Below are 57,671 nucleotides of genomic sequence, written 5' to 3'. Positions count from 1 at the left end.
CTGTAGGAAGTCATGACTTTATGAATACGGTGGGCGGAGTGCATTCCTTGCGAAATTTAGAGTTTTTTCGATTGCAGATTTTATATTTAGCCCGAATGATCCATGTTAAGGCTATAGATATTGCTTCCATGGAATTACAAGATACTCAAAGTTTGGAGGCAGAAATAAAGGATGGCGTGTATAAAGGATTTGATGCGAAATTATATATACATCCTAAACAGCTTGAAGTACTCAAAAGCATAAAACTTTACAGCACCGATGAACTGGCTTGGGCACACGGAGTAGAGGATGCATTCAAACAAACACAAGGAAAAGCGGATGAGTTTAATCCGGTAGTTATTGATGGAGTAATAATAGAAAAGCCACACTTAAGGCGTGCAGCAAAAATTTTAAATTACTATAATGAAAACATCTAATTTAGGAAATTATTTCGAAGATTTTGAAGTGGGTTCGGTGATAGAGCACGCTTTATCGAAAACCATTTTTGAAAGCGACAATAATTTTTTTAGTTTACTCACAATGAACCATCATCCTGTTCATACCAATATCGATTATGCAGCAAATCAGCAACACGGACAGATACTGGTTGTTGGAACATTGGTGTTTAGTCTTGTAGTGGGGATGACTGTGCCGGATATTAGCGGCAAAGCCATTGCTAATTTGGAGTATGAATCTGTAAAGCACTTGGCTCCCGTGTTCATAAACGATACCATATATGCCCGTACGAAGGTTCTTGATAAAAGAGAATCGCGCTCGAAAAGCGATAGAGGTATTGTGTATGTAGAAACCATCGGATATAATCAGCGTGGAGAAGATGTGCTGAGTTTTAGAAGAAAAGTATTAATCCAAAAAAGCAATCAAAATGACTGATTTTCTAATGCGAAGTCTGATGTTTGTCCCTGCTCATAACGAGAAATTTATGCGCAGCGCAGCAAAATCGGATGCCGATATTCTTTTGTTTGATATAGAAGACAGCGTGCAACCTGCCGAGAACAAACAAGCAGCCCGAAATAAAGTGGTAGAGTTACTCAACGAAGGAATTTTTGAAGGAAGAGTAATATTTCCAAGAATAAATGACCGGGAAAGCGGGCATTTGCTAAAGGATGTTACACAATTAGCCGTGAGAGGAGTAACAGGCTTTATGTATCCCAAAGCAAAGCGCGGAGAAGATATTTACTTCTTTGATAAATTGTTGGAGACTATTGAATATGAAAAAGAAATACCAAAAGGTACTTTCAAAATTATACCTTTAATAGAAACGGCTTCTGCCGTGATGAATGTGCAGGAAATATGCACATCGTCTCCGAGAGTTATAGCCATAGCTTATGGTTCCGAAGATTTTATTAATGATTTACAAGGCGTTCATGACGAGGAGCATCAAAGTTTATTCACTCCACGTGCAATGATTGCCATGGCAGCTCGTGCAAACAATATTGAGCCGATTGATACAGTTCACGTAAGAGTAAAAGACTTGGAGGATTTAGAAGTTAATTTAAATATTTCCCGCAAATTGGGTTTTGGAGGCATGATGGCGCTTAATCCCATTGAATTGCCTCTTATTCATCAATATTTTTCTCCTTCGGAAGAAGAGGTTGAAAACGCGAGAGAGATGTTGCGACTTGATGAGGAAGCTCGAAAAGAAGGAAGAGGAGTGGCGATAATGAACGGTAAATTCATAGGGCCTCCGTTTGTGGCAAAAGCAAAGAAAATTTTAAGAAAACACGAACAAATAATTACTAAGCAGGCATGAAAAAACTTATCATTATGGGTGGCTATGGCAATGGCACTGTTGTACAATCAACCGTAGAAGACATCAATGCCGTAAAGCCGGAATGGGAAATTCTTGGTTTTTTAAATGACAGAGAGACCGAACCCATTAATGGATATCCGGTTTTGGGTAAAATAGACAAAGAAACGGTTGACCGTTACTTGCCTGATAAGGATGTCTATTTTTTCTATACGCTGATTTCCGTAAAAATGAACCATAAGTTTTTGCATAAACTCCTCGATTTGCAAATTCCGGAAGAGCGTTTTGCCACTGTTATACATCCAACGGCCGTAATTTCTAAATTTGCTAAAATAGGACATGGCGTATGTATTCAACCTTTTGTATCGGTAGGTCCCAATACTGTAATTGGAAATCATGTTCAAATTTATGCCCAAGCCTTAGTCGGACATGGAGCTAAACTCGATAATTACAGTTATGTTGCTAACAATGCCTGTATTGGAGCGGATGTTCATCTTAAGGAAGGGGCTTATTTAGGGACCAACACCTCCACATTGGAGTTTATCACATTGGGGAAATGGTCTATATGCGGTATTGGAGCAGTTGTGTTGAAAGATGTGCCAGACTTTGCGAAAATGGTTGGTAATCCTGCACGACAGATTGGAAGTGTGGAGTAAAAAATGATGCAGAAAAAAATACTTTTTCGTGTTGATGCCGGTGGTCAAGTCGGATTGGGACATTATTATCGTAGCTTGAATTTAGCTTTGACGCTTAAGGATAGAGGATACGAAATATTATTTGTACATCAGGCTTCTGAATTCTGGGATAATTTAAAAGATTTTCCTTTTAAGCATTACGAGTTGTTTCCTGAAACTGCCGAAAACGATATGATATCAATTTGCAGGGATCAACAAGCAGCTGTTTTTTATGCAGATGGTATCATTCAATTTAGTCCGCAATTTATTCAAGAAATAAAAAAAACAGCCAAAGTTATTTTTTATCAAAACCTGACGGATGCCAAGGTATTGGCAGATGTTTTTATTTTACCTTCCATCCATCAAGATGACGCTTTTTTTGCTCCTTTTGAAAACTCCGGTACGGTTGTATATAAAGGTCTTGAATATTTTACATTCAATAAAGAAATAGAAAAATATGATTCCTTGACATTCGAGAAAGACAAATCTGTTAATAAAATAGCGGTTACAGCCGGAGGTAGCGATCCTCGGAATATATTGCTTACTTTGTACGAAATATTGGATGAGGGAAACATATCGCAGCAGGTTGAGGTCGCGTTTTTTTATGGAAACGATTATTTATATAAAAATAATATTCCGGAGAAACTGAAAGATTATGTTTCTTTTTTACCATATTCTACCGGTAAAATAGTAACATACGATCTGCTTATAGCCTCTTTTGGCGTGAGCGCCTATGAGTTTATGTGTTTGGGAATGCCCGTTATCGGCATCGGACATCAGAAATCCAATGCGGAAGCGTTAAGGATATTGTCCGCGAAAACCGGTGCCATATACGATCTGGGGCTTATTGACGATTTAGGCAAAGAGACGTTTAACGCTACACTAAATTCTTTGATTAACAATACGGAAAAGTTGGCAGCCATGTCTCAAAAAGCGAAGCGCATATTGGATACACAAGGAATTTGCAGGGTTGTAGATATTTTAGAGAAATTATAGCTATGAATAAGATAAAAGAGGAATTGTTTATTGTAGCCGAACTTTCAGCCAATCATAACAATGATTTGGCGTTAGCCATAAAAACAATAGAGGCGATTGCCCGTTCCGGAGCCGACGCGGTGAAAGTGCAAACCTTTACGGCGGATTCTTTGACGCTTGATGTGGACAATGAATTTTTCGGGCCTCGAAAGGATGGCCTGTGGAAAGGGCGAAGACTTTTTGAGTTATATCAGCAAGGAGCCTTGCCATTTGAATGGCACGAAACATTGCAAAAAACAGCTGTTGATAATGGGCTTGTTTTTTTTTCCGCTCCTTTTGCTACAAAAGATGTGGATTTTTTGGAAACAATCAATAATCCCATTTATAAAATCGCATCCCCAGAGATTACGGATATTCCGTTAATAAGTTATGTGGCTTCTAAACAAAAACCGATGATTATATCTACCGGCATGGCCGATGAACAAGACATTCAATTGGCACTTGAAACTTGTGAGAAAAATGGGAATAAAGACGTTACGTTATTGAAATGTACGTCGGAATATCCGGCAACGCCCGAAATGGCTAATTTGCTTACAATTCCCGATATGAAGAAGCGTTTTGGGGTGCGGGTCGGTTTATCCGATCACACCATGGGCTGCACCGTCCCTATTGCAGCAGTGGCATTGGGAGCAACGGTTGTGGAAAAGCATTTTATATTGGATAGAAGTTTAGGTGGTATTGACTCCGCGTTTTCAATGGAGCCAAACGAGTTTGCAGAAATGGTAAAAGCGGTAAGAGAAGCCCATTTGGCATTGGGTAGTGTTACTTACGAACTTACCGAAAAAAACCGACTAAGAAGGCGTTCGCTATTTGCAGCAGAGAATATTAAAGCAGGCGAGATTTTTACGGAAAAAAATATTCGTTCAGTAAGGCCGGGACATGGGTTGCATCCTAAATATTTTTCAAAACTCTTAAATGAAGTTGCCAAAAAAGACATAAGCAAGGGAACACCTCTATAATTTATGATTAAGTAATGAAATACCTGATTTTAATAAATAATGCTCCTAAAATGATTACTTATCATAAGGGACTAGGCGATAGCTTAAAAAGAAAAGGGAATTCTGTTATATATGCTTTTGCAGACGAGCTACCCTTATTAACTTATAGCATGGATTTTAGTAAAGAAAGAATATATATCTTTTCAGAGTATTTTAAAGTTAATGACAAGAACCCTCTTATTGATAATAAATATTCCAAAATAAATTGGTTGAAAACTTATTTTAGTGATTACGATAGGAATAGATATTACTCAGGTCCAACTTATGATAACAAATATTACGACTCCTTATTGAAAAATCTAATCAATTTTTTTGATACAATTTTTCAGAATGAGAATATTGATTTTTTTATATATGAAGCGATTTCAAATAGTTTTGCATACGTTTGTTATGAAGTAGCAAAAGTTAATGATATAGGTTATAGGGGATATATAGGTTCACGTATTGCAAATCGGTTTGAATTACACACCGAAGAATTTGGCATGACAAATCGGTTTGAGAAAATCTTTAAAAACAGTTCCTTTCATGCACAAACTCCAGAAATAAAAGATTTTGTTGAATCCTATTTAGCAAAATATTTAGGAAATCACATACCATCTTACTTAGCACGAAAGAATAAATTGACAGCGGATTATTCTCTCGTAAAAAAGTACATTAACAATGAAAAAAGCTTATTATTAAAAGGCGCTTTTAAATTTTATAAAAAAACAAAATCGGCTGATTTTAAGTATGCTTACCAATCTAACAATCCAATAAAGTATTATTATAATTTATTTAAAAGGAATATTTTAAAAAAAATAAGAACAACAATAGGAAACAATATATTTGAGAAGCCGGCAAAAGATGAAATTTACTATTTATTTCCATTACATATGAAGCCTGAAGCATCTACATCTGTTCTTGCAAGACATTATTGTGATGATTTAGCTGTACTTCGAAATATTGCATTCAACCTACCAATCGGTGAAAAATTATATATAAAAGAACATTTTGTAAATTATGGAAATCTTCCTCTTTCATTCTATCATGAACTAAAAAGGATACCTAATGTTCGGCTTATACACAGTAATGAGGATACAATGCAACTAATAAAAAATTGTAAAGCCCTTATTACACTTACCAGTACAATGGGTTTTGAGGCGTTGTTAATGTACAAAAAAGTTATTGTCTTTGGTAATGTTTTTTATAAATGTCATCCAAATTGTATCAAGTTGGATAGCTATGAAAATTTATTTAATATTTTAACAGAGTTGAAGCAACCTCCTTGTGATAGAGAGGTGGCAAGAAATTTTGTTACAGCTTATTATCTTTGTACAAGTGAGGGACGTACAGGTTTTTCTAATTATGAGAAAGAGGATATAGGCAGGTTCGCGGAACCACTTATTAAAGCTATTGAAATTTACAATCATGAATTGGCTACCCAAAATTAATAAAAGTATTATTAAATACATAAGCCTAAGTTATGTAAATGTAGGTCTCAATGTATTAATAAATTTAATTCTTATAAATAAAACTTCCGCATATGATTTTGGTAAAATATCAATCGGAAAAACAATTTTTCAATCTTATGATTTCACTCATTTAGGAATTCGCAATGGGTTCGACAGATTGTTTCCTCAGTTAGAAGGGAAAAATGTTGTTGGAGATATTTTTTCAGTAGGTTTCATAAGTACGTTTGTTGTTTCACTTTTATTTCTTATTTTTTGGAGCATCTATAAGTCTGACTTTTTTCTATTTTATTCAGCCTTTTCTGTTTCTGGAATCATTTATTCATTAACAACGTTGTATCGTATTTATTATAGAGCTCAATCCGACAAAAAAAAATTTGTATCTTTATCTTTTTATACTATTTTAGTTCCACCTTTATGTGAATTAATAGGTTTTCTATTATTTAATGTTTTAGGTTATGTGATTGCATTTTTTGCATCATATATTTTCTTACTAATCTTTGTTCAAAAAAAATATGCAATTAAACTAAATATTAAGAAAAAGAGATTTATACTTATTTGGAAAAAAATTCAGAAAAAAGGATGGCTCTTGTTTTTAAGTTCCTTAATCGCTTTCTTTTCGACATCCGCAGATCGTTTTTTTATTGAAAGTTATTGGGGGTTGGAAGCCGTTGGACGTTTTTCGGTTATTATGTTTTTCTTTTCAGTTTTTCGGTTGTTTCCTGTAAACTATACCGAAATGATTATGAATAGACTAATAACAACTCGTTCATTCAAATATGCTTCAAGGCATATTTTATTCTTATTTTTGTTCATGCTAATAATAGTCGTTTTAGCATTTCTTTTTCTTCCTTTTTTAATAAAGACATTTATGCCAAATTATAAAGAGGATATTGAATTAATGAGAATTGTTATTTGGGCAGTTATTCCTTTTTCTTTGCGTTCTGTTCTTTTTTATTATATGCATGGTATAGATAAGAGGAAAACGCTATTGTTTATTGATTCTATAAGTACTATATTGTATTTTGTCGGATTAATTTTTACTCTTAAACATACAAATTCTTTCGAAATGATTATGTTTTTAAAATTAGCATTTTATATTTTATCGATCCTCTTAACATTTACTTTTGCATTAATGTACAGTAGGCAAATGCAAGGTGAAAAAATACTAAAATAATAACATATGAAAAAAAATAAGGCTCTTGCACTTTCTACTCTAATCCTTTTGTTAACATCTTGTCTTACAGATATTATAGATAATGTATCCGTTAAAACTGAGAAGGAAATTCCTTTTAAAATTGAAGTATTACAAGAATCACGAGAAATTGTGTTAGAACAGACGCGGGCATGGGAGAATAAAACGTTGGGCTACTTTAATATTATTCCTGAAGACAAAGTGTGGAGTATGTGGTACAACTCCCGCGGTACTATAAATAAAAAAGGAGACCTATCGCAAACATTAAACTATGCATATTCTATCGATAAGGGTAAAACATGGATTAAGAGTTTCTCAATAAATGATGTCAATATAGAATCAGATACCATTCCAAACACTATTTTCGGAACTGGAAACTATGACGGGGTAGTTGAACAATTTGTTTTTAAAGACACCTTGAACAATCAATATAAATTAATAGGTGCGGCTTGGGACAAAATTGAAAAGAAACTAAAAACCTTTATTTGGGCTTCTATCGATAAAATCAGGTGGACAGACAAAACACTATTATTCGATGCTTATTATGATACCCAGTTTTCTGTAATACTTAAGGAAAATGAGTATAATATTTATCATCGGTTAATAATAAATGAAGGTACCCGAGGAGTTGCAAAAACTGTACTTGACAGTAATATGAATATTGTTAAAGGACCTGATGTAATATTCAGTAATAGTGGAAACTATAATTTTATACATGTTTATAATAGTGCAGCTAGCTACGTAAATGATAGTTTAACTTTATTTTTTCCAACTCTGTATGATCACAATACAGACAAAATGTTTATAGGAGTTGCATATGAAACCAAGAATGACTATTCAATGACAAACATAGATATTACACAGGAACTTTTTTATAATCAAAATATATTATGGGGAATTGTCAGCCCCAGTCTCATTCCTACTGAGGAACCGAATGTCTACTGGATTTACTATTATGGCGATAGCCGATTTCATAACGACAGAGCAACCACACAAGGATATACCCGTTATTATAGAGTTAAAATTAAAATTTCAAAAAGTACATCATTGTGAGTTTTATAAAAAAAAATTGTTATATCAGTAGTGATGCAAGTTTTGTGGTAAATGAATAAATTATTAATCATAGTTTTTTCGTTATTATGCGCTGTTCTGATGTTTAGTGCAGGACAATCGGTACTTCATTTTTCTTCTCGGGTATACTTGAGCAGTTTGGCTATTCAGGTTTTCTCCATAATTCAGATTTTTAATCAACGTAGCATTCCTTTCTCCTTGAAGAAAATATTTTATCTGTTTTCTCTTTTCTTTTTTGGTATTTCTCCTGTTTTGCAGTTCTATCATCGTACCGCTCTTTTTGGGGCGAGAGAAATAACTGAAAACGAATATTTTTATTTCAATTTGCTAATTTTTTTCATTCTGATACTATTTCAGTTACTTTACACTCAATTTCAAAAATTAAGACTTACCAAAAATGATATGAGAATTTCTCGTATTTTTTCCATTCATGGTAAACCCGATATAAAACAGGTATTAACACTCATTGCATTTTCTTTATTATCGTTTTTTCTTGTTTTTAAAGCAAATAGCTTTAGTTTTTTTAGCTTATTGATTAGAGGTGGTGAAATGAAAGAACTTTCTTCAAATTCATCCACGACGACACTAATAATCTTTCGTTTTTTTCAGCCCATATCCATGATGTGTTTACTCTACTATATATCGTCAAAATCTAAAAACTTTTTAGTCTATTTTATTTTAACGCTGCTTACCCTGCTCACATGTTTTCCGTTGAGTATGGCGCGCTTTGCAGCAGCAGCCATGTATATACCCTTAATGCTTCTTATTTTTCCCTTCTTTAAGAAAAAGAATGTATTTTCTCTTGTATTTATATTAGGTTTATTGGTAGTTTTTCCTTTTTTAAATAACTTCAGGTATTTTGGCAGCTCAGAATTTAAGTATGGATTCAACTTCGAAATGTTTACGGAAGGACATTTTGACAGTTACCAGAATTTTGCCTTAATAGTATTTGATAATATTATAACCGGGGGCCGCCAACTATTGGGGGTTTTCTTTTTTTGGGTTCCACGAAGTATCTGGCCTGCAAAACCTATTGGTTCCGGAGCTTTTATAGCTGATAAGATGGGGTTTTTCTTTGATAATGTTTCCTGCAACTATTTTGCCGAAGGATATATTAATTTTGGTTTTTTTGGAATATTACTTTTTATTTTTTTACTGGCTTTTTTTACCGCAAAAATGGATAAATTGTATTGGAAAGTGATTAGTAACGATAAAAACAACTTTTTCAAAGTAATTTACTTTGTATTATTGGGTATGTTATTTTTTATGCTTCGTGGAGATTTAATGAGTTCTTTTGCTTATACTGTAGGTTTTATACTTGCCATATTAATTGTTAATAAAATTGGGTCTTTAAAAGTAAAATGAAAACTTTATTACAAATAAATACAGTTATAAATTCCGGTTCCACAGGGCGGATTGCGGAAGAAATAGGTATAAAAGCCATGGAACAAGGCTGGGATAGCTATATCGCCTACGGAAGAAATGACAAGCCCAGCGCTTCACATAAAATGAAAATAGGTAACGAGTGGGATATGAAATGGCACGGGATTGCAACGCGCTTGTTTGACCGGCACGGATTTGTCTCGGCAAAAGCCACAAAAAAACTAATAGAAGATATAAAACTCATACAACCCGATATTATTCACTTGCATAACCTGCATGGCTATTATTTGAATATTGAGTTACTTTTTAATTACCTTTCAAGGGTGAATACGCCCGTGGTGTGGACTTTGCACGATTGTTGGGCATTTACCGGGCATTGTACGCATTTCTCTTATGTTGATTGCAATAAATGGAAAGTCCAGTGTGAAAAATGTCCTCAAAAAAAAGAGTATCCGGCAAGTTATTGGATAGATAATTCGTATAAGAATTTCCTAAAAAAGCAAAAACTTTTCACCTCAATAAAAGATATGACCATTGTTCCGGTTTCTAATTGGCTGGCAGGAGTGGTAAATGAATCATTCTTTAGTAAATACCCCATTAGAGTAATATATAATGGAGTTGACATAGAGGTTTTTAAGCCTCGGAATACTGTTAATCTGCGTAAACAGTATCATCTTGAAAATAAGTTTGTTTTGTTAGGAGTTGCCAGTGTATGGTCGGAAAGAAAAGGATTGTATGATTTCATCAAATTAAGTAGAGTATTAGATAAAAATGAAAGAATTATTTTGATTGGTTTAAATAAACAACAAATTAAATTACTCCCTAATAATATTATAGGTATTGAAAGAACCGACGATGTTTTACAATTAATAGAATTTTATTCTTTGGCAGATGTTGTTTTAAATCTTTCTTTTGAAGAAACTTTTGGATTAACAACTGTAGAAGGGTTTGCTTGTGAAACACCCAGTATAGTGTATAATTGTACTGCAAGTCCGGAACTAACGTCTGCAAGTACGGGATTTATCGTAACTCAAGGTGATTTCAGCGAAATCAGGAGAGCAATTGACACCGTTAAGTCAAATGGCAAGGTCGTATATCAGGATGCTTGCAGAGAAAGAGCAGTAAGTTTTTTTAATAAAGAAGACAGATATGAGCAGTATATTCAACTCTATCACCAACTATTAAGTAAAAGTTAAAAACAATAATCATGAGAAAAATATTCATTTTTATACTTATCATGATAAGTAATAGTTCATTAATTTACAGTCAAATCTACGTTTCAAATGCCGGTAATGATAGTTATAATGGTAGCAAAGATCGCCCGTTTAAAAGCATAAAAAAGGCAATGACAACTGCCTCAAATTACCGAAGCGGCAATCAGAAAGAGATTAAAATAATATTAGCAAGTGGGGAATACATTCTTGATGCACCCATAGAAATAAATCCCGCTCTTTGGCGGGGAACTAATAACTTGGTTGTTGAAGGCGAAAAAGAGAATATGCCTGTTATTAAAGGGAGTGTTTCCGCGGGGAAATTCACAAAACGCGCCGGTAATTTTTGGACCTTAGACCTCTCAACTTTTTTAAGGAATAACAAAGTTGCCGTGCAGCAAATTTTTGTAAATGGAAAAAGAGCTACGCTTGCCCGAACACCCAATATTGATAATCTTTATACTACATTAAAGACAGAAGAAGTAAAAGATAAACCCAATAAAAAATCGAACCACACCGTTTATTTGACTCCCGAACAATGGAACACGTTCAGTGCTGCAAAGAATAAGAAATATATTTTGGCAGCATTTAATCATCAGTGGAACAGAACACGTGCACATATAAAAAACTCATCCAACACAACAAAATCAATTCAATTGGAAACATCTCTCTTTGCCGATTGGACTAAATTGGGCATGGCATCGCAGTTTTATTTTGAAAATGATAAGAGCTTTTTGGATGCTCCCGGAGAGTGGTTTATCGATGATAAAAACATATTATATTATGTACCTCGTGCCGGTGAAGTGTTTTCCAGTACAACCGTGGAAATTCCTTTGTTAGGCGAGTTGCTGAAAATAGAAGGAACGACCGGGAACAAGGTGAGGAACATCGCATTTAAAAATATTTCGTTTCAGCATACAAATCGCATAATGCCTGCTCATGGGGATATGCCCGCTCAAGCTGCCTCTCCTACTTCTGCTGCTATTACTCTTAATTTTTCTGAGAACGTAAGTTTTGATAACTGTGAAATTGGTAACGTGAGTAATAATGCTATTTGGATAAGAAAAGGATGCAATAATGTGAAAGTGATTAATTCTTATATACATGATTTAGGAGTTGGAGGTATTAAGATAGGGGATATTGTTCCACCCGCCAATAGTAAATTTGAAACGAGTAATACCATAGTGGAAAATAATATCATCACACGAGGAGGTTTTGAGCTCCCTACAGGGATAGGGGTGACCGTATTCCACTCTGGAAGCAACTCTATTTCGCATAATGAAATATCTTATTTTTACTATTCGGGAGTTTCTGTTGGTTGGGTATGGGGATATAGAAACAGTGTAGCAAAAAATAATAAAATTATCTATAATCATATTCATCATCTGGGATTTTCACAATTAAGCGATTTGGGAGGAATTTATACTCTAGGTCCTTCGCCTGGAACTGAAATAAGTAATAATGTCATTCATGATGTTTTTTCGAATGATTTTCGGGGCTGGGGAATTTATTTGGATGAAGGCTCATCTGATATCTTAATTGAAAATAATTTGGTGTATAATTGTAAAAGTGCCGGTTTTCACCAGCATTACGGGAAAAACAACATCGTCAGGAATAATATTTTTGCCAATCAAGTAAACAGTCAGTTAGAGGTTTCCCGAAAAGAGGAACATAATTCTTTCACGTTTACGAATAATATTGTTTATTTTACTACCGGAAAGTTATCCGATAGAACAGGATGGGATATTGCTAATTTTATCGCGGATAAGAATATCTATTGGAATCCACGTCAACAAGATGTTAAGTTTTATAATAGCTCCATCACTCAATGGAAGAATAAGAATAAAAAAGATATTCATTCTTATGTTATGGATCCTCTCTTTCGGAATCCTGAAGCCAAAGATTTTACGTTTAAGAGTACAACAAATATTAGTAAAATAAATTTTAAGCCTTTTGATTATCGAAAAGCGGGTGTGACTGATTCTAATAATTGGAAGAAAGCTGATCTCTAAGCTATTTAAAATGATGAAAATATCCATAATTACTTCTACATATAATAGTGCAGTAACTATTTTAGACACGCTCGAGAGTGTAAATGCTCAAACTTATCCAAATGTAGAACACATTATTGTGGACGGAGCAAGTAAGGACAACACTTTGGAACTGGTAACGAAATACGGAAAAAGAGTCACCACTATTATCTCCGAACCGGATAAAGGTATCTACGATGCCATGAATAAAGGCATACAAGCAGCAACGGGTGATGTTATCGGCATTCTTAATTCGGATGATTTTTTTGCAGATAAGGATGTAATTGCCAAAATTGCAAATGAATTTCTAGAGAATTCTGAATTGGAAGCTGTTTACACAAATCTTTACTATGTTCAGCAGAATGACCCTTCAAAAATTGTCAGGCATTGGATTTCAGGACCCTTTAAAAAGAAAAGTTTTTTTAAAGGATGGCATCCTCCGCATCCCACCTTGTATTTACGCAAAGATGTATATGATAAATACGGATTATTTAATTTAAATTTTCCTTTAGCTGCCGATTTTGAGCTAATGCTTCGTTTTTTTGAAAAACACAACATAAAAACAAAACACCTCCCTATCACAACGATAAGAATGAGGTTAGGAGGTGCAACCAGCAAAAACTGGGAAAATGTAAGAAAACAAAATTTTGAGTGTATGGAAGCTTTCAGGGCCAATGGATTTAAATCTCCTGTATTGTATCCTATTTATCGGCTATTACCAAAGTTACTTCAATTTCTAAAAAAATGAACAAATTATTATTTACAGGAGCTTCCGGATTTTTGGGTGTAAATTTGAAACCTTTGTTGAAAGAGAGTTTCGATATAAAAACATTGGGGCTTACCGATGAGGATACTTACAACGTAAATATTGCCAACAATATTCCTGAATTTAACGAGCCGTTTGAAGTTATTTTACATGCTGCGGGTAAAGCGCATATAGTACCGAAAACGGAGAAGGAGAAAAAGTTGTTTTTTGATGTGAATTACGAGGGTACTAAAAATCTGTGTAAGGCTTTGGAGAAGGCACATTTACCAAAAGCATTTATTTTTGTCAGTACAGTAGCGGTCTATGGATTGGAAACCGGTGAAAACATAACGGAAGAGTATCCATTGAATGGCGATACCCCTTATGCGTTGAGTAAAATAGAGGCAGAACAGTTCCTTACTGAATGGTGCAGCAAAAATAACGTAGTACTGAGTATTATTAGGCCTTCCTTAATTGCAGGACCAAATCCTCCGGGAAATCTGGGAGCAATGATAAAAGGGATTAAAACCGGCAGATACCTATCCATTGCCGGAGGTAAAGCAAGAAAGAGCGTACTGATGGTTCACGATATTGCCCGTCTGCTTCCAGCTTTAATAGAGAAAGGTGGCGTTTACAACGTATGCGATGACTCACAACCTACTTTCAGAGAACTGGAAGTATTGATTGCCCAACAATCGGGGAAAAAGCTTTCTCAATCTATTCCATATTGGCTGGCAAAACCCATGGCTTTGGTGGGAGATCTGTTGGGACAGAAAGCTCCCATAAATTCTTTGAAATTATCTAAAATTACGGAATCACTAACATTCTCCAATGAAAAAGCAAAAAGGGAACTAAATTGGCAACCATTAAATGTATTGAATAATTTCAAAATCGAATAGAGAGTAATGCCAAAATAAAGCAGGCACTGGGTATCGATCGCATGCCCGTGTCGACCAAAGAGGGTATGCGAAAAACGTTGGAGAGTTTTAGGTGAAAAAGCGAGTCTCATTGTGGCTTTTTATGAGGTTTGCAGAATAAGTTAGTGAATTAGGCGAGTTAAATATTTCGAATATTACACATAATTCGAATATTTCGTTTATATTTGCAGCTACAACATTAAAAAATACAGTTATGGTAACGACAAATGAGATAAGAAGACCTAATAAACGTGAGCGAAAATTAGCACAGGAGTCTTACACTTCTCTCATTTCCTCGATTGAACAGTTAAAATCGGACCAGGCCGAAATTGAAATTGAAGAGACCGGTGAGAGAATTATTCTTCCTGTAAAAGCATTGAATTTATTAGGCGAAATATTAAAGGCAATGAGTCAGGGTAAACCTATTTCAATAGTACCTATTGCAACGGAAGTAACAACTCAAAAAGCTTCAGAGATTTTGGGATGCTCAAGACCCTATCTCGTGAAATTACTAGAGGAGGGAAAAATTGAATATACAAAAGTAGGAAAACATCGTCGCATTAAATATGAGGATGTGATTGACTACAAAAAGAAAATGAAAGAGGAGCAAAAGAAACGGCTCATCGAGATGATGCATGCAGATGAAGATCTAGGGCTTTATGATTCATAGCGTTCGATTTACGGCAGTCCTGGATACCAATGTGATTTATCCGGTAATTATCAGAGACCTTCTTCTCTGGTTTGCCTATTATGATATGTATACTCCAAAATGGAGTAATCATATTTTTGATGAATGGAAGGACGTGATGCATAGAAAAGGAGTTTCACCAGATGAATCAGAAAAACGTACACTCAACCTGAACAATGCCTTTCCCGATGCTTTGGTGACACATTACGAAACCCTTATTGATCATCTTGAATTGCCGGATGAAAAAGATAGGCATGTATTGGCCGCAGCTATCAAAACGAATGCACATGTAATTGTTTCAAACAATATAAAGGATTTTCCGGAAGATGTTCTGGATAGATATGGCCTGAAAATTAAAACACCCGATGATTTTCTGACGGATATCATTGACTTGAATACTGAAATTGCGGTTGAGGCTTTCAAAGAGATGGTGCTTAACAAAAAAAATCCTGAATTAGATGAATATGAAGTGTTGGACTGTTTAAGAAAAAACGGGCTGAAAGATACTGCCGACTACCTACATGCCCTTCTTTAAGTCGGGTCTACTGAATAATTGGTGTTTTCGCTGAAAATAGATATATATGACAGAGAACCACGTGGTGAACAACGGGAAAATAAAGCAAGCACTGGGCATCGACAAAATGTCGATATCGGCAAAGGAGGATATTCGAAAAACGCTGGATAGTTTCAGATAACAAGGGAGAATGAGTGTAATAATAATATATTTGATTGTTTTTGTTTTGCTGCTTGTAGCAGAACTTTTTTACTTTCGTATCGCAAACAAATACAACATCATCGACAAACCGAACGAACGGAGTTCGCACAATTACATTACCATACGGGGAGGAGGCATTATCTACTGGGTGGCTGCCCTACTTTATGCGCTGTTCAATCCTTCGGAGGTAGGTTGGTGGTTCCTCGCGGGAATCACCCTGATGGCCGGAGTAAGTTTCCGGGACGATATAAAAGGTCTGGGGCAAAAGATCCGGTTATTTTTCCATCTGCTGGCCATGACCTGTGCGTTTTATCTTGCAAACGTATTCGGGGTGTATCCCTGGTGGGGCATTATAATCGGGTATATTCTGTTTACCGGCATAGTGAACGCATATAACTTTATGGATGGCATCAACGGTATTACGGGATTATACACGCTGGCAGTACTGCTCCCTTTGACCTATGTGAACAATTACGTCCAAACTTTCACCAAAAACGATTTCCTTCTTTTCCCCCTGCTGGCATCCATTGTGTTCCTGTTCTTTAACTTCAGGAAACAGGCAAAGTGCTTCGCAGGTGATGTGGGAAGCGTGAGTATTGCTTTCTGGATCGTAACGCTGTTACTACTCCTGATTATCAAAACAGAAAACCTGGTATGGATCGGTTTCCTGCTGGTTTATGGAGTGGATACGATTTGCACAATAGGACACAGGATTTACCTGAAACAGAACATCATGGAGGCGCATCGCCTGCATTTCTATCAGATACTGGCCAACGAATGTAAAACGGATCATAGAGAAGTTTCTCTAAGCTATTTTATGGCACAACTGCTCTGCTCCACACTGATCATCGCCCTTTACCCCATCGTGGGATGGTGGATCTTCCTGCTATTGGTAGCCACATTAGTCGTCATCTACGGAATGAAATTCCGGCTAATGAAAACAGCCATTATTGAAAAATGATTTTAAGACATATATATAGTCATATGAGATATTTAAAGAGGACTTTTTTTATATTCATTTTGTGTATTTCGTTATCCGCCCATACCCAGGCACAGAAAACAATAGCCGTAAAAACAAATATACCGTATTGGGCAACGGCTTCTCCGAATTTGGGTGTGGAAGTGGCATTCCGCCACAAAATGACCTTCGAGCTATCCGGCGGATATAATCCCTTTGAGTTTGGAAACGACAAGCAGTGGAAGCATTGGATTATCTGGCCGGAAGCACGTTATTGGCTGAATGAGACATTTAATGGTCATTCTATTGGCCTGCATGGCGTGTTTGCCGGATTCGATGTGGGTGGATTGGAATTACCGTTTAATCTGGTACCCGAACTCAAGAATAGACGTGTCGAGGGAAATATAAACGGAATAGGTTTAAGCTACGGATATGCCTGGATAATCGGCAATAGTTTACTTCTTGAAGTAAGCGCAGGGGCTGGATATGGGCGTTTGAAGTACGATGTTTTTACAAATGGTGACAATGGATATAAGACAGACTACGGTCAAAAACATTATATCGGCCCTACAAAAGGGGCTATCTCATTGGTATACCTCTTTTGAAATGAAATATCTCCTAAACTATTTTGAATATAATTACCTCACTCATTACCGGCATCAATGGTTTTGCGGGTTCCAATTGCTTTAGAATGAAGGGGCAGGATAAAACTATAATTACCCCTGAATCTTAGACAACAAGTATCATTAATAAATTTTTGATGTAAAACTTGTCAGTTGAAAAACAAGCCGTATCTTCGTATAACTCATTTGAAATAAAGCATGAACTATCATGAAAATTAAAGAGCTAAAAATACGAAACTTCAGAAGGATCGACAATCTGCATATATTACCCGATCGTCAAATTAATGTAATTATCGGGGAAAACGGAGCAGGGAAATCGTCGCTGTTGGATGCAATAGCATACTTGCTTTCCTGGTTTACAGCACGGATCGTAAACTTGAAAGGTAATGGAAACACCATTAAATCCGACGATATATCCGTAACGGAAAGAGACGCAGAAATAAGTGTATGTTTAGATCCCGGCAACAATACTCCCGAAATAGCGTGGAACCTATACGGTTCCCGGAACAAACTGGAGAAAGCAGGCAAAACAGACCTGTCTGAATTGATGAATTATGTAAAATCATTGTTATCATTAAAAGATAGTAATTCTATATCATCCGTTCCCATTGTGGCATATTACCGGGTCAACCGCTCGGTAACGGAGATCCCTCTGCGAGTAAAAAAAATGGAATATGGGAATATTTTTGAGGTATATAAAACTGCGTTTGAGAATAAGACCGGTTTCAGGGCATTCTTTTCGTGGTACCGCAACCGGGAAGATCTGGAGAATCAAAGAATGCGTTTTGAAAATGCGGGGGAAGATCCGCAACTCTCAGCCGTACGCCGCGCACTGTCCTCTTTTTTCCCGGATTACAACGATCTGCATGTCAGACGCAATCCCATGTCTATGGTGCTTAAAAAAGGAGACACCCTATTTAATTTGAATCAACTTTCCGACGGAGAACAATGCTATCTGGCATTGATATCGGATCTATCGCGTAAGCTGGTTATTGCGAATCCCGAATCGCAAGATCCCCTGAAGGGACACGGTATCGTTCTGCTGGACGAAATAGAATTACATTTACATCCATCATGGCAAAAAGGAGTGATAGATAAATTAAAAGAGGTTTTCCCGAATATACAATTTTTCATCACCACCCACTCTCCTCTAGTTGTATCAAATATCAATGCGGAGCAATTGATTTTAATGAGAGAAGGCGAAAGAGTGTACACATCTTCCCTGTCCTTCGGAAAAGAAGTGAATGATATTTTGATTGATTTCTTCAACCTAAGCAGTCCGAGAGGCATCGAAATGGAACGATCCATAGAAGAGGCAAAAAAAGCGCTCAGATCCAACAATAGAGAGGAATACAACAGGTTGATGGATAAAATAAAGAATCAATTACCCCCATCCGATAAAGATGTTATAGCCATGACATTAGAGGCCTACCATTTATGGAAGTAGTGTTGTATGAGACATATTGAAAAAAAAAATTCGCCCGAGGTTTTTCAGGATTTCATCCTGAAAAATAGCCCTGCCGTGTGGGATGATATACATAAGTCTCAACTTCGGATATATGAAGATATCTGTGAGGTGCTTTTAAAAGAACAGAATAATCTCTGTGGTTATACAGAGTTACCGTTGAATAATAAACACATAGATCATTATCATAAACGAGTACTATATCCCGAAAAATGCTTTTGCTGGGATAATCTTATCATGGCTACCCTAGACGATGATTTTGGTGCCAGATATAAGGACAAACAAATTAATAGGAAGGAAATTTACAACGAAATATTTAATCCGGTTGTAGATAATCGTAAGCATTCGGTAAACCCCGTCCTATTTTAACTTCTGATCCTTGCTATATTTGCCCATAAAAAATAACATGTGGACATTACAGCAGTTTGAGGAGATATTTGATCGTTACCAGTCCAGCGGGCTTCGCATAAAAGAGTTTTGCCGGAACGAGTCAATCGTTGAATCCAGGTTTTATTACTGGCAGAAGAGATTGCAGGAGCACAACTACAGAACAGCTCGAGAGTCCGGTTTTGTTCCGATCGTCTTTACCGGTTCCAATTCATTGCCTGCAAACAAAGCAGTCCATCAAAAACCGATTCCGGTGCATGTTGATCCCATACCAGGGAATTTTCTAGAAATAGTCTATCCCAATGGCGTTAAAGTGCGTGTTCCCATTGGGACTGATCCGACTCAGCTGCGTTCATTAATCCTTTTAACCCAGTAAGCCATGTTCAATCTGAACGCCTCGATGCGTTACTGGCTTTACCCTTTTCCAACGGACATGCGTAAAGGGTTCTACACTTTAAGCGGGCTGGTCACTGAGGGGATGGGACAGGATGTACGCAGCGGTGACGTGTTCATCTTTCTGAACCGTCATTGCACGAGCATGAAAGCATTGCACATGGAGCACGGCGGACTGGTGATCTACTACTTATGGAAAACTTTGGATAAAACGGTTTGATTTGTGCCAGTGATTTCGGTCTATGTGTGCCTGTAATTAGCAAATTTACAATGTACAAAAAATGGCAATGTTGAGTGTACAACTTTTGGCAATATCCAATGTACAGGTTTAACATTACATTAACTATCTCTTTTTTATTGTATTCAACTGTTTTTTTATTCTTTCTCAAGGAAAGTTTTCCGGTTGTCCATACGGTAACCGTTTCCCTCGAACCTGATCACCTCGCAACGATATAGCAGTCGATCCAGGATGGCTGTGGCTAACACTTCATCATCCAGTGTCTCCGCCCACTGGCTGGGTGACTTGTTAGTGGTGATGATGATCGAGCACTGCTCATGCAGGTGATTGATCAGATTGAACAGAGCCACCGCTTCACTCTTTTGCACCGGGAACATCATGATGTCATCTATGGCAATCAGGTGTGCCTTGGTGTATCGCTTGTAGGTGCTCATTGCCGATGAGATGATTTCTTTCCTGTTGAGCACGCCTATCAGGTCAGCCATGGTGGTAAAATAGGCCCTATAACCTTTCTTGATGGCATCATTGACCAGTCCCCCGGCCAGGTATGTTTTGCCCGTACCGCTTGGCCCCATCAGCACCAGGTTGTATAGCTGATCGACCCAGAGCAGCTCCCTGAGCTGTGTCATCTGCCTTATGCCGATGCTGCTCGAGGCCTTGTAATCGTACTCGTCAAGCTCGTGTGCACGTGGCAGACGGGCCAGTTTAGTCCTGCGCCGGTAATCATTCAGCTGTCGCTGCTCTAGCTCTTTTATAAGCATGTTCTCCAGGAAGTCCGCGTATCCCGGTGTATCTATGCTCGCCTGGTGAAGCATCGGCTGCAAGTTTTTGCTCAGGTATCCCAAACGAAGTATGCCGGCATATTGCTTCATGTTTTCTATCTGCTTCATAGCTCCATGATTTGATCGTACCGGTTTATCTTGCTTCTCTCGGGGATGTATGCATCCGTGTCATACTGACTTGTTTGAACACCGTCATGCAACACGCTTACAACAGGCAAGGGCTTCTTCTCCCGGCGTTTTAACTCCCGGTAATGTGATGCGGCTTCTTTCAGGTAAAGGGCGTTGTAGAGCCCATTGTCGAGGCAGTAATCAAGTGCACTGCCAACGATCTCCTCACCATATTCGCCCATCACCTCCCTTATCATTTTCAGATTGTCTCTCAGATAACGGGGCTTATACTTGTGTATCTCCTCTTACCTTGCCTTTTTCAAGACTGACGGGGTGCTCGGCCAGAAGGATGCCTTGCCGGTTGGAAAGCGAAAGGGTGCCATCCTTGACCTTGAGTAATACCTCCGGTCCCTTCCCGTTATAGGTGCCATATGGGACCCTGTAGAAGTTCCCCTTGTAACTGATTGTGTTATCTTTTCTCACCGTGTAGGTGGGAATCTCATCCCGGGGGATTGCCGGTGAGGGGCGAAAAAAGGAGAGATGCTCCTTTTCAATCAACCACACGTCATGGGGCAGGCGCTTCGTCGTGGCATGTTTGGTGCCGTTCGCCTTGCGCTCCAACCAGCTCAGGACTTCCTCGTTGAGGCGATCTATATCGTGAAAGGTACGCGCGCGAAGAAAGTTGTTTTTCACGTATCCTACCACGTTCTCGACCCGGCCTTTGCTCTGGGGATCGGCCTTGCGGCAGAACTCAACGCTGATACCGCGTTCATCCCTGTAGCGACGAAAATCATCAGCCAGGAGATAATCGCCAAGGTTCTCACTTTTCAGAAACACCGAGTCCTGATCATAGAGAAGCTTCCCGGGGATACCCTCTATATACTTGAAGGCCTGCTCGTGAGCCTGGACGGCTGTTTTCCCGGTGAAGGGAGTTGTTTGGAAAAACACATATTTGTAGCGACTGCGTGACAGGACAAGGGCAAAAAAATAAACCCTGCGCCTACTGCCGTCCAAACGTCGCATCTGTGCTGTACCGAAGTCAACCTGCGCCTGGCTGCCATATGCAAACTCTTCCAGGGCTTCCGTCTGGCGGATCTTCTCCGGTACAGGGATCTTCTCCTGACGCCGCACGTGCTGGACAAAGTTGTATACAGTCTTGCTGTTCACCTTCGGCAAGTCGGCGTATTTCTCCTTCAGCCGGTCTTCTATCACTGCCGCCGGCAAACCATTGTCTATACTCAATAAGGAAAGAACGTCCGGGTAATATGGCGACAGAACAAGTTCGTATACACGTTGTTTCATTGAAAACTCATGAAACTCTTCTTCACTCATCTTCTTGTACCTGGAAACAGTTCTGCGATCAACACCCAACTTTTTTGCAATTTTACTGTCCGAATTGCCCGGATTACTGGAAAGTTCTTTAACTTCGTACCACATACGTACCTTTCTAAGGTCATGTATCTGAGTCTTCATAGTGTTTGTATTTTCGTGAATTACAAATATATGAAGACTCTTCTTTAACCCTTTTTATGTACATTGCATATTGCCAATTTCTGTACATTCAATCTTGCCGAAAATTGTACATGCGAAGTTACTGATTACAGTGCCACCTTTTTCGGTTCAAACCGTGCCACTTTTTACGGTTCGATTTGTGCCACTTTGAAAAGATCAAGTTATCTTGCAGACGGATATTTCACATTGGCTCGAAAACATGGTCTATTTTGAGTTACTACGCAGATATAAAAATGTTTATGTAGGAAAAATCAATAATATGGAAGTCGATTTTGTTGTTACCGATGATGACGGTTATACCTCATATTACCAAGTGGCATGGACTACAATGCAGCCCGAAACGCTTGAACGTGAACTCGCTTCACTGCGGGCAATAAAAGATTCCAATCCGAAATATCTGCTCACAACCGATATTGACTTAAATCCGGTTTATGACGGAATACGCAAGTTGAATGTAGCAGATTGGCTATTGCAAGGCAATGATAGATGAAATAGCGGTCAGCTTGCTGATGTAAGGGCAGTTTACAAAAAGTGCTTAGGCCTAACAAGCAGTTAACATTCGTTAACAGCATCCGGCGGGGCACGAGACCGGCAAGCCGAAGCATTTTTTGATGTGACTTTTTGAACTAAACGAGAGATATACGGACAACTATTGCACAACGTTTGCAATCGTCCCTAAAAAATGATGCAAGGATAACCACACATTAGCAATATATACCACGGCAAAAAATATCGGTACATATCCATCTATTAAAAAGCACGCTGTATTATCTGTTTATGTTTATAAGGCAAAGTCTTTTTTGTCACTATTTTGTTACTAATAAAGCCTAAATGTTATATTTAAGAACCTTATATTCAATTCGTTAGTTTTGAAATATAAGATATTTGCCTAATAACCTGACGGTTGAAAACATAAAATCGGGAAATACGGCGGTAAAATAATCTTATTGTCTCTTCCGCCTCAAAACTGATGAAGTACAGAGGACTCGGCTCCGGTATAAGACGCGCCTTGAAAGAGCATCCCAATACGGAATTAATCAATGATACAGAAGGGGAACAGTTTATATCCATACTCCATAGAAGCCGCATTAGGAGATAAGAGTTCCAATACCGTGCTATCGGTTCATGGTGGGAACCTAAAGGCAATCAGAATGATATTGATATTGTGGTGTCCACGGTATTGATGGTAAATCCTTACGTCTTTTAGATAAAATTAAAGAGAAAAGTTTGGAGGATTTGGACATTTGTCTTATTTTTGAAGACGATTATCCACACATGAGATGATGAACAGCGAAAAAAATAAGAAAACGTGTACTGACGAAGTATCTGATATTTTAGAGCAATATGATAAAAAAATCAAGTTGCCAAACACGCCCGATCAGTACTTTTTTATAGATAAGATAAAGGTTATTGAAACGATTAACAAAGGGATACCTTATTCTTTTTTTAACCGGATCCAGGATTACTCGCCTTTCACGGAAAGTGAATGGGCCACGCTTTTGAGTATTTCAACCAAGTCGTTGCAACGCTATAAATCGACTGAAAATTATCGTTTCAAACCCCTTCAATCCGAAAAAATAATCGCTATGACGGAAGTTACCAAAGCCGGCATGGATTTGTTCGGTAATATCGATAAATTTAAAGAGTGGCTGAATACGCCCAGTTATGCCCTGGGAAATTTAAAGCCGATGGAATTACTTAGCAGCTCGTATGGAAAAGAGCTGGTAATGGATGAATTGATAAGGTTGAACCAGGGGATACTTGTATAAATTAATCCAAGAATGGAGGTATTCAGGCTTGCAAGGGAAGCATATGCCCATAAACTCTCGGGAAAAGGGGCTGCAATCAGGGGCGCCCGTTGGAACTCCAAAGGGATTGAACTGATTTATACGGCAAGCAACCGGTCGCTGGCAATGGCCGAAGTAGCCGTGCATCTCACGTTGGCCACGCTCCCGGATGATTACCGGATGATCACGATTTATATTCCGGACAATATTGCCATAAAGGAGGTTTTGGTAACGGATCTACCAGACGACTGGAATTTCTTTCCTCATCCGCTTTCCACCCAGAAGTTCGGAGATGATTTTGTGTCGGAGAATAAATTTTGCCTGTTGAAAACTCCTTCAGTAGTAACGAAAGGCGATTATAATATCCTCATTAATCCCCATCATAAAGACTTCAACAGGATAAAAATCGTCAATATAGTGGAGTTTCCTTTTGACAGGCGAATTTTCAAGTAAGATATAATTACCCCCAAACTTTAGACAACATCAGTCATTGTGCTTTCCATCCAATAATGGATGCAAAAATGAAAAAGTCAACAAAATAATCATGTTCAGTGTACTCATATACAACGATATAAAACCCGGTAAAATCAGGAAGCTATTTGACAAAACAGTGGAACAACTTTCACGGGGCGATTTTGCATCGGCCGAAGTGAAAAAGATGACGGGAACCGGCTACTACCGGGCCAGGCTGGACTACGAAAACCGATTGCTGTTCAAATTTGGCCGCCACAAGGGCCAGACCTGCCTGATGATCATGGAAATCATTTTTAACCATGCGTATGACAAATCCCGTTTTTTGCGGGGAAGTAAAGCAGATGAAGCCAAGATGGTCCCGGTCAAGGACACGCGGGAAATACCTGATGGTGATTTTATGCCGCTCACTTATGTGAACCCCAAGTATCGTCATTTCCACCTGCTCGACAAGGTGTTGTCGTTCGATGACCACCAAGACGAGATACTATCTCTGCCCTTGCCGCAAATCATCATCGGATCGGCCGGAAGCGGGAAGACGGCACTTACACTTGAAAAGATCAAATCGCTCTCGGGCCGGGTGCTCTATATCACCCTCTCCCCCTTTCTCGCGGAAAACTCGGCGCGCCTGTTTTATTCCTACAATTACGAAAACGACAAACTGGAAATTGATTTTCTTTCTTACCGGGAATTCATCGAAACACTGAAGATACCGAAAGGGAAAGAGATGGATTTCAGAACATTCGAAGCATGGTTCTCCAAGCACCGGCAAGCCTCCAAACTGAAAGACGCCCATAAGACATTCGAAGAATTCCGGGGTGTGATCACCGGGTACGATGTCACAAAAGAGTACCTCCCGCTCGAAGAATACCTCTCGCTCGGGGTAAAACAATCCATCTTCCTGGCCAACGAACGGAACGCGGTGTATAACCTGTTTGAAAAATACCTGGATTACCTGAAAGGAAACGGCCATTACGACATCAATATCCTTTCGCATCAATGGCAGCCCTACTGCACTCCGATATATGACTTTATCGTGGTGGACGAAGTGCAGGATTTCACCAACATACAGTTACACATCATCCTCAAGTCGCTGAAATCACCGGCCAACTTCATATTATGCGGCGATTCCAATCAGATAGTACACCCCAATTTCTTTTCATGGTCGCACCTGAAAAGCATGTTTTACCATAGCGACATGAAAGAAAACGAAATGAAAATACTCCATGCGAACTATCGCAACAGCCAGACCATCTCGGATTTGGCCAACAGGTTATTGAAAATTAAAAATGCCCGTTTCGGCTCCATCGACAAAGAAAGCAATTACTTGGTCAACACGGTCGCCGAAGCGAAAGGGGAAGCCGTTTTCATTGACAACAAGGGAAATACCATCGCCGAAGTGGAACGAAAAACACGCCGGTCGGTCAAATATGCCGTGTTGGTATTGCGAAACGAGGACAAGCCCAAGGCAAGGGAACTGTTCCAGACACCCTTGTTGTTTTCGGTACAGGAATTAAAAGGACTTGAATATGAAAATGTCATCCTCTACAATTTCATTTCCGGCAACACCTCTGAATACAATGCCATTTGCGACGGGGTAACCCCCGGAGACCTGTCGGTTGAAGAACTGGCTTATGCACGGGCGAAGGACAAAACCGACAAGTCTCTCGACGCTTACAAGTTTTATATCAACTCGTTGTATGTGGCTGTCACGCGGGCCGTAAAAAACATCTATATCGTTGAGCAGGCAAAAGGGCACAAGTTGCTCCGCTTATTGGAAGTAGCGGAAGAGACACCGCCGAAAGATCTGAGAGAAGAGATATCTTCGGCCGACGACTGGAAGCAAGAAGCAAGGCGTCTCGAAATGCAGGGAAAAACAGAACAGGTGGAGGCCATCAGAAAAGGCATCCTGGCTACCGAAAAACCGAATTGGGAGCCGATGACCATCGAACTGTACCGGAAAGCCCGAAAAGAGGCGCTTGACCCGGATAATTTTAACAAAAAGGCGAAAGACAGGCTTTTTGACTTTGCCCTGCTACATAACCAAACCGTGATTATGAACCAATTGGCCGGCTTAAATTACAAACGGGCTGAGCGTTACGAGTCCGAACGGCCTTCGTTGTTCAGAAAATATTACCAATCCTATAGGGTGGACAATGTGAAAATGATCATCCCCCTACTCAACAAGTACGGGATAAACTACCGGGACGCGCATAATTTCACCCCCTTGCACGCGGCCGCTTTCGCGGGAGCCACCCTCATCGTCAAGGCGTTGCTTGGTAACGGCGCCAACCCCGACCTACAAGATACTTTCCGGAGAACACCTCTTCAGATAGCGCTCGAGCAGGCTTTTGTATCCACCGACTATGCCAAAAACAAACTGGGTAAAATTTATTCCTTGTTGCTTTCCGAGTCAATGAAAATAGAGGCGGACGGGCATTTGATCAAGATTGACGCCCACAAGGTGGAATACCTGCTGATCAACCTGTTCATCGCCGTGCAACAAGTGATCCTTCAAAAGAAATCGTATTACGAGGAGATGGGGGTCAAAGTAGATGACCTGCTCGGGAGTATCCAGCATTTTTCGGGCGCGGTAGTACCTTCCCATCGCAAGAAACGGGAATACCTGCTGTCGCTTCTCGCCAAACATGAAGTTGACAGCAACAATCCTTACAATAAAAAATTATTCAAACGGGTCAGTAGGGGTTATTACCTGCTTAATCCGGCACTATCGATACTGATTGACGGGCAATGGGTGTCGGTAGCAGAAATTTTCGGGAGCACAGACCTGGCGGACGATGAGATCAGGCAGAATGCCTTGCAGATAGCCGAAAAAGAGGCCAGGGAATACCACAAGAAATTGGAAAAGGAGATGAAGAGACGGGAAAAATGGAAGTGGTAGATGTGTCAAAATGATTAAAATATAAGTTGAAATGATTTATCTATTTGTCATTGTCTTACTTTTCGCCGCGGAAATCGTTTACTTCCGTATCGCGGACAAATATAACATCATAGACAAGCCCAACGAGCGGAGTTCTCACACCCGGATCACGCTGCGGGGAGGCGGCATTATCTACTGGGTCGCCGCCCTGCTTTACGTGTTGCTCAATCCATCGGAAGCGGCAGTGTGGTTTTTTACAGGTATCACCATCATTGCGGGAATCAGCCTTTGGAACGATATAAAAGGCTTGGGCCAAAATATCCGGTTAATAATCCCCCTGCTGGCCATGACGTGTGTGTTTTACATGACAGACATATTCGGGGGCTATCCCTGGTGGGCTATTGTGATTGGATATATCCTGTTTACGGGCATTATGAACGCATACAACTTCATGGACGGCATCAACGGCATGACGGGATTGTACACGCTGGCGGTACTGCTCCCAATGATCTATGTGAACATATATATACAACCTTTCACCGATAACGATTTCCTGCTTTTTCCCCTACTCGCTTCACTGGTATTCCTGTTCTTTAACTTCAGGAAAAGGGCGAAATGCTTCGCGGGCGATGTGGGAAGCGTGGGCATCGCCTTCTGGATCGTAACCCTGTAACTGCTGCTGATCATTAAAACGCAGAACCTGGTATGGATCGGGTTCCTGATGGTGTACGGGGTGGATACGGTATGCACAATAGCACACAGGATTTACCTGAAACAGAATATCATGGAGGCGCACCGACTGCACTTCTACCAGATCATGGCCAACGAACTAAAAACCGGGCACAGGACAGTCTCCATGTCCTATTTCCTGGCGCAACTGCTCTGTTCCACACTGATCATTGCCCTTTACCCCATTGTGGGATGGTGGATCTTCCTGATACTGGTAGTCACATTAGTCGGCATCTACGGAATGAAATTCCGATTAATGAAAACAGTATAATCTGCACGGCATCCATATCCCCGCAGGACAGTGGCACACACTGTTCGTCTGGAAATCAGCACCGTGATTTCCGAAGTAAAAGAAAAAATATTAGGGTTACACCCATAACAAATGAATTTAAATTATTATTTTTGTGGTTATAACCATAAAAATGATATTAAGGCTACTTGCGTATTCCGGTGATGCTGACCCCTTGTCCGGGATGTTGACCCCCTCCGTTCTCCCGGAGGGCACTCCGAAGGTCATCCTTTTTTGATTTATCAAAAAAGGCAAGTACAAAATTATCGATTTTTTCTTCTCAGGGAGTCTCCGTTCTTATGGAAAGCTATTCATAAAAAAGGTGAGAGTTTAAGAAAAAAAAGATAACTTTGTCAAAATAATAGTTTAACAAGTGGGTGCATATCGCCGGAAGCGCTGGGTGCATATCACCGGAATATCAAAATCATTTTAACTTGTAGAACAAAATAATTTTTCTAAATATTTGAATTAGCTTGATCTGCTATGGAAACATTTGATTCAAAAAAACCAGTCTGTATGAGATATTAAAGAGTATCCATGAAGGGAAAATTCAATTGCCCGACTTTCAACGAGGATGGGTATGGGATGACAATCGCATAAAAGGAATATTAGCTAGTGTCGCGAAGTCATTTCCCATAGGAGCAGTGATGCTGCTTGAAAACGGAAATGAATCCATCCGGTTCAAAACAAAAGCCATTGAGGGCGCCCCTGAGGTAAACGGCAAAAAACCAGAAATGTTGATTCTTGATGGACAGCAACGGCTCACGTCACTTTACCAGGCCATCATATCCAATAAGGTTGTAAAAACAAGAAACGCTAAGGGGTATGAGATAAACAGGTGGTATTATATTGATATGCAGAAAGCGCTGGATCCGGATACTGATCTTGAAGAAGCAATATTTTCAATCAACGAAAATAAAATTATAACTGAGAATATTGGTCGCGATGTAGTTTTAGATCTAACAACCCGAGAGAAGGAATTTGAGAACATGATGTACCCCGTTAGCCTTATAGACGAGTATGATACATGGTTCCCATCTTTTTTCGAATTTTGGGAATATGACAAGGAAAAAATTAAGTTTTGGAATGAATTCCACAGAAGAATTATTCTGGGTTTTAATAATTACTCGCTTCCTGTGATTGAAATGACTAAAGAGAATCCTAACCCAACTTTCACCCTCAAAATTATTTTTGATAAAAAATGAGCCTGTTTTATGCTCCTTTGATGTGATAGCCATTTGATATTCAGCGATCGTATTTTTCGGAAGTATGTCAAATCCGGATTGTAGGACACTTTTGAATGCAAGTCTTGTTGTATTTTTGTCTCATGCACGTGAATGTACAACTACGTTTCAATTCCGCCACGGGACAGGAAGCTCCTTACTATCGACTGCAGGAGTCTTATCGAGATGTGCGCGGACATGTGCATTCCCTGATTGTACTGAATATCGGTTTTGAACCATGTCTGAAGCCTCTCCAGGTCAAACGTATTGCACGTGCCTTGACTATGCGTTTTCAACACCGGCATCATGGATCTCTTTTCCCGGAAAATAAGGATGGACTTTCTCACGAAGAGCGCCTCTTTGCCGAACGATACTGGCAACGCATGCTTGCCGAAGGAGGGATCGACCGGTTCAACCAAAAAGAGAACCAATCCAAAGAAGAGTCCGAAAGGTATATAGATTTGGATACAGTAGAACATACCGATGCCCGTAACATCGGCGCGGAATGGCTTTGCAAACAAACCATTGACCGCCTGGGGCTGGAAGATTTTCTAAGAGGCCAGGGCTGGAATGAAAACGCCATTCATGCCGCTCTCTCCCATCTGATTGTCCGAACCGTTTATAGTCCATCGGAATGGGCTACACACCGTGTCATGAAGGAGAATTCCGCTGCTTGCGAACTTTATTCAGGTACTCCGGATTGGACTCCGGGCATCAATGCACTCTACCAAATGCCGGATCGTCTTTATGGGATCAAAGATAAATTGGAACGACATCTTTGCCAAAGGACGGATAACCTGTTCAATATAGATAATCGTATCGTGCTTTTTGACCTGACCAACTTCTATTTTGAAGGCCGTAAAGCAGGAAGTCGCAAAGCGCGTTTCGGACGCAGCAAGGAGAAGCGCAACGACTGTCGATTACTGGTATTGGCCTTGTGCATAAACAGGGAGGGATTTATCCGTTATTCCTCTATTCTTGCAGGCAATACCTCAGACCCCAAATCACTTCCCGGTATGATTGACAAGTTGGCTGTCAAAACCTCCGTCACCAGTAAAAAGACCTTGGTTGTAATCGATGCAGGCATCTCCACCGAAGAGAACCTGCAAGGCATAAAAGAAAAAGGATACAATTATCTTTGCGTATCCCGCACACGGTTAAAAGACTACAGCCTCTCGAAGGATCACCGGACGGTAACCGTACATGACACCAGAAAACAGGAGATTACCTTGCGGGAAGTGCAGACCCGGCCTGAAGAGGATTATTATCTGGAGATCACCTCTCCCTCAAAAGCAATGACGGAAGCCTCCATGAACCGTCAATGGAAAGAACGCTTTGAAGGTGAGATGGAGAAAATCAACGAGGCCATTACAAGGAAAGGAGGTACCAAACGTTACGAAAAAGTAGTTGAACGAGTCGGCAGAGCCATTGAGCGTTATCCCTCCATCGCGCGACATTATCAAATAACGTACCTGTGCAATGAGAGGAAACCAGCTGAAATGCAAAAAGTAAACTGGACGATCAAGGATATTACCGCAATAGACAAAAACACGGGAGTCTATTTCCTGAGAACCAACGTACGGACTTTTGGCGAACAGACGACCTGGGAGTATTATAATTTGATTCGTGAGATAGAATGCACCAACCGGCAGCTAAAAACGGATCTCAATCTACGACCCATCTATCATCAAAAGGATGAACGCAGTGATGCGCATTTATTCTTCGGACTACTTTCTTATTGGATTGTCAATACGATACGCTTTCAACTCAAGCAATCGGGAGAAAACGCTTATTGGACAGAGATTGTTCGCCGCATGTCTACGCAGAAATTGGTGACTACAGAAGCCGTCAATGCCCTGGGTGAGAAGGTGGAACTGAGACAATGCAGTCGGCCGACAAAGCAAGCGGAGAGGATATACTCCATCCTAAAGATGAAACAGGCGCCGTTCAAGAAAATAAAAATATGTAGGTCACAGTCACCGCCAAGGGGATCGTCCTGACTCATTCTGGACAGGATTGCGTGGAAATGTAAGTGAAAGTTGGGTTAACTGTTTGTAAGTTTTCATAGACAACATAATAGTTAATTTTAGGGAGACTCCGGTCTCCTTTTTTGTTAAATCATGTTGCTACTTGACACTCTCCGGGGGCCGCGCGCCCCCGGCCGTGGGGCAAACCCCAGCGGTGTTTTTCATGGTTTATGTTTGAATAAAATCCATGAAAGAAACTACCCCGAGTGTTGCACTTCTAAGTTGAACTTAGGTGCGAATAACAATTGGCCCGAACACGAGAAACGAGGTCGCCAAGAACGGCAATTATATTGATCTCAGCTGCAAAGACGAAATTTATCTTTATCTCCCTACTCGATTCCATTTAAATTATTCAAGTCCATACTTCTTCGGAATAGTTTTTTAGAACATCTACATGGTTCTGTCCAAACATTAGCTTTTCCCCAATATATGACCCGATTTTGTATGTAAATGCCTTTTTTTGTGAATCCAAAAGTTTTTTTTGTCTTTATGGGAAAAAAATCCAAACAGTCCGTACTACTTTTACTTTTAATTTGTACCAAAAAAGGGAATCTCAATAGACAGTCGATAGACTACAACCCTATAAGAATAGTAAGAAAATTATCTTATTACAAAAGGCAAGTCTCCCGCTGTTGAATGAATAAAACATAAACACCCTGAAAATATTATGCATACACCAACTTTTACACTCTTCATCACGACCCTGATTTTACTTTTATTGCTGGGCTGTGGCAAGGATGAGATCCCCGTCAACGGTGAAAACGGTAACGGAGGTGGGAGCAAGACAACCACCCTGGAGGTATCCGCTTCACCCATCCACTTCGCAGCCGAAGGAGGAAGCAAAGAGATCACAGTCGCCACAAATGCTAAAAGCTGGAGCGTCACATCCAGTAAAAACTGGTGCACGGTCAGCAAGGAGACCTCCCACTTCACGGTAACTGCAGCCGAGAACAAAGCCTTCACACCTCCGGTGAAAGCAATAGTGACCGTCACAGCGGAGGGAACCGCCAAAAAGGTGACCATCGAGGTGACGCAGGCTGCGGCCGTTGAACCGGCGAAAGCTTTCATCAAACCGGTTACCGATAAGGTGATCATGAATTATCAGGGGGGTAATAACGGAATTGGGATTGAAACCAACGTAACCGGCTGGAGCTATCGTTCTGATCAGTCCTGGTGCCAGCTTGAAAAAATTTCGGACGAAGGCATTAACATCACCGTTGATGAAAGTTGGACGGGCAACATTCCCCGACAAGCCTTGGTCACCCTCTATGGGAATGAGGGCGACTCGCTAGCCTCCATCACGGTTTACCAGGATCCTTTGCCGGAGCTCGACCTCTTCTCCTCTCATGGGAACACCAACATACCCCTCCCTTCATACGGCGGCACCATCGTGGTCACGGTGATGACCAACGTGACCGAGTTCACCCTGGGATATGTTGGAGAGTGGTTGCAGGTGAATAAGATCAACGATACGCAGTTCACCATCACCTCAACGCCCAACAACAGCACCCAGATGAGACCGGAGCAGGAGATCATTGTCTATGCCAGCACGCTGACTCGAAAACTATGGGTATACGAAGAAGAGGCGGAAGAGGCTTCCGACAATGATGATTACGATTACAATGACCCCACGGGATGGGATTAACCACAAACAGCACCGCATCATGAAGAGAACAGATAAAACAAACAACCTGATAAAATCATCCCTGCTGGTGATTGGCCTCGCACTACTGGGATGTACCAACGAGCCTTTTGAACAGGGAGCAGCTCCCGGCGACAACGTATTGACAGCTACCATCATTGACGGTGAAGAAACGACCCGAACCGCAGTGATTGATCAACCCGGCATCAAGGCAGAAGTCCGTTGGGAGGTGAACGACCGGATCGGCGTCTTCGGCAAGAGAGGGGGAAGCAACCTGCTCTTCACTGCCGGTGTGGATGACATCCTGGAAAACGGTAAAAAAGCCCGGTTCAGGACGGAAGACAGCATGCCCACGGGCGAGGTGACGGCCTATTACCCCTATCGGGAGGGAACTTCTATTGGCAACAACAGCGAGTTGACGCTCACCTTCCCGGCCATACAGCCTTATACCCTCAAGGAGCGGGTGTCGCAACCCTACGGGCCGGCCAACTTCATGGCCGGCAAGGGCAGTGCGTCGGGCATCGGCTTCCGCAACCTCTTTGCGCTGCTCAAGGTGGGTTACAGCGGTACTGAGGGTGACCGTCTGCGCAAGGTACATTTCCGGGATCTCTCGGGGAGACCGGTTAGTGGTTCTTTCACGGTGGCCTGGAACGAGGATCTCCCGGAAGCACGCTTCCCGGAGAGCGGCAGCGGCCCGGCACTCATCCTTACCGTAGACTGTGGTGAAGGGCTAGAGCTCGATGGCACCCTACACCATTTCTATCTCTTTATCCCTCCCCGCGATTATACCAAAGGGTTTGAGGTGAAATTCGTGATGGATGACGGCAGGGAAGTGATAAAGACGATCGGTACGACATCTGGAAAAAAGATTGAACGCAGCAGGGTCTACCCGGTGGGCGAGACAGTCACCGCATCGGACGAGGCGGAATATAAACTGCAGGAGGATGCTACCCTGGTCGATGCTGACAGGATGGATTACATCGTGGATGCCCGACTGGCGAGCTACGACAAGTGGGTTGGTGAGGTGAAGTTCGAGACCCATACCCTCTTTATGACGGTGAAAAAAGAATTTGAGCCCAGGATGGGTGAGGTATTGCTTTTCAATACTCCCTCCAAATTGTTCCCGGAAGGATATATCGGCAGAATCGTCTCGGTGGGCAACCCGGAAAGCGAATACATCGCCGTGGTGGCTGAACCGGTGGCAGATATCACCGAGGTATTTGAGGAGCTATCGCTGGGAGAACCGATCTGGAACGAGGATGGCTCCCTCAACGAAGAGGGTGGTGTTGAGTTGGAACTAGGGGCCTATCTCAGCCGGGTGGAAACGCCCGACGGGGAAGCGGTGAGCTTCACCCGGAACGGTTCACAAATTGAACTTTCTATGCCTGCAACAAGGGCCAGTGGAAGAAAAAACTACAACTATTCCTCCGGCAACATGAGCTTTACGCTGGAGCCTGGCGACAACTCCGAAATTGAGGTATCGGCCAGCATGGATCTCAGCATGCGGCTGCTGGTGGGCATCTTCGACAAGAAACTGCACTATTTCCATGCCAGCATATCCCCCGACATCCAGCTTTCAGCCGATATGAGCATCCAGGTGGAGGCCGATGCGGTGGACAAATCGTTTCACCTGCTAACCGCCTATTTCGCCCCCATCCCCGTGCCGCCGCTCACCATTGTACCGGTGATCCATTTTTACGGTGTTGCCGGTGTGGGGGGAGAAGTAGAGATCAGGGCAGGTATGAGCTACAGTGCCGCGATGGATCTCGGATTCTCCTACAACAGCAACGAGGGATTCAGAACCCGCAGCAGCACCCGGGCATCCAAATTCAGCGAGAATGGCCTCTCCTTCACAGGGGGTGAGCTGTCGGCTAATGTGCACACCACGGCAGGCGTAAGGGTAGATGCGGGCATCAAGGTATGGGGCGTGATGGAAGCACTTTGCAGTGCCGATGCGCGGATAAAGATGGGATACTACTGGGACGTCTTTGAACAGACCCAGAAGATGTCACTCAACACTGAGAGCAAGATCAAGGGATCGCTCACCACGCTGGGAGGAGTCTTCAACTACGAGACCGATGAACTGACACTGGAAGGAGATCCCATCTGGGAGCGGTACTTCTCTCCCCTGTGCGATCTCTATGCCAGTGATGTCAACTTGTCGGCCGACAGCACACAGGTTCATTGCAAGTTCAAGGTGATGCGCCACCTGTTGCAGCCGGTGCAGATCGGTGCCATCCTATACAGCGGTGTACCATACGGCTATTTGGAAAGCGGGATGCCGTATGGCTTCAAACCCACAGAAAGGATCATGGAGGTTGATTTCGGACGAAGTTACATTGGATCGGGCATGTCGCGACGGGAGGACAACAGGGTTGTGTACGATGATTTCGAGCTATTTGAACATACCTTTCCCTTCACGCCCGAGCCCGGAGGATATTATGGCATCCTTCCGGCTAATGGAACTATTGGCAGCGGAAATTTCGGGGATATGCCGGTAAACAGCACGGACTACTATGGACTCAGGTATTTCACCTTTCGGGGAAATAAGCTCCCGGCCGATTAATGTTGCTTTCGCACCCCTAAACCTGTTTCCTGAATTTGCCGGGTGGGATTCCGTTCTTCTTGACAAAAGCGCGGTAGAAGGAGCTGCTCCCGGAAAAACCGGAGTTGAAAGCAACCTCATCGATAGTCAGGCGGAAGTGCTCCGGTGAAGAGAGCACCGCCTCGGCGTAGCGAACCCGGTAATCGTTCACAAAATCGCAAAAGGTAGTGTCCCGCCTGTGGCGGATCAGCCTAGACAGGTAAGTGCGGTTGGTTCCCAACTCCTGGGCCACATCGTTCAACCGCAGTTCGGGGTTTTTAAAGATCTGATTCTCCTCGAAAAGGGTTTCCAGCTTCGAGAAGAGCAGGTCATATTCCATCCCTGTCATTGCCTCACTCTCCGACTCAACGCTACAACAGCACTCCCCGTCCTGCTGATCCTTACACAGGTCACGGATAGAAAAATGTTGCCGGTAACCCACATAGCTGATACCGAAAAGAGCCATCGAGTGAGCAAGGGAGGGAAGAGCCAGAAGCGAGGGATGATCTGAAAAAAAATGTTTCCCCACCAAATTGGATACCAAAGAAATCAGGGCTGTCAAAACCAGAAAAAACAACAACGTCCTGATTTTGGAGATCTCCCTGTTTTCCACGTTTGAATAGAAAGCGTGTACTTTCTCGTTGAAAAGTCTGATCAGACGAAGCCCGAAATAGAGGGTCAGCAAAACTTCCATGGCAAAAATCACCTTGAACAGGACGAGCCTCATTGCTTGGAGACGGACAAGCAATGGGTAACCGGCCCGGTACTCCCGGTTATGATACAGCACCTCATGTGTGAACACATCTAGCTCAGCCGGGCTCATTAGCAGGTAGAGCACAGCGGAAAAGAAGGAGAGCAGAATTGCAGGGACCAATATCCATCCCCATTTCCAGTCGAGCTTCAAATCCACGGTCAACAGACGAATATAGTAGTAATACAACGGATAAACCGCCAGGGAGGTAAACACCCATACGCTGTCGAGCAACCGATAAACCGAATAGTTGTTGTTGAAATAAAACCAGTGGGCAAGATAATTTACCAAAGCGACTCCTAAAAAAAGTGTGAGAAACCGTTTTGCAACACCGTTTTTTTTAATGTCCAGCAAAAAGAGGATCAACCAAAAGAAAACTACGAACAGGGGCATCACGGTAAAAAAATAGTGTGTCATTTTCTATGATAGTGTATTTTTAAAAAATTGAATATTCTAATTCACTCTTGTCCGATAAAGCTTTCAACAGAAGCATGCAGGCAAATTGTGGTTTGCCCGACGTACTAATAATCGTAGCTTTGTATTCAAAACCCAAGAAGACTGCAATGAACAAAAATACTCATTTTTTGGGACAATCGGACATTCTTCCTATCTTTACCTGTTGAATACGCGAAAAGACACCCCCAATGCAAAAAAAAATATGCTTATTCACGTTTGTCGCGCTGATAGCCTCTACCTTACAGGCTCAAGAATACTACTGGAAAGTGGGGCTGGACTATTTTTTTGACAACACGGAATACGAAAACTCTTCCTTTTTGGATTCCGAAACCATGAACGGTATCTGGCTCAACCCCATGGGCACCATCGAATGGAATGACAAGCACTCGATCAATGCCGGAGTAAACCTGCTCAATATCCCCGGGATGGGAAAGGCCATCAACACGGTGGATGTCACATTGTATTACCAGCATACATCGCCTAACCCAACTTTCACCCTCAAAATTATTTTTGATAAAAAATGAGCCTGTTTTATGCTCCTTTGATGTGATAGCCATTTGATATTCAGCGATCGTATTTTTCGGAAGTATGTCAAATCCGGATTGTAGGACACTTTTGAATGCAAGTCTTGTTGTATTTTTGTCTCATGCACGTGAATGTACAACTACGTTTCAATTCCGCCACGGGACAGGAAGCTCCTTACTATCGACTGAAGGAGTCTTATCGAGATGTGCGCGGACATGTGCATTCCCTGATTGTACTGAATATCGGTTTTGAACCATGCCTGAAGCCTCTCCAGGTCAAACGTATTGCACGTGCCTTGACTATGCGTTTTCAACACCGGCATCATGGATCTCTTTTCCCGGAAAATAAGGATGGACTTTCTCACGAAGAGCGCCTCTTTGCCGAACGATACTGGCAACGCATGCTTGCCGAAGGAGGGATCGACCGGTTCAACCAAAAAGAGAACCAATCCAAAGAAGAGTCCGAAAGGTATATAGATTTGGATACAGTAGAACATACCGATGCCCGTAACATCGGCGCGGAATGGCTTTGCAAACAAACCATTGACCGCCTGGGGCTGGAAGATTTTCTAAGAGGCCAGGGCTGGAATGAAAACGCCATTCATGCCGCTCTCTCCCATCTGATTGTCCGAACCGTTTATAGTCCATCGGAATGGGCTACACACCGTGTCATGAAGGAGAATTCCGCTGCTTGCGAACTTTATTCAGGTACTCCGGATTGGACTCCGGGCATCAATGCACTCTACCAAATGCCGGATCGTCTTTATGGGATCAAAGATAAATTGGAACGACATCTTTGCCAAAGGACGGATAACCTGTTCAATATAGATAATCGTATCGTGCTTTTTGACCTGACCAACTTCTATTTTGAAGGCCGTAAAGCAGGAAGTCGCAAAGCGCGTTTCGGACGCAGCAAGGAGAAGCGCAACGACTGTCGATTACTGGTATTGGCCTTGTGCATAAACAGGGAGGGATTTATCCGTTATTCCTCTATTCTTGCAGGCAATACCTCAGACCCCAAATCACTTCCCGGTATGATTGACAAGTTGGCTGTCAAAACCTCCGTCACCAGTAAAAAGACCTTGGTTGTAATCGATGCAGGCATCTCCACCGAAGAGAACCTGCAAGGCATAAAAGAAAAAGGATACAATTATCTTTGCGTATCCCGCACACGGTTAAAAGACTACAGCCTCTCGAAGGATCACCGGACGGTAACCGTACATGACACCAGAAAACAGGAGATTACCTTGCGGGAAGTGCAGACCCGGCCTGAAGAGGATTATTATCTGGAGATCACCTCTCCCTCAAAAGCAATGACGGAAGCCTCCATGAACCGTCAATGGAAAGAACGCTTTGAAGGTGAGATGGAGAAAATCAACGAGGCCATTACAAGGAAAGGAGGTACCAAACGTTACGAAAAAGTAGTTGAACGAGTCGGCAGAGCCATTGAGCGTTATCCCTCCATCGCGCGACATTATCAAATAACGTACCTGTGCAATGAGAGGAAACCAGCTGAAATGCAAAAAGTAAACTGGACGATCAAGGATATTACCGCAATAGACAAAAACACGGGAGTCTATTTCCTGAGAACCAACGTACGGACTTTTGGCGAACAGACGACCTGGGAGTATTATAATTTGATTCGTGAGATAGAATGCACCAACCGGCAGCTAAAAACGGATCTCAATCTACGACCCATCTATCATCAAAAGGATGAACGCAGTGATGCGCATTTATTCTTCGGACTACTTTCTTATTGGATTGTCAATACGATACGCTTTCAACTCAAGCAATCGGGAGAAAACGCTTATTGGACAGAGATTGTTCGCCGCATGTCTACGCAGAAATTGGTGACTACAGAAGCCGTCAATGCCCTGGGTGAGAAGGTGGAACTGAGACAATGCAGTCGGCCGACAAAGCAAGCGGAGAGGATATACTCCATCCTAAAGATGAAACAGGCGCCGTTCAAGAAAATAAAAATATGTAGGTCACAGTCACCGCCAAGGGGATCGTCCTGACTCATTCTGGACAGGATTGCGTGGAAATGTAAGTGAAAGTTGGGCTAAAAATTTCGTGAATTTATTCTGATTTGTCATCAGCGAACTAATTGTCACCATTTTTTCCATGAAGCGGTTAATCCGATATTTAACACCCGCCAAGAAATGGGAATTATCTTTATTATTTCACATAGAAACAAATTAATTATCACCATGTGGCAAACTTCACAAGGAAATACTAAATAATGACCAAAAAATTCTACGGGACCTATTGAAGGAGTTAAAAAAGAAGTGAGCGAAAGACGGGACTCGAACCCGCGACCCTAACCTTGGCAAGGTTATGCTCTACCAACTGAGCTACTTTCGCAATAATGTTTAAAATTTTCTCCAGAATCTCTTTTCCGGTTCCCTTGCCAAGGTTAGTCTCCATTTCCTTTTGGGGCAAGGTTATGCTCTACCAACTGAGCTACTTTCGCAATAATGTTTAAAATTTTCTCCAGAATCTCTTTTCCGGTTCCCTTGCCAAGGTTAGTTTCCATTTCCTTATTTGGGGCAAGGTTATGCTCTACCAACTGAGCTACTTTCGCAATTGCTGTGCAAAGATACCTTTTTGTTTCGTCTCTACAAAATATCAGAGGGGAAAATTAACCAAATAGACTACATATTTTTTCCAGATAGAAGGCATCGATTTCGTCGAAATGATCGGGCCGGTCACTGTCCACATCCAATACTGCTGTAACAGAATCACCTTTCTTTACAGGAATGACGATCTCTGAACGGGACAAACTGCTACAAGCAATATGGCCGGGGAACTTATCGACATCGGGGACAATAAGGGTACGCCCCTCTTTCCAGGCAGTGCCACAAACTCCTTTACCATACATGATACGGGTACACGCCGGAGGTCCCTGGAAAGGGCCGAGAACCAATTTATCATCCACTACACGGTAAAAACCAACCCAGAAGAAGCCAAAGGCTTCCTTGAGTGCGGAGGTGATATTAGCCATATTGGCAATAAGGTCGGATTCTCCATCTGTCAATGCCTGCAACTGGGGGTATAACGCTTTATATACTTCCTCTTTGGATACCCCGTGCGGGATGTGTAAATCTTCTGCCATAACCTCTATTCTATCCCTGTGAAAAAATCGCGCTGCCAGGTAGGCAACGCGATTCAAAAACGTATACTTAGAAAAAAATTTAAGAAACTGTTTTGAATTTTTTCATCAATTGTTTTTTAGTAATTTTTTGATGGATTTGGATTTTCATTTATTGAAATGTAGCGGGCTACTTGAAAGAAATGAAAATTCGAAGGCGCAAAAAAGGGCAAAAAACAAGATGAAAGAGTGAAAAAATAAGTGTAAAATAATTACTCGTAAAATTCAAAACAGTTTCTAAACTACACAATAAAACTTATCGTGCCTGTTCCTGTGCTTCGCGGATCATCTTGGCATTAGGAAGAATATACACTTCCACACGGCGATTTTGCGCGCGACCGTCCACCGTATTGTTGTCGGCCACAGGCTGTGTGGAACCGAATCCTTCAGATGCCATACGTGCACCGGAAACCCCTTTAGATACGAGATAATTATATACCGATTCGGCACGACGTTGTGACAACGGATTGTTGATAGCGTCACTACCTGTACTGTCGGTATGGCCATATATTTTCACATCGGTATCAGGGTTGTTTTGGAGTGAAGTGGCAAACTTATCGAGTGAGGCACGTGAAGCAGTATTCAGGGTGCTTGAATTGGTGGCAAAAAGGATACCTGATTCAAAAGTAACTTTGATAGCTTCCCCCTCATTGACTTTCTCTACCTGGGCTCCTTCGATCTGCTCAAGTTCGGCAGCCTGCTTATCCATCTTGTTACCAATAATAGCTCCGGCAGTACCTCCCAGCACAGCCCCTATACCGGCACCCCAGGCAGCACCCTTACCTCCTCCGGCAATGGCTCCAACTCCGGCTCCGACAGCTGCACCGGCACCTGCGCCGAGACCTCCGCCTTTCACCGTATTGCTTGCTCCACAACCCGATAACACCAATGCGCCTCCCAAGAGGGCGATGGCAAATAATTTTGAAAATTGTTTCATAGTTCGTTGTTTTTTAATTAAATCTTTGAATTTTAAATCTTTAAATCTTAAACGTTTATTTGGTCAATCGAACAAATTGAGTGTATCGCAATAAGCTAACTCTCCCGCCACGATGGCTTCGATCTGTTCGTCAGTGTAATCTCGTCCCAATATCTCTTTGTTTTTCCGGGCATTCCGGCCGATATATTCCAGTAGTTCATCCTCATTGATTTCGACTTCGGAATCATCGTCGTCATTCTCATCGAGATATCCCTTTTCTTCGTAGAAGTCATAAATAAGATCTACAATGTAATTGATCTCGTCATCCGAGAACTCGTCCTGCATCTCTTCCGGCAGGTTCTCCCGTATAAAACGCAGAGAATCGTCCTCGTCATACTCAAGTACTTTACCTTCTTGACTCATGTGAATATGTATTTTAAAGTAAACGTCGCTTTACTTATTTAAGAACAAAGATGAGAAAAATAAGTTCAACAAATTGTTAAAAATTCCTCTTTCAATGTATATGTGGTTTTTCTCTACAAGGAACAGAAAAAATCCCCGGACAACAGTAGGAAACATTATCCGGAGATTTCTTATTTAACGGCGGGCATTGCGTTTAGCATTCTCCTTGGCTTGCTCACGAGCCATCTTCTCCTGCATCTTTTGAGCCTCTTCCAGTCGCGCCATAAAACCCGATTTCTTTTTGGGTTTCTTCTTATTTGCTTCTAACTGTGCCAGGATCTTATTTTCGTCGATCACTTGCTTCATGATAAGAGTAAGCCCAATCGTGATCAGCGTGGAAAGGAAATAATAATAGTTCAATCCGGCCGGATAAGAGTTAAGGAAGAAGAACATGAATACCGACATAAAGATTGGCATATACTTCATACCCGGCATCGCCTGCGAACCGGTATCGGTCATCGACATGTTATACTTGGTGTAGAAGACGTTGACTACCGTCATCAGCAAACAGAATATACTGATATGGTTACCTAGGAAACGGGTGATCAGTGGAATATTGCCACTCCATGATATAAGGGAGTCGTAGGTGGACAGGTCATCCGCCCAAAGGAAACCCTGCTGACGCAATTCGATAGCAGCCGGGAAGAAAAAGAAGAGAGCCAGCAATACAGGCATTTGTATCAACATGGGTAAACAACCGCTCATAGGATTAACTCCTGCTTTGTTATAAAGCTCCATAGTAGCCTGTTGCCGCTTCATCATCATCTCCTGGTCATTACCGGGATATTTCTTTTCAAACTCCTGTATCTGCGGACGTAATACCCTCATTTTTGCCGATGACATAAACGATTTATAAGTAAGCGGCAGGGTGATCAACTTCACCATCAGAGTAAGGATGAGGATAATAAGGCCCATTCCCCAGTTGAGGGAGAGGAAGAAGTTGAAGACCGGGATCACAAACCATTTGTTAACCCAACTCAACCAGCGGTAACCAAGGTATACGTTCTCTTCGAGCTGCAACTTATCGACACTGTTGGCGACATCCTTATCGTAAGCTTTAAGCGTATTGTAATGTACCGGACCGAAATAATAGTTGAAACCGGCAGTAATCAGGTCGCTGTCAGGACTAATCACCGCAGGGATCCACCCTTCGGCCTTATACTGTTTCGTATAATCAGGGTCGTTAAGCACTTCAGAATTGAGTATGGTGTTACTGAAGGGCTGCCTGCCGATGATGATGGAGGTAAAATACTGATCTTTGAAAGAGAACCATTTGAGCGGTTCGGAGAGTTCCTTATGATCATTCTTGGACTCACTCATTTTCTGCACATCCTGCTTATCATATTTATAATGAATGCGGGTAAAACGGTTCTCGAACATACGACCCTTTTCTTGTTGACGGATTTTCTGCGCCCAATTCATGCGGAAATTGGTGAGACTTTCCGGGTGAAGTCCATTTTTCATACCGGCCAGCCGTACCTCGAAATCCATCATGTATTCATCAGCCGGGAGTGTATATACAAAATCGATATATTGGCCGGGACTTTGTTGCAGGCGCATAGTGACAGAATGGGCATCACTACCTGAGACAGGAGTAAAAACCTGATCTTCAGTAGAGAGATGAACACTGTTACGATTAAACAGGTTGAGATTAAAGCGCGCTTCGTCAGGGCCATCGAACAATAAGAGATTTTCTCCCGTATGATGGAGGTACTCCTTCAATTGTACGGACCGGATAGAACCACCACGGGTACTGAGGAGAATACGTACTTTTTCGTTCTCCAGGACGATAGTTTCCTCCTGGACCGAAGATGGAACGACCGCTTCTGTCGCTAAAGACAGGGCAGTAGTATCGGTGGGTGATGAAGGTGCACCTGCATTGAAAAAATCGGCGACAGCATTACTTCCTGCACCAGGCAGGGTCGAGTCAGTCTCTCCACCGGCTTTTTGTAGAGCTTCGAGTTGCGCACGTTCTATTTCCACCATTGCAATGGAGTCGCGCATGCGCTGTTGTGCCTCAATCTGCTCACGATCAGGCCTGTTATAAATAGTAAAAGCTATGATGATGGCTGTGATAAGCAGCAATCCTGTGACTGTATTTTTATCCATTATCAGTTTTTATTTTTTACTTGCATCGTGCAATTCCGCTGCAGCTTGCATAAAACTCATGAAAAGCGGGTTAGGTGAAATAACGGTGCTATTATATTCGGGATGGAACTGGGTACCGAGATACCAGCGAAGATGAGGCACCTCTACCACTTCCACCAGTTCAGAATCGGGATTGATACCGGTACATTTCATACCACCGGCTTCAAACCGGTCTTTATATAAATTATTAAATTCATAACGATGGCGATGGCGTTCACTCACTTTGGTTTTTCCATATGCTTTGTATGCCAGCGATCCTTTTTTAATAACACAATCGTAAGCCCCAAGGCGCATGGATGCCCCCATATTTGTGATATGCTTCTGCTCTTCCATCAGGTCGATGACCTTGTCGGCTGCCTTGGGATCGAATTCGGAAGAATTGGCCTCCGGAATATTCAGGATGGAACGGGCATACTCAATGACCATACATTGCATGCCAAGGCATATCCCGAAGGTAGGGATGTCATTTTTACGTGCGTAACCCAATGCCAGATATTTTCCCTCGATACCCCGTTGCCCGAAGCCGGGAGCGATAACAATACCATCGGCATCCTTCAGTGTTTCCTCAACGTTCTCTTCAGTGATCTTTTCCGAATGGCAGAGATCCAGCTTTAGCTTCCTGTCGTTATAGATAGCCGCCTGGGAAAGCGCTTCATTGATCGATTTATAGGCATCCGGCAATTCGGCATATTTTCCTACCAATTTAATACAGACCTCCTTCCTGGCATCCTTGCGTTTCTGAAGGAAGGCTTTCCAGGCATCCAGATTGGCGTTCCCTTCAACAGGCATATTCATTTTACGCAATACCACTTCATCCATGCCCTGCTTCTGCATCATGACAGGAACCTCATAGATAGTGGAGACATCAACCGATTGCATCACAGCACCCTGTTCCACATTACAAAAAAGGGCGACCTTATCAAGAATATCCTTGTTGAGATTACGATCTGTCCGGAGCACCAGCATATCGGGTTGAATACCGAGCGACTGCAACTCCTTGACGGAGTGTTGTGTAGGCTTGGTCTTCACTTCACCTGCTGCAGCGATATAGGGCACGTAAGTGAGATGGAGGCAGAAACAGTTACGTCCGAGTTCCCAACGAAGCTGACGTACCGCCTCCAGGAATGGGGTGGATTCGATATCTCCTACTGTCCCCCCTATTTCGGTAATGACAAAATCAAACTTACTCTTAACTCCAAGAGATTTTACATTGCGCTTGATCTCGTCAGTAATGTGAGGAATTACCTGTACCGTCTTGCCGAGATAGTCACCACGACGTTCTTTCTGGATCACATTCTGATAGATACGCCCGGTAGTAATATTATTTCCCTTTGCGGTCTGTATGTTAAGAAAACGTTCGTAGTGTCCCAGGTCGAGGTCGGCCTCATGTCCGTCCACAGTGACATAACACTCGCCATGCTCATAGGGATTGAGAGTTCCGGGATCGACATTGATATAGGGATCGAACTTCTGGATAGTGACTTTATAGCCTCTTGCCTGTAATAATTTACCAAGTGATGCCGCAATGATTCCTTTTCCCAGAGAGGAAACCACACCGCCTGTAACAAAAATATACTTTGTATCGGCCACGATTGTGAATTATTTAACGTGAATGAATTTTTGAAGTTGCAAAGGTAGTAAAAAAATGAGAATAATGTGCCAATATGCCAATGAGAATAATATGGGAAAATGATAGTGTGCCGCGCACGATAAAAGGATAATGCGCTTCACACGATAGTGTAAAAGGAGACCGGGAGACTGGGGAGGTAATTGGTAATTGGTAATTGGTAATTGGTAATTGGTAATTGGTAATTACATTTCAAGTAGGGATGCGTTTTCGCAACGCATGATCTTGCCGGGGAAGGCCTGCACGATGGAGTAGTTGTGTGTGGACATGATCACGGCAGTACCCCGGCTGGATATTTCCTGCAGGAGGGCGACGATCTGGCTTCCGGTTTCGGGATCGAGATTACCTGTCGGTTCATCGGCCAGTATGAGGGCAGGAGAATTAAGCAAGGCACGGGCAATCACCACCCTTTGCTGTTCCCCACCCGATAGTTCATGAGGCATCTTATAGGTCTTATTCTGCATGCCGACCTGTACCAGGACCTCATTGATCCGGTCCCTGATCTCACGGCCGTTTTTCCATCCGGTAGCACGCAGCACAAACTCGAGATTCTTCTCGACGGTACGATCGATAAGCAACTGAAAATCCTGAAAAACAATTCCTATCTTCCTACGAAGAAAAGGAACCAGCCGGCGTTTGATACCGGCCAGTTCATAATCGAATACCCGGGCACTCCCCTCTTCGATGGGAAGCTCGGCATACATACTTTTCATCAGGGTGCTTTTTCCGGAACCGACCTTGCCGATGATATAGAGGAAATCGCCGCGATTGATAGTAAGATTGACATTGCGAAGGATGATATTTTCCTCACGATTGAGTTGTACATTGGAATAATTGACAAGTTGTTCCTGCACCATGCTAATTTATTTAATGAATTGAATTATAAACGGATATTTCCAATACTCTCCATTATTGGCTTTGACAGTAGCAATCACGACAAAAACGGCATAAAGTACACCTAATACCACAGCCACAGGAATACCTATCACAGTGATACAGAGCACAACCGCATAAATGGCATAACTGATCATGCAATTGAGAATGTTCTTACCATGCTTGTCAACATTGGGATTGTTATCTTTATTAGTAGTCCACATAAGAATAGGAATTATGAAACCGGCCAACGGAACAATAGCTCCCGCAAATTGAGTAAGATGCATAAGCATCAGATAGGTGTTTTCCTCAAGCCCGAATAATGGCTTCCTTCCAGCATTACTAAAGGTATTTTCCTGTTCATTGAGAATTTTTTCTTTCTCGCGTTGATATTCCTCCTCGGAAATACTTCCTTTTTCCCGCAACTCATCGAGAATTTTTAAATCTTCATATTTCATACAATAAACAAATTAAAAGTGAAAATTAAAAGGTAAAAAGTAAAAGCTAAAAAGTAAGAACTAAGAATTTTGGATCAGGAACTGCGCAATAGGGAGTCGATAGTCTCCACCATCTGCTCAAACTCCTCTTCTTCGAACAGGCGTGTTAACATCACAATCTTTCCATCGCGGTCAATAATGACATTGCGGGTGATGCCGGCCTTCTTTTCGGCAAACAGGCCAAAAATATCGGCCTCAGGATCCATACCGATGGGATAGGTCACCCCGGTAGCCTTGATAAGTTCCTCTATTTTCTCTACCGGTTCCTCACGATCGATACCATACAAAGCAAATTCCTTATTATCCTTATGACGCTGCCAGATACGCGACTCAATGTGGGGCATCTCCTTACGGCACACACCACACCAACTGGCAGTAAACTGCAACATCACTACTTTTCCTCGCAGGGAGGAAAGAGTAACCTGATTGCCGTCGGGTAATTGCATAGTAAAATCAGGAGCCTGATCGCCCACTTTGACCAGGAATTGGCGATCGCCATCACTTACGGTTTCCTCTGCTACAGCTACAGTGTCGGCAGATGTCCCGGATGCTGCAGCTCTTTTTTCGGAAGAGGCAGTACAAGAAATCAACAAAGCTCCTGCGAGGAGAATATGGAGTATAAAAATCTTATGCATATTGATCATTATTAATTAAGAACTCAGGACTTTGAATTTGGAACTAAAGTTCAAGAACAAGACAATTTACTTATACTTTCGTATATTATGAAACTGTTTAAATTTTACCGAAATATTTTTTATAATTGTACTGTTTATTTTTCTTTGCTACTATTTTGGTCTCTTTTGCGCATCTTTTTCACTTTTTCCTTTTGATTTAGCCCGCTAAATCTGCAAGAAAAAAATAAAAAATCTATTTCAAAATAGATTCAAAATAGTATAGCAATAAAATTTAAACAGTTTCTATAACTTTTTTAAACATGTTCAACTTCACAAAGATATATTTTTTTCCGAATATCGTCGTCTATTGAGGAAAATAATTACTATCACTGTTGCCACCAATGATCCGAGGATATCAGCAATCCAATCAGCCCATTCCGCACTACGCGATGCGAAGAAATATTTCTGCAACAGTTCTATAACACCACCATAAAAGACGGGAATGATAAAACCCCAGAAAATCCATCGTAAAGTAGGTGGATTTCCCTTGCACAACCTGTAATAATCGAACAATGAGACAGCAGAAAGGACAAAAAACATTCCAAAGTGCACCAGTTTATCCCACGGAAATCCTTCCGGTAAACCGGGCATTTGGGAAGATGAAATGAGACAGGTAGCAATAAAAATCAATATTACTATAAGTAGTGGCAGAAACATATAACGCAATAGAGCCTTCATAAATAAGAATTGAACTGTAAAAAACTGCAAACATAACAATAAACTAACTGTTTTTGTTGTAATAGATCAAATATAAAAAAATAAACGACAATAAATGGTCTTATTCATTGATGGAAACAGGGATTTATAAACATATAACTAAAACTATATTTCATTTTCGTCAAAAATTTGTTCCTTTGCCACTTGATTAAAGTGGGAAGGTGGTTGAGTGGTAAATCCTGAAATTGTGAAATTCGAAATTTGAAATTTGAAGTAAAAAATGAATCAATTATATTATATGAGAAGAATTATTCTTGGTATACTGGTGGTTTTTATAACGTTACATGCGTTTGCACAAGCAGAGGCACCGGCACCGGCTGACAACAGAAACCAACGTTATTTCGACATTAATAAGAACATCGACATCTTCAACTCTGTACTGCGTGAACTGGATATGTTTTATGTGGATAGTGTTGAGGTGAACAACTTAGTACAGAACAGTATCCGAAACATGTTAACACGCCTGGATCCCTATACCGAGTATTATGCGGAAGAGAATATGGAAGATCTTCAGTTCATGACGACAGGCGAATATGCAGGTATCGGTGCGATCATATCTTATAATAACGGGCAGGTAGTGATCAATGAACCCTATGAGGGACTTCCTGCTGATAAAGCAGGCCTGAAGGCAGGCGATGCCATCCTCGAAATTGACGGCAAAGACATGCGGAAATCGACGGTAAAAGAGGTAAGCGACAAATTGAAGGGAACGCCGGGTACTTCACTCGAATTGACTATCCGTCGACCAGGAGAAAAAAAGGACCGGAAATTGAAGATAGTGCGAGAAAAGATTGAAGTCGATCCCATTACATACTCGGGAGTAACAGACGATAAAATCGGTTATCTTCATTTTGGCAGCTTTACGACAAGAAGTGCTGACCGGGTGAAGAAAACTGTACAGGATTTGAAAGTGAAGGGAGCGACTTCGTTGATTATGGACCTGCGCGGTAACGGGGGAGGTATTCTGGACGAAGCAGTGGATGTAGTAAATCTATTCGTACCGAAGGGAGAAGAAATAGTGTCGACTAAGGGAAAGGTAAAGCAATGGGACAGAACTTACCTTACACGCAATCAGCCATTGGATGAGATCATCCCTATCGTGGTACTGATCGATACCGGCTCGGCATCTGCCTCGGAGATTGTAGCGGGAGGGCTTCAGGATCTTGACCGCGCAGTGATCGTAGGCAACCGGTCGTTTGGAAAAGGCTTGGTACAAACACCCCGTGACCTGCCGTACGGTGGAAACATCAAGATTACCACCTCAAAATATTATATCCCCAGCGGACGCTGTATCCAGGCGCTGGACTACTCACATCGTAACCCTGACGGAAGTGTGGCGCGGGTACCCGACTCGCTGACAAATGTATTTAAAACCCGTAACGGACGTGAAGTACGCGACGGCGGTGGAATTACGCCTGATATTATCATTCCGCAACCTACAGGGGGGACAATCGCATACTACCTGATGGCAGATAATGTCATCTTTGACTATGTAACAGAGTGGGCACAACAACACAAAGAGATTGCCCCACCCCATCAGTTCAGGCTTCCGGGGAGTGATTACGAAGCGTTCAAGGAGTTCGTAAAGAAGCGGGATTTCGAATATGACCAATTGAGCGAACGTTCACTGCAACAACTAAAGGCCATGATGGAATTCGAAGGATATATGGATGTAGCCAAAGAAGAATTCGCAGCCTTAGAGGCAAAATTGCATGCCAATCTGGATCGGGACCTGGAACTCTTTAAAGAGGACATTACCAGTATGATCGAATCGGAGATTGTGCAGCGTTTCTATTATAAAAAGGGAGTACTTCTGCATCAATTGTCGGACGACAAAGTATATGACAAGGCAGTGGAGATACTTCGGAACCCGGAGATGTACCGCTCGGTACTTCGGCCGCTACCGGCAAAGGTACCGCCTGCGACAGAAATAAAGGAAAAACCGGAAAATCAGTATTCATGGGAAAGTAAAAAGGTGGAACAATGGAATGATAGAAAGGTATTTTTAATGTGCTAATCCCGATCTATCGGGAAGTAGTGTCAATGAGGGCAATGCGGAAAACGATGATGCCGGTACAGGAAGATTGAGCGGCGCAATAATCACTAAGACTCTTTTGATCGACCACCACTTTTTTCTGCGTGGATGAGGCATGTATAAAAGTAAGTTTTTCACCCTTGTGGAAGACGACACCCATATGGGTGACATCCAACCCTTTAATACCGGTAGTAAAAGCAACCATAGACATATGTGGTATCATAGGGGTTTTTCCGGATATGGAACTCTTGGGCAAATAATAAAAACCATCCCGTTCATTAATCCGATTCTCCATCACTTGCATCTCTTTGAGCATCACATCGTCATTCTTCAATTGCCTGTATGCATCACGATGGGAAGTCATAAAATCAATCGTCTTCTTCTCACAGATACCACCTAATCCGGCGGAAATGTTTTTCATCACCCCTTTCTTCTCATTATCATAGAGCCAATCGGAGGTATAATGAAGTCGGGAAACATATCCCCGAAGGTTACCATCCCGATAGCGGATATATTGCAATTCACTGAGAAAGGTATCAAAATCAGGATTATCCGAACGAGCGGTACGAGCCAATGCAACTACCGATTCAACAAAAGTGGTACAGTCAAACTCACGCAGGTTAACAACCAATTTCTCTTCACCGGGCATCTCCAGTGTATGGGATACATAAGGAGCATTCAAAAAAAAGAGAGCCGTCTTTTCCAGCAGGCTGTCGGCAGGAGCTAAGCGCCAAGGAGCAATATAGCCGATATAACGATCAAATATCTGCCGATCTTCCGGAGTATATACCCTTTCCGGGGAGATCTCAGCGATAACCATGGAGGAAAAAGACACTGCAATTACCGCCATAGAAAAGATAACAATCAATCTCTTCATTCTTATCAGCATATTAGTTACTTTTTACAAAAACCACCAATCTCATTCAACCTCCCATCAATCTCATTCAATCTCATTCAATCTCATTCAATCTCATTCAATCTCATTCAATCTCATTCAATCTCCCATCAATCTCCCATCAATCTAAAACAAGGCTGTTGCTTTCGAGAGCAGATAAGCATCCAGAAGCGTAATGGCGGCCATGGCTTCCACAATGGGTACTGCACGGGGCAACACACAAGGATCATGTCGTCCACGGGCTTTAATGATCGTATCATTGCCATGCATATCTACTGTCTGTTGCTCCCGGAGGATAGTAGAAACCGGTTTAAAAGCCACCCGAAAATAGATATCCTGCCCATTGGAAATGCCGGCCTGAATCCCTCCGGAATTATTAGTGCGGGTATTCACCCTGCCATTGTCGTTATAGAAAGAGTCGTTTACCTCTGAACCGCGGGCAACTACGCTAAATCCGGAACCATATTCGAAACCTTTTACGGCATTGATACTCAACATAGCGGAGCCTAACATGGCGTGAAGTTTGCCAAAAACAGGTTCTCCCAAACCTGCCGGTGTACCTTTGACCACACAGGTGATAGTACCGCCGATAGTATCTCCCTGATAGCGTACCTCCTGAATCAATTTGATCATTTGTTCCGCTATATCAGGATCGGGACAACGGACAAAATTATCTTCCGTACGTGAAAGGTCGTATATCCTGTAATCATTCTCCAATGCAATATCGCCCACCTGTGAAGTATAGGCTGTAATATCTATATTGAGACGACGGAGGTAAAGTTTTGCCACAGCACCGGCCACCACACGGGCTATGGTTTCCCGCGCAGACGACCGTCCACCACCCCGGTAATCACGGATACCATATTTCTGCTGATAGGTGAAATCGGCATGCGAAGGGCGAAAAGCCTCTTTGATGTTATCGTAATCGGACGACTGCTGATTCTCGTTCCTCACAATGAAACCGATAGGAGCGCCGGTAGTTTTATTTTCAAATACTCCCGAAAGAAATTCCACTTTGTCGGCTTCCTTACGGGGAGTAGTGATACGGGACTGGCCGGGACGGCGCCTGTCGAGCTCCGACTGTATAAAATCCATATCGAGTTCCAACCCGGGGGGGCAGCCATCTATGACACCTCCCACAGCTGCACCATGCGATTCTCCGAATGATGTCAACCTGAATATTGTTCCGAATGTATTCATTGTAGAAATTACTAATTACTAATTACAAATTACCAATTGTCGTGCACAGTATATTAAAGTATTATCCCTTATCAAGGAGTAGCACCAAATCCATCCTGATTACGGACAGGCGTTATCAGTGAGGCATTGGTCATATCGTTATGATAATCTTCTACGGAAGTTGATTGTACCGGGTAAAGCAACATAAAATTGGTATCTTTAAAATGCTTGTTGATATAATCGGGGATATTACGCATGACAGGGTCGTAAGATATCTTCCGCTGACGGCTCATCACAATAACCAATCCATCATTTTTCCCGACCTCTTTTGCCAGTTTAACAAACTCTCTCCAATCACTAAATTCATTGAATTCCGCATCTATAGGATGTATCTTGTGTACATAGCGAAGGGTATCGAGTATCTCATTGGCAGCATAGAAACTTAGCTTCCCGCCTGAGTTACGACCTAAATTCCATATTTTGGATAACCAGAGTGAGAAACCGACCTCTCTATCGGCATTGGGTGGAATGATAACCAGCCTGCGTTTAATCGTACCCAATGGTTGTATGGCCTTATATACGAAAAGAGTAGACTGGCACTTATTAAGTACCCCCTCCACAAGATTTCCAAGAAAAGACTCCGATATCTGCTGTTTTACGTGAAGCCCCATCACAATATCGGTGATAGCATATTTCTTCACTACTCCAAGGATTCCATTGAGTACGTTCATATCGTAACGTTGCAGAGGCTGAATGGCTGTGTCGGCACCGGCACCCAGCATAACAGCCTCTTCAAGTAATTTTTCCGAAGCTTTCTCCGTCTCCGAGGTGGCTTCAGTACTCTTGATGATATTGAGCGCATAGACGTTGTCTACATTAGCCTTGGACTTAATGGTCAGGCTAAGATCGATCAAGTCTCTGAGCGTATCTTTATTGGCGATAGGAATAAGGATGCGCTCATCCGGATTCCCTTCTTCCTCTTTTACCATCCCTTCTGAGAGAGATATTTCCACTGCCCCTTTTTGTGCACGGAAAGAGGCAACGGTGCATGTGACAAGGATCATGACAATAGTGCCGTTGAGGATGCTGTCATCGAGTAACCCCACTCTGTGTCCCACCATTATCGCAGCCAATGTGGCAGCCGCCTGGGCGTTGCTGAGTCCGAAGATAAGCATACGTTCGGCTTTGGTATAGCCGTAAATCTTTTGTGTAACCCATGCGGCCAGGAACTTGGCAAGAATGGCCACCACTGTCATCACCACTGCCACTTTAAGAGTTTCGAATCCAGTGACAAAGGCATGGTAATCAATGAGCATTCCCACACTGATAAGGAATATGGGAATAAAGATGGCATTTCCCACGAAGCCGATCCTGTTCATCAATGAAGAAACATGAGGGATAAGCCTGTTCATGGAAAGCCCGGCGAGGAAAGCCCCGATAATCGCCTCAATTCCGGCCAGTTCGGCAAGGAATCCGCCAAGGAATATCATCGTCATCACAAAGATAAATTGCGACGTGCTGTCATGAAATTTCTTGAAGAACCATCTTCCGACAACGGGAAAAAGAAAAACAACGACCAGTGAAAAAAGGATCAACGAGAGGGTCATCTGCGTCCAGAAGGCCGGGGTAACCTGTCCCTCGTTCATGCTGACGATGATGGCCAGTACCAGCAGCGCCAGCGTATCGGTGATCATTGTCCCCCCCACCGCAACAGTAACGGCCCTGTTCTTTCCCGCTCCCAGCTTACTGATGATGGGATATGCCACCAACGTATGGGAAGCGAACATACTTGCCAGCAATATGGATGAGACAAGTGTGAGGTTGAGCAGGTACAAGCCGGCAAACGTACCGATGATCATGGGAATAGAGAAAGTAAGCATTCCGAATACCAGGCTTTTTGCACTGTTCTTCCTGAACTCAGCCACATCAATCTCTATACCCGCAAGGAACATGATATAGAGCAACCCGGCGTTCCCCAGCATGATCATATTGCTGTCGCGCAACATCAAACCGACACCGTAAGGACCTATCACAGCCCCTGCAATAATAAGACCTATCAGTGACGGTATCCTGATCTTGTTGAAAATTATAGGTGCCAACAATACGATTACGAACAGGATCAGAAACTGCACCGTAGGATTACTGATGGGTAAAGATAAATCTAATGATAATAACATCATCGTCAACAGCTACCACAACCGCCGGAACCACAGCCGCAACCACCCGACATACTTTCGTCGGAAGAACCGCAACCGCATCCGCCTTCTTCACCCGATCCGCAACCGCCGGAACCACAGCCACAACCACCGGAAAAGAGGGCCGCGATTTCTTCGACAGAGGCTTCCCTCACCCCCATCACCGTTCCTTCGAAATGCATGATCTCTCCTGCCAGCGGATGGTTAAAATCCATAGTGACCACTTCGTCACCGATAGAAACGACGGATCCCATAAGCCGGTTACCGGAAGAATCCATCATTGGAAGGGTGTTCCCTTCAAAAAGCACTTCCCCGTCGATTTTCCCATCGATCTCGAAAATATTTTTGGGCAGTTCAAGTACTTTAGTGTCGTCGTAATCACCATAAGCCTCTTCCGGAGTAAGCCGGAAAGAGAATTTATCTCCTTGCGAAAGCCCCCTGAGTTGATTCTCGAATGCTTCGAGCATGGAATTGGTACCGAAAATAAATTCCAACGGTTGTTGGGCAGTTGCCCGCTCCATCAATTCCCGCTCTTCACCTTCGCCTACATTCAGGTCATAGGTAACTGTAACGTATTTATTGTCTGAGATTTGCATTGTTCCTTTATTTTAATATTTAATGATTTAATGATTTAATGATTTAGCTTCGCTGATTTTTAATTGACCACGTCGATTTTGGCTCTGCCGAACGTTGTTTCAATTCAAGACTTGATCCATCTATACTATACAATTAACTAACAACTGAGTGGCATCGATGTTTAGGGGTGTACTGCTTTTTTTAAATTATTTAATCCCTTTTCGAGTAGGGTGCGTGGACACCCCGCATTAAGTCGCATGAAACCCTCACCGCCGGGACCGAACATAGTACCGTCGTTCAACGCCAGATGAGCTTTTTCTATAAAGAGTTTTACAAGTTCCCGTTGAGTCAGGTTAAGCGCACGACAGTCGAGCCATATCAGGAAAGAGGCCTCAGGCAGGATAGCTTTTATTTCAGGGATATTCTCTTTGAGATATTCATCCACAAAATCAATATTGGCCTGCACATAAGCCAACATCTGGTCAAGCCACTCCTCGCATTCGTCATAAGCCGCACGCGTAGCAGTAAAAGCAAAGATGGTTCCCTGTTGCAATTCACGTGGTTCGAGGTAAGCAAGATATCTTCTCCTTATCTCCCCATTGGGGATGACCGCGAATGAGCTGACAATTCCGGCAATATTGAAGGTTTTGCTGGGTGCCATAAGGGTAAGTGAAATCTCTTCCGCTTTCGGAGATACTGATGCGAAAGGAGTATGCCGATAACCTTTCAAAGCCATATCTGCATGGATCTCATCTGAGACGACCAGTATATTGTTTTCATGGCAGATGTCAGCCAGTTCACTCAATTCTTCGGGAAACCAGGCTCTACCACCGGGATTATGGGGATTACAAAGAATCAGCATCTTGCAGTCGCCATCTGAAGCGATCTTGCGTAAACCTTCGAAATCCATCTTGTACTGCCCATTTTCGAGGATAAGCGGATTGTTGACCACCTCACGTCCGAGTGATGAGGTGACGATACGGAATGGGTGATATACAGGCGGTTGGATAATCACTTTGTCTCCCTTGTTCGTAAATTCGTCGATGGCAAAGGCAAATCCTTTGACTACACCGGGTACAAAATTGATATGTTCTCCTTTTATCTGCCAATGGTGGCGTCTTTCGAGCCAATTGACAATGGAAGAGGTATATTCTTCAGAAGGGAGGGTATAACCAAAAACACCATGTTCCACACGTTGTTTCAACGCTTCTATAATTGCCGGCGGGGACTTGAATTCCATATCTGCTACCCATAGCGGGATAAGATCCTCATGTCCGAATACAGGTTTTAACTTCTCCAGCTTAACTGCATTGCTGCCCGAACGGTCTACTATTTCATCGAAATTATATTGCATTATTTTTATATTTCGGATTTGGGATTCCAAGATTTAGCTACGCTGATTGTTAATTGACTCCGTCGATTTTCAATTCAAAAATTCAAAATTCAAAAATTCAAAATCGTTAAATCAACAAATCCCTTTTCATTCTTCACTCTTCACTTTTCACTCTTCATTCTTCATTCTTCACTCTTCATTCTTCACTCTTCACTCCCTTTCTTCCCAGTCACCTCGTCTCCCGCTCTCCATTCCATTAATAATACACAGACGGAAGCGAGGGATTGTCACGCACCTTTTTTCCTCCGAAATTGAGAGATTCCACTACAAGTCCGATCATGAACTGATGGGAAACAATCCTGGTAACAAGCTCATTCACGTCTGTATTGTAGTAATCCCCCAAATAGGCGGCACGGAGAGTGATATTATGTACCGGCACATCGACTGAAAAATAGTTGCGCAATGCCTGTTGATTATGAAAAGATCCGAAATGAACGGTTCCTTTATTATTTCCAAGCGTAAATATTTCGTAATAGGAATGTCCATATTCAGGAGAGAAGAACATACCTGCAAAGGGTGTGGAAAGCTGCCACCGGAAGGTAAAGATCTTCCAGTTGTAGATAGCCATAGCCGAAAGGTTGAAGTTGGTTGACACCTTCAATGAACCGGGATTATTGGAATTCCGCACGTTGTAAATGCCACCCAG

The 57,671-nt window shown here is 42.1% G+C and carries 52 protein-coding genes, 1 tRNA gene and 3 pseudogenes (2 of these 56 running past the window's edge); 36 read left to right on the top strand and 20 right to left on the bottom strand.

The genetic code is table 11. The features are described from left to right. The 23 genes and pseudogenes from PSM36_RS06870 to tnpB all read left to right on the top strand — a co-directional run. A protein-coding gene (locus PSM36_RS06870) for an HpcH/HpaI aldolase/citrate lyase family protein (RefSeq protein WP_076930092.1) crosses the window boundary here: on the top strand, nucleotides 1–416 show its 3' portion. 412 nt of this gene lie to the left of the window's left edge; 416 of the gene's 828 nt are visible here — the last part of the coding sequence; the start codon falls outside the window, past its left edge; it ends in the stop codon at nucleotides 414–416. Beyond that, complete coding sequence (locus PSM36_RS06865) at nucleotides 403–870, top strand: MaoC family dehydratase (RefSeq protein ID WP_076930090.1); 468 nt, start codon at nucleotides 403–405, stop codon at nucleotides 868–870. Before PSM36_RS06870 ends, PSM36_RS06865 begins: the two co-directional genes overlap by 14 nt. After that, a complete protein-coding gene (locus PSM36_RS06860; RefSeq protein ID WP_076930088.1) occupies nucleotides 863–1,750 on the top strand; it encodes an HpcH/HpaI aldolase/citrate lyase family protein in 888 nt (295 codons plus the stop codon). Before PSM36_RS06865 ends, PSM36_RS06860 begins: the two co-directional genes overlap by 8 nt. Further along, nucleotides 1,747–2,403, top strand: coding sequence for a PglD-related sugar-binding protein (locus PSM36_RS06855; RefSeq protein WP_076930086.1), 657 nt, complete (start codon nucleotides 1,747–1,749; stop codon nucleotides 2,401–2,403). The genes PSM36_RS06860 and PSM36_RS06855 overlap by 4 nt, the downstream gene beginning before the upstream one ends. Before the next feature lie 3 nt (nucleotides 2,404–2,406). Then, nucleotides 2,407–3,417 (top strand): hypothetical protein, encoded by a 1,011-nt coding sequence (locus PSM36_RS06850; RefSeq protein WP_076930084.1) that lies wholly within the window; start codon nucleotides 2,407–2,409, stop codon nucleotides 3,415–3,417. Nucleotides 3,418–3,419: 2 nt separating this feature from the next. Beyond that, nucleotides 3,420–4,415 (top strand): pseudaminic acid synthase, encoded by a 996-nt coding sequence (gene pseI, locus PSM36_RS06845; RefSeq protein ID WP_076930083.1) that lies wholly within the window; start codon nucleotides 3,420–3,422, stop codon nucleotides 4,413–4,415. A gap of 14 nt (nucleotides 4,416–4,429) precedes the next feature. Next, nucleotides 4,430–5,884, top strand: coding sequence for a capsular polysaccharide export protein, LipB/KpsS family (locus PSM36_RS06840; RefSeq protein ID WP_076930080.1), 1,455 nt, complete (start codon nucleotides 4,430–4,432; stop codon nucleotides 5,882–5,884). Next, entirely contained in the window at nucleotides 5,862–7,079 is a 1,218-nt protein-coding gene (locus tag PSM36_RS06835; protein ID WP_076930078.1) for an MATE family efflux transporter, read from the top strand. The genes PSM36_RS06840 and PSM36_RS06835 overlap by 23 nt, the downstream gene beginning before the upstream one ends. A 6-nt stretch (nucleotides 7,080–7,085) precedes the next feature. Continuing rightward, nucleotides 7,086–8,150: a hypothetical protein gene (locus PSM36_RS06830; protein WP_076930074.1), complete on the top strand. Its 1,065-nt coding sequence runs from the start codon at nucleotides 7,086–7,088 to the stop codon at nucleotides 8,148–8,150. 51 nt (nucleotides 8,151–8,201) lie between these two features. Further along, on the top strand, nucleotides 8,202–9,533 hold the full coding sequence (locus PSM36_RS06820; protein WP_083710964.1) for an O-antigen polymerase: 1,332 nt from the start codon (nucleotides 8,202–8,204) through the stop codon (nucleotides 9,531–9,533). Further along, on the top strand, nucleotides 9,530–10,747 hold the full coding sequence (locus tag PSM36_RS06815; RefSeq protein ID WP_076930068.1) for a glycosyltransferase: 1,218 nt from the start codon (nucleotides 9,530–9,532) through the stop codon (nucleotides 10,745–10,747). The genes PSM36_RS06820 and PSM36_RS06815 overlap by 4 nt, the downstream gene beginning before the upstream one ends. Before the next feature lie 11 nt (nucleotides 10,748–10,758). Further along, the gene (locus PSM36_RS06810; protein ID WP_076930066.1) at nucleotides 10,759–12,774 is read left to right on the top strand and encodes a right-handed parallel beta-helix repeat-containing protein; all 2,016 of its coding nucleotides are present in this window, start codon (nucleotides 10,759–10,761) and stop codon (nucleotides 12,772–12,774) included. A 13-nt stretch (nucleotides 12,775–12,787) separates the two neighbouring features. Further along, entirely contained in the window at nucleotides 12,788–13,540 is a 753-nt protein-coding gene (locus PSM36_RS06805) for a glycosyltransferase family 2 protein (RefSeq protein WP_076932108.1), read from the top strand. Further along, nucleotides 13,537–14,436, top strand: coding sequence for an NAD-dependent epimerase/dehydratase family protein (locus tag PSM36_RS06800; RefSeq protein ID WP_076930065.1), 900 nt, complete (start codon nucleotides 13,537–13,539; stop codon nucleotides 14,434–14,436). Before PSM36_RS06805 ends, PSM36_RS06800 begins: the two co-directional genes overlap by 4 nt. Continuing rightward, nucleotides 14,424–14,531: pseudogene (locus PSM36_RS17940) on the top strand (NAD-dependent epimerase/dehydratase family protein); the annotation flags it as partial. The gene PSM36_RS06800 and the pseudogene PSM36_RS17940, both read left to right, overlap by 13 nt. Nucleotides 14,532–14,668: 137 nt before the next feature. After that, the gene (locus PSM36_RS06795) at nucleotides 14,669–15,124 is read left to right on the top strand and encodes an excisionase family DNA-binding protein (RefSeq protein WP_076930063.1); all 456 of its coding nucleotides are present in this window, start codon (nucleotides 14,669–14,671) and stop codon (nucleotides 15,122–15,124) included. Next, the gene (locus PSM36_RS06790) at nucleotides 15,114–15,677 is read left to right on the top strand and encodes a PIN domain-containing protein (protein ID WP_071137893.1); all 564 of its coding nucleotides are present in this window, start codon (nucleotides 15,114–15,116) and stop codon (nucleotides 15,675–15,677) included. The genes PSM36_RS06795 and PSM36_RS06790 overlap by 11 nt, the downstream gene beginning before the upstream one ends. Nucleotides 15,678–15,723: 46 nt before the next feature. Continuing rightward, nucleotides 15,724–15,837: pseudogene (locus tag PSM36_RS17730) on the top strand (NAD-dependent epimerase/dehydratase family protein); the annotation flags it as partial. Between the two features lie 21 nt (nucleotides 15,838–15,858). Then, nucleotides 15,859–16,818: an MraY family glycosyltransferase gene (locus PSM36_RS06785; RefSeq protein WP_076932107.1), complete on the top strand. Its 960-nt coding sequence runs from the start codon at nucleotides 15,859–15,861 to the stop codon at nucleotides 16,816–16,818. A gap of 23 nt (nucleotides 16,819–16,841) precedes the next feature. Next, complete coding sequence (locus PSM36_RS06780) at nucleotides 16,842–17,420, top strand: DUF3575 domain-containing protein (RefSeq protein WP_076930061.1); 579 nt, start codon at nucleotides 16,842–16,844, stop codon at nucleotides 17,418–17,420. A gap of 226 nt (nucleotides 17,421–17,646) precedes the next feature. Beyond that, complete coding sequence (locus tag PSM36_RS06775) at nucleotides 17,647–18,885, top strand: AAA family ATPase (RefSeq protein WP_076930058.1); 1,239 nt, start codon at nucleotides 17,647–17,649, stop codon at nucleotides 18,883–18,885. Nucleotides 18,886–19,309: 424 nt separating this feature from the next. Beyond that, nucleotides 19,310–19,666 (top strand): IS66 family insertion sequence element accessory protein TnpA, encoded by a 357-nt coding sequence (gene tnpA, locus PSM36_RS06765; RefSeq protein WP_076930054.1) that lies wholly within the window; start codon nucleotides 19,310–19,312, stop codon nucleotides 19,664–19,666. Between the two features lie 57 nt (nucleotides 19,667–19,723). Further along, entirely contained in the window at nucleotides 19,724–19,903 is a 180-nt protein-coding gene (tnpB, locus tag PSM36_RS06760) for an IS66 family insertion sequence element accessory protein TnpB (RefSeq protein WP_232001537.1), read from the top strand. 155 nt (nucleotides 19,904–20,058) lie between these two features. Here the strand turns inward: tnpB and istB are convergent, their stop codons facing one another. Genes istB through istA form a run of 3 tightly spaced genes read right to left on the bottom strand, consistent with a single transcriptional unit; the run spans nucleotide 20,059 to nucleotide 22,284 of the window. Continuing rightward, nucleotides 20,059–20,811: an IS21-like element helper ATPase IstB gene (gene istB / locus PSM36_RS06755; RefSeq protein WP_076929577.1), complete on the bottom strand. Its 753-nt coding sequence runs from the start codon at nucleotides 20,809–20,811 to the stop codon at nucleotides 20,059–20,061. Continuing rightward, on the bottom strand, nucleotides 20,808–21,068 hold the full coding sequence (locus tag PSM36_RS06750) for a hypothetical protein (RefSeq protein ID WP_076929580.1): 261 nt from the start codon (nucleotides 21,066–21,068) through the stop codon (nucleotides 20,808–20,810). Before PSM36_RS06750 ends, istB begins: the two co-directional genes overlap by 4 nt. 28 nt (nucleotides 21,069–21,096) lie before the next feature. Beyond that, a complete protein-coding gene (gene istA / locus PSM36_RS06745; RefSeq protein ID WP_076929581.1) occupies nucleotides 21,097–22,284 on the bottom strand; it encodes an IS21 family transposase in 1,188 nt (395 codons plus the stop codon). 298 nt (nucleotides 22,285–22,582) lie between these two features. Here istA and PSM36_RS06740 point away from each other — a divergent pair, with 298 nt between their 5' ends. The 10 genes and pseudogenes from PSM36_RS06740 (at nucleotide 22,583) to PSM36_RS06700 (ending at nucleotide 35,938) form a co-directional block, all read left to right on the top strand. Continuing rightward, nucleotides 22,583–22,813 (top strand): ATP-binding protein, encoded by a 231-nt coding sequence (locus tag PSM36_RS06740; protein WP_179947216.1) that lies wholly within the window; start codon nucleotides 22,583–22,585, stop codon nucleotides 22,811–22,813. A gap of 480 nt (nucleotides 22,814–23,293) precedes the next feature. Beyond that, nucleotides 23,294–23,422, top strand: a complete 129-nt coding sequence (locus PSM36_RS17795; RefSeq protein ID WP_262503451.1) for a hypothetical protein — start codon at nucleotides 23,294–23,296, stop codon at nucleotides 23,420–23,422. Between the two features lie 181 nt (nucleotides 23,423–23,603). After that, nucleotides 23,604–24,092: a type II RES/Xre toxin-antitoxin system antitoxin gene (gene parS, locus PSM36_RS06735; protein WP_076930048.1), complete on the top strand. Its 489-nt coding sequence runs from the start codon at nucleotides 23,604–23,606 to the stop codon at nucleotides 24,090–24,092. A gap of 12 nt (nucleotides 24,093–24,104) precedes the next feature. Beyond that, nucleotides 24,105–24,563, top strand: a complete 459-nt coding sequence (locus PSM36_RS06730; protein ID WP_076930047.1) for an RES family NAD+ phosphorylase — start codon at nucleotides 24,105–24,107, stop codon at nucleotides 24,561–24,563. Nucleotides 24,564–24,654: 91 nt separating this feature from the next. After that, on the top strand, nucleotides 24,655–27,483 hold the full coding sequence (locus PSM36_RS06725) for an ankyrin repeat domain-containing protein (protein ID WP_076930045.1): 2,829 nt from the start codon (nucleotides 24,655–24,657) through the stop codon (nucleotides 27,481–27,483). Nucleotides 27,484–27,514: 31 nt separating this feature from the next. Next, a pseudogene (locus PSM36_RS06720) lies at nucleotides 27,515–28,462 on the top strand (MraY family glycosyltransferase). Nucleotides 28,463–29,034: 572 nt separating this feature from the next. After that, nucleotides 29,035–29,685 (top strand): DUF262 domain-containing protein, encoded by a 651-nt coding sequence (locus PSM36_RS06715; RefSeq protein WP_076930043.1) that lies wholly within the window; start codon nucleotides 29,035–29,037, stop codon nucleotides 29,683–29,685. Between the two features lie 122 nt (nucleotides 29,686–29,807). Then, nucleotides 29,808–31,703, top strand: a complete 1,896-nt coding sequence (locus PSM36_RS06710) for an IS1634 family transposase (protein ID WP_076930042.1) — start codon at nucleotides 29,808–29,810, stop codon at nucleotides 31,701–31,703. 694 nt (nucleotides 31,704–32,397) lie between these two features. Beyond that, a complete protein-coding gene (locus tag PSM36_RS06705; RefSeq protein WP_076930040.1) occupies nucleotides 32,398–33,375 on the top strand; it encodes a BACON domain-containing protein in 978 nt (325 codons plus the stop codon). 19 nt (nucleotides 33,376–33,394) lie between these two features. Beyond that, entirely contained in the window at nucleotides 33,395–35,938 is a 2,544-nt protein-coding gene (locus PSM36_RS06700; RefSeq protein ID WP_076930037.1) for a fimbrillin family protein, read from the top strand. Nucleotides 35,939–35,954: 16 nt separating this feature from the next. On the opposite strand, the gene PSM36_RS06695 is transcribed toward PSM36_RS06700, so the two are convergent. After that, entirely contained in the window at nucleotides 35,955–37,124 is a 1,170-nt protein-coding gene (locus PSM36_RS06695; RefSeq protein WP_076930034.1) for a helix-turn-helix transcriptional regulator, read from the bottom strand. Nucleotides 37,125–37,351: 227 nt separating this feature from the next. On the opposite strand from PSM36_RS06695, the gene PSM36_RS06690 reads away from it, so the two are divergent. Together PSM36_RS06690 and PSM36_RS06685 are read left to right on the top strand one after the other, a co-directional pair. Further along, complete coding sequence (locus PSM36_RS06690) at nucleotides 37,352–37,687, top strand: hypothetical protein (protein WP_076930032.1); 336 nt, start codon at nucleotides 37,352–37,354, stop codon at nucleotides 37,685–37,687. 122 nt (nucleotides 37,688–37,809) lie between these two features. Further along, nucleotides 37,810–39,705, top strand: coding sequence for an IS1634 family transposase (locus tag PSM36_RS06685; RefSeq protein WP_076929716.1), 1,896 nt, complete (start codon nucleotides 37,810–37,812; stop codon nucleotides 39,703–39,705). 273 nt (nucleotides 39,706–39,978) lie between these two features. Here the strand turns inward: PSM36_RS06685 and PSM36_RS06680 are convergent. The 10 genes from PSM36_RS06680 to PSM36_RS06635 form a co-directional block, all read right to left on the bottom strand. After that, nucleotides 39,979–40,051, bottom strand: a tRNA-Gly gene (locus PSM36_RS06680). 277 nt (nucleotides 40,052–40,328) lie between these two features. Further along, nucleotides 40,329–40,802, bottom strand: coding sequence for a GAF domain-containing protein (locus PSM36_RS06675; RefSeq protein WP_076930030.1), 474 nt, complete (start codon nucleotides 40,800–40,802; stop codon nucleotides 40,329–40,331). Between the two features lie 292 nt (nucleotides 40,803–41,094). Next, nucleotides 41,095–41,775: an OmpA family protein gene (locus PSM36_RS06670; protein ID WP_076930029.1), complete on the bottom strand. Its 681-nt coding sequence runs from the start codon at nucleotides 41,773–41,775 to the stop codon at nucleotides 41,095–41,097. A 63-nt stretch (nucleotides 41,776–41,838) separates the two neighbouring features. After that, entirely contained in the window at nucleotides 41,839–42,177 is a 339-nt protein-coding gene (locus PSM36_RS06665) for a hypothetical protein (protein WP_076930027.1), read from the bottom strand. Nucleotides 42,178–42,351: 174 nt separating this feature from the next. Further along, complete coding sequence (yidC, locus tag PSM36_RS06660) at nucleotides 42,352–44,325, bottom strand: membrane protein insertase YidC (protein WP_076930024.1); 1,974 nt, start codon at nucleotides 44,323–44,325, stop codon at nucleotides 42,352–42,354. 9 nt (nucleotides 44,326–44,334) lie between these two features. Beyond that, on the bottom strand, nucleotides 44,335–45,954 hold the full coding sequence (locus tag PSM36_RS06655; protein ID WP_076930022.1) for a CTP synthase: 1,620 nt from the start codon (nucleotides 45,952–45,954) through the stop codon (nucleotides 44,335–44,337). A 222-nt stretch (nucleotides 45,955–46,176) separates the two neighbouring features. Next, nucleotides 46,177–46,848, bottom strand: coding sequence for a cell division ATP-binding protein FtsE (locus PSM36_RS06650; protein WP_076930020.1), 672 nt, complete (start codon nucleotides 46,846–46,848; stop codon nucleotides 46,177–46,179). Between the two features lie 6 nt (nucleotides 46,849–46,854). Continuing rightward, nucleotides 46,855–47,322 (bottom strand): DUF4870 domain-containing protein, encoded by a 468-nt coding sequence (locus tag PSM36_RS06645; protein ID WP_076930018.1) that lies wholly within the window; start codon nucleotides 47,320–47,322, stop codon nucleotides 46,855–46,857. 74 nt (nucleotides 47,323–47,396) lie between these two features. Next, nucleotides 47,397–47,996 (bottom strand): TlpA family protein disulfide reductase, encoded by a 600-nt coding sequence (locus tag PSM36_RS06640; RefSeq protein WP_076930016.1) that lies wholly within the window; start codon nucleotides 47,994–47,996, stop codon nucleotides 47,397–47,399. A gap of 309 nt (nucleotides 47,997–48,305) precedes the next feature. After that, a complete protein-coding gene (locus PSM36_RS06635) occupies nucleotides 48,306–48,713 on the bottom strand; it encodes a VanZ family protein (RefSeq protein WP_154670976.1) in 408 nt (135 codons plus the stop codon). A 277-nt stretch (nucleotides 48,714–48,990) separates the two neighbouring features. Here PSM36_RS06635 and PSM36_RS06630 point away from each other — a divergent pair, with 277 nt between their 5' ends. Further along, a complete protein-coding gene (locus PSM36_RS06630) occupies nucleotides 48,991–50,769 on the top strand; it encodes a S41 family peptidase (protein WP_232001534.1) in 1,779 nt (592 codons plus the stop codon). 7 nt (nucleotides 50,770–50,776) lie between these two features. Here the strand turns inward: PSM36_RS06630 and PSM36_RS06625 are convergent, their stop codons facing one another. The 6 genes from PSM36_RS06625 to PSM36_RS06600 all read right to left on the bottom strand — a co-directional run. Beyond that, nucleotides 50,777–51,664: an N-acetylmuramoyl-L-alanine amidase-like domain-containing protein gene (locus tag PSM36_RS06625; protein WP_076932106.1), complete on the bottom strand. Its 888-nt coding sequence runs from the start codon at nucleotides 51,662–51,664 to the stop codon at nucleotides 50,777–50,779. A 144-nt stretch (nucleotides 51,665–51,808) separates the two neighbouring features. Then, entirely contained in the window at nucleotides 51,809–52,882 is a 1,074-nt protein-coding gene (gene aroC / locus PSM36_RS06620) for a chorismate synthase (protein ID WP_076930011.1), read from the bottom strand. A 71-nt stretch (nucleotides 52,883–52,953) separates the two neighbouring features. Then, nucleotides 52,954–55,041 carry a cation:proton antiporter gene (locus PSM36_RS06615; RefSeq protein WP_197684921.1) on the bottom strand — a complete coding sequence of 696 codons (2,088 nt, stop codon included), beginning with the start codon at nucleotides 55,039–55,041 and terminating at the stop codon, nucleotides 52,954–52,956. 2 nt (nucleotides 55,042–55,043) lie between these two features. Next, the gene (locus PSM36_RS06610) at nucleotides 55,044–55,652 is read right to left on the bottom strand and encodes an FKBP-type peptidyl-prolyl cis-trans isomerase (RefSeq protein ID WP_076930009.1); all 609 of its coding nucleotides are present in this window, start codon (nucleotides 55,650–55,652) and stop codon (nucleotides 55,044–55,046) included. 161 nt (nucleotides 55,653–55,813) lie between these two features. Further along, nucleotides 55,814–56,986: a MalY/PatB family protein gene (locus PSM36_RS06605; protein ID WP_076930007.1), complete on the bottom strand. Its 1,173-nt coding sequence runs from the start codon at nucleotides 56,984–56,986 to the stop codon at nucleotides 55,814–55,816. Nucleotides 56,987–57,221: 235 nt separating this feature from the next. After that, nucleotides 57,222–57,671: the 3' portion of a DUF3316 domain-containing protein gene (locus PSM36_RS06600; protein ID WP_076930005.1), read on the bottom strand. It continues 396 nt past the right edge of the window; only the last 450 of its 846 coding nucleotides appear in the window; its start codon lies beyond the right edge, outside the window; the stop codon is at nucleotides 57,222–57,224.

This window comes from Proteiniphilum saccharofermentans, from assembly GCF_900095135.1.
GTDB lineage: Bacteria > Bacteroidota > Bacteroidia > Bacteroidales > Dysgonomonadaceae > Proteiniphilum > Proteiniphilum saccharofermentans.
This window is presented reverse-complemented; position numbering and strand designations above follow the sequence as displayed.

What these genes read in the sequence shown, in the direction of transcription:
- PSM36_RS06865 (WP_076930090.1), top strand. Translation starts at nt 403, where the DNA reads ATGAAAACATCTAATTTAGGAAATTATTTCGAAGATTTTGAAGTGGGT.
- PSM36_RS06860 (WP_076930088.1), top strand. Translation starts at nt 863, where the DNA reads ATGACTGATTTTCTAATGCGAAGTCTGATGTTTGTCCCTGCTCATAAC.
- PSM36_RS06855 (WP_076930086.1), top strand. Translation starts at nt 1,747, where the DNA reads ATGAAAAAACTTATCATTATGGGTGGCTATGGCAATGGCACTGTTGTA.
- PSM36_RS06850 (WP_076930084.1), top strand. Translation starts at nt 2,407, where the DNA reads ATGATGCAGAAAAAAATACTTTTTCGTGTTGATGCCGGTGGTCAAGTC.
- pseI (WP_076930083.1), top strand. Translation starts at nt 3,420, where the DNA reads ATGAATAAGATAAAAGAGGAATTGTTTATTGTAGCCGAACTTTCAGCC.
- PSM36_RS06840 (WP_076930080.1), top strand. Translation starts at nt 4,430, where the DNA reads ATGAAATACCTGATTTTAATAAATAATGCTCCTAAAATGATTACTTAT.
- PSM36_RS06835 (WP_076930078.1), top strand. Translation starts at nt 5,862, where the DNA reads ATGAATTGGCTACCCAAAATTAATAAAAGTATTATTAAATACATAAGC.
- PSM36_RS06830 (WP_076930074.1), top strand. Translation starts at nt 7,086, where the DNA reads ATGAAAAAAAATAAGGCTCTTGCACTTTCTACTCTAATCCTTTTGTTA.
- PSM36_RS06820 (WP_083710964.1), top strand. Translation starts at nt 8,202, where the DNA reads ATGAATAAATTATTAATCATAGTTTTTTCGTTATTATGCGCTGTTCTG.
- PSM36_RS06815 (WP_076930068.1), top strand. Translation starts at nt 9,530, where the DNA reads ATGAAAACTTTATTACAAATAAATACAGTTATAAATTCCGGTTCCACA.
- PSM36_RS06810 (WP_076930066.1), top strand. Translation starts at nt 10,759, where the DNA reads ATGAGAAAAATATTCATTTTTATACTTATCATGATAAGTAATAGTTCA.
- PSM36_RS06805 (WP_076932108.1), top strand. Translation starts at nt 12,788, where the DNA reads ATGAAAATATCCATAATTACTTCTACATATAATAGTGCAGTAACTATT.
- PSM36_RS06800 (WP_076930065.1), top strand. Translation starts at nt 13,537, where the DNA reads ATGAACAAATTATTATTTACAGGAGCTTCCGGATTTTTGGGTGTAAAT.
- PSM36_RS06795 (WP_076930063.1), top strand. Translation starts at nt 14,669, where the DNA reads ATGGTAACGACAAATGAGATAAGAAGACCTAATAAACGTGAGCGAAAA.
- PSM36_RS06790 (WP_071137893.1), top strand. Translation starts at nt 15,114, where the DNA reads ATGATTCATAGCGTTCGATTTACGGCAGTCCTGGATACCAATGTGATT.
- PSM36_RS06780 (WP_076930061.1), top strand. Translation starts at nt 16,842, where the DNA reads ATGAGATATTTAAAGAGGACTTTTTTTATATTCATTTTGTGTATTTCG.
- PSM36_RS06775 (WP_076930058.1), top strand. Translation starts at nt 17,647, where the DNA reads ATGAAAATTAAAGAGCTAAAAATACGAAACTTCAGAAGGATCGACAAT.
- tnpA (WP_076930054.1), top strand. Translation starts at nt 19,310, where the DNA reads ATGTGGACATTACAGCAGTTTGAGGAGATATTTGATCGTTACCAGTCC.
- tnpB (WP_232001537.1), top strand. Translation starts at nt 19,724, where the DNA reads ATGCGTAAAGGGTTCTACACTTTAAGCGGGCTGGTCACTGAGGGGATG.
- istB (WP_076929577.1), bottom strand. Translation starts at nt 20,811, where the DNA reads ATGAAGCAGATAGAAAACATGAAGCAATATGCCGGCATACTTCGTTTG.
- PSM36_RS06750 (WP_076929580.1), bottom strand. Translation starts at nt 21,068, where the DNA reads ATGATAAGGGAGGTGATGGGCGAATATGGTGAGGAGATCGTTGGCAGT.
- istA (WP_076929581.1), bottom strand. Translation starts at nt 22,284, where the DNA reads ATGAAGACTCAGATACATGACCTTAGAAAGGTACGTATGTGGTACGAA.
- PSM36_RS06740 (WP_179947216.1), top strand. Translation starts at nt 22,583, where the DNA reads ATGGAAGTCGATTTTGTTGTTACCGATGATGACGGTTATACCTCATAT.
- PSM36_RS17795 (WP_262503451.1), top strand. Translation starts at nt 23,294, where the DNA reads ATGAAGTACAGAGGACTCGGCTCCGGTATAAGACGCGCCTTGAAAGAG.
- parS (WP_076930048.1), top strand. Translation starts at nt 23,604, where the DNA reads ATGATGAACAGCGAAAAAAATAAGAAAACGTGTACTGACGAAGTATCT.
- PSM36_RS06730 (WP_076930047.1), top strand. Translation starts at nt 24,105, where the DNA reads ATGGAGGTATTCAGGCTTGCAAGGGAAGCATATGCCCATAAACTCTCG.
- PSM36_RS06725 (WP_076930045.1), top strand. Translation starts at nt 24,655, where the DNA reads ATGTTCAGTGTACTCATATACAACGATATAAAACCCGGTAAAATCAGG.
- PSM36_RS06710 (WP_076930042.1), top strand. Translation starts at nt 29,808, where the DNA reads ATGCACGTGAATGTACAACTACGTTTCAATTCCGCCACGGGACAGGAA.
- PSM36_RS06705 (WP_076930040.1), top strand. Translation starts at nt 32,398, where the DNA reads ATGCATACACCAACTTTTACACTCTTCATCACGACCCTGATTTTACTT.
- PSM36_RS06700 (WP_076930037.1), top strand. Translation starts at nt 33,395, where the DNA reads ATGAAGAGAACAGATAAAACAAACAACCTGATAAAATCATCCCTGCTG.
- PSM36_RS06695 (WP_076930034.1), bottom strand. Translation starts at nt 37,124, where the DNA reads ATGACACACTATTTTTTTACCGTGATGCCCCTGTTCGTAGTTTTCTTT.
- PSM36_RS06690 (WP_076930032.1), top strand. Translation starts at nt 37,352, where the DNA reads ATGCAAAAAAAAATATGCTTATTCACGTTTGTCGCGCTGATAGCCTCT.
- PSM36_RS06685 (WP_076929716.1), top strand. Translation starts at nt 37,810, where the DNA reads ATGCACGTGAATGTACAACTACGTTTCAATTCCGCCACGGGACAGGAA.
- PSM36_RS06675 (WP_076930030.1), bottom strand. Translation starts at nt 40,802, where the DNA reads ATGGCAGAAGATTTACACATCCCGCACGGGGTATCCAAAGAGGAAGTA.
- PSM36_RS06670 (WP_076930029.1), bottom strand. Translation starts at nt 41,775, where the DNA reads ATGAAACAATTTTCAAAATTATTTGCCATCGCCCTCTTGGGAGGCGCA.
- PSM36_RS06665 (WP_076930027.1), bottom strand. Translation starts at nt 42,177, where the DNA reads ATGAGTCAAGAAGGTAAAGTACTTGAGTATGACGAGGACGATTCTCTG.
- yidC (WP_076930024.1), bottom strand. Translation starts at nt 44,325, where the DNA reads ATGGATAAAAATACAGTCACAGGATTGCTGCTTATCACAGCCATCATC.
- PSM36_RS06650 (WP_076930020.1), bottom strand. Translation starts at nt 46,848, where the DNA reads ATGGTGCAGGAACAACTTGTCAATTATTCCAATGTACAACTCAATCGT.
- PSM36_RS06645 (WP_076930018.1), bottom strand. Translation starts at nt 47,322, where the DNA reads ATGAAATATGAAGATTTAAAAATTCTCGATGAGTTGCGGGAAAAAGGA.
- PSM36_RS06640 (WP_076930016.1), bottom strand. Translation starts at nt 47,996, where the DNA reads ATGCATAAGATTTTTATACTCCATATTCTCCTCGCAGGAGCTTTGTTG.
- PSM36_RS06635 (WP_154670976.1), bottom strand. Translation starts at nt 48,713, where the DNA reads ATGAAGGCTCTATTGCGTTATATGTTTCTGCCACTACTTATAGTAATA.
- PSM36_RS06630 (WP_232001534.1), top strand. Translation starts at nt 48,991, where the DNA reads ATGAGAAGAATTATTCTTGGTATACTGGTGGTTTTTATAACGTTACAT.
- PSM36_RS06625 (WP_076932106.1), bottom strand. Translation starts at nt 51,664, where the DNA reads ATGAAGAGATTGATTGTTATCTTTTCTATGGCGGTAATTGCAGTGTCT.
- aroC (WP_076930011.1), bottom strand. Translation starts at nt 52,882, where the DNA reads ATGAATACATTCGGAACAATATTCAGGTTGACATCATTCGGAGAATCG.
- PSM36_RS06615 (WP_197684921.1), bottom strand. Translation starts at nt 55,041, where the DNA reads ATGATGTTATTATCATTAGATTTATCTTTACCCATCAGTAATCCTACG.
- PSM36_RS06610 (WP_076930009.1), bottom strand. Translation starts at nt 55,652, where the DNA reads ATGCAAATCTCAGACAATAAATACGTTACAGTTACCTATGACCTGAAT.
- PSM36_RS06605 (WP_076930007.1), bottom strand. Translation starts at nt 56,986, where the DNA reads ATGCAATATAATTTCGATGAAATAGTAGACCGTTCGGGCAGCAATGCA.